Raw genomic sequence first — 57671 nt, 5'->3', positions numbered from 1 at the left:
ACGGTCACGATTTCAGTCAAATTGACAGCGCTGTCATTTGTGGGTGAAATAATGGCTGTTTCTGGCGGTAAATTATTGCTGTTTTGCACCTCAATCTGCACTGTTTGCTGCGTAGTGGCGCCTTTATTGTCTGTTGCTAATATACTGACAGTCACGCTACCTTGAATGTCAGCAACCCACGGAGTTTGTACCACCGTATCATTAACTGACCATTGCTCACTGACCACGCTTCCATCGCTATCAGATACCGTAGCATCAAGATTGACCGTATCACCAAAACTGTAAACGCTACCAGCAACGGGTGAATTAATCACCACGTCGGGAGGCAAGTTGCCCGTTAAATCGCAATCTCCAAGATACTCCCATGCCCCCCATTGTCCCGAAGTCGCTGGCGACTCATTGGTAGTCCACCACTTATTTTGGTACAACATCTGCTGCTGAACAACTTGTGTTGGTGTGGCATAAACAGCATCGGCATCCCAAGCGTCAATACCTTCGCAAGTGACCGCTTGCGCATGAGAGCTAAATCCGAGGGAAATAAAAGCTGAACTAAGCATCCAACTAAGCGTTCGCCGTTGGGTTATAAACCTATTACTATCGTTACTCATTTTGTTATTCCTATTATAGTTTTAGATTACCGAAAACCTAAATATGGAGACAACAAAACTCTATAATTTAACTACAAAGGCTACCTCATCGGTTAGATAAATCTACACAACTTAATCACTTTTGTTTAGTTTTTTATTATAACCAAATATTTTAAATTTATAACAAAACAACATCAAACGATAAAACCAACCCAACAGCAAGCACTCTAAGCTGTCATTATAAATATATAAACCTTTTAAATATCAAATGCCACGCACAATTATAAAAAAGCTAAAATCAAGAACAAACACATAATAAGCACACCAAGTGACATCATGTTCTAACTAGGAGGCAAGGAAACTAAGCGATAAAAACCAAACATTACAACTAACAATGAAAAATCTAACAATGAAAAACACAAAAATACAATTAATACAACAACTAACGTAACCAAGTGGATAATATTAGCTATATAAGCTTATAAAACCCTAAGCATTAAATTATATCTTACTGCATAAAAAAATTATCCAACGGCCTTTCCTCAAGCTTAAGGTGGCACCCTAAAAATATAAAAACACAATACAAAAATAGATACCTGCAAGCTCTAGTCTTGTGAAAAGTCATATAAAATCCCATATAAGAACCCATATAAAAACCCATATAAAAACATCACGCTAAGATTTAGAGCCTTGCTCAACACTTTAAGTTTTAACTTTTTTATAAAACAACGAGTCATTGCATTGAAATTATTCTGCTCTAAAAATAATTCAGATAACAATCAAGTAGTCACAGTTATAATAACCATTATACCTGCGGTATCGTTCTGCTCTTTTACACTGATTTATATCGTTGTTTTCAGTCAAAGGTTGCACACACGGATGTACAGAATTAGCGCCCCACAACACTAAGCTGTCTGCCTAGCGAATCTTTGCCACTCAAGACAGACATTTATCATTAGACATAAGTCTAATAAAGCGGGTTAATGTTCATGTTTTTGTCATTTATAACGACAAAGCAATAGGATTCGTGGGCTAATCTCTGTTACATTGAGGTAACCTTCACGTGCAACGAACATAATCAAAAAAAGCCATGAAGCTAGAAAATTTAAATATCCTGATCGCAGATGATCACCCACTGTTTAGAAATGCTCTCAGACAAGCCCTCACTTCTACTTTTGCAAGTACGCAATGGTATGAAGCTGATAGCGCTGAGGCATTGCAGTCGCTATTAGACAAAGAAATTCCCTTTGATTTGGTATTGCTCGATCTGCAAATGCCGGGCTCACACGGGTACTCAACGCTGATTCATTTGCGTACTCACTACCCTGATTTGCCAGTTATTGTTATTTCAGCCCATGAAGACGCGATGACGATTAGCCGTGCAGTCCATTATGGCAGCGCTGGCTTTATACCTAAATCTGCGTCGATGGAAACCTTAGCTTCGGCATTAACCGCTGTCCTATATGGCGATGTATGGCTACCTGAGAATATTGAGCTGCAAGAAATTGTGGAAGACGGTACCGACCAAATGGCCAGTAAATTGGCTGACTTAACCCCGCAACAATATCGCGTTTTACAGATGTTTGCAGAAGGCTTGCTTAATAAGCAAATCGCCTACGATTTAGGGGTATCAGAGGCAACCATTAAAGCCCACGCTACCGCAATATTTAGAAAGTTGGGCGTGCGCAATCGCACCCAAGCTGTGATTGCCCTGCAGCAGCTAGAAATGGAAAAAGTCGATATATAGCTTTGGAGTCAACTAATCAAAAAAAACCGAGCTTAGCTCGGTTTTTTTGTTTAAAAGTGTTGATGATGGAAGCGTAAATGAGACTCTATAAAGCTGGCAATGAAATAATAGCTATGGTCATATCCAGGCTGCATCCGCAAAGTCAGTGGATAGCCCACTTCCTCAGCAACTTGGGTTAAGCGCTGTGGCGTCAGTTGCTGCTCTAGAAAGCTATCAGCCTCACCTTGGTCGACTAACATAGGCACCGGCTGCTTGCTAGATTTCATTAATTCACAGCTATCGTATCGAGCCCAATCATCGCGGTTCTTACCCAAATAATGACTAAAGGCTTTTTCACCCCAAGGCACTTGGCTTGGATTCACTATTGGGCTAAAAGCCGAAGCAGAACTGTACTTGTCCGCATTTCTCAAGGCTATCATCAACGCACCATGGCCGCCCATTGAATGACCGGCAATCGCTTTTTGACTAGTCACTGGAAAATTGGCTTCAATTAACTTTGGCAGCTCATCAACAATATAGTCGTACATCTGATAATGCTGCGCCCAAGGAGTTTGAGTCGCATTAACATAAAATCCTGCCCCTAAGCCAAGATCATATTGACCGTCAGGGTCGTCTGCAACCCCTTCACCTCGCGGTGAAGTATCTGGTGCAACAATGGCGATACCGAGCTCTGCAGCAATGCGATGAGCCCCTGCTTTTTGCATGAAGTTCTCATCGCTACAGGTTAAACCCGATAACCAATATAGCACTGGCACTTTGCTATCAGCAGCCTGTGGCGGCAAATAAATTGCGAAGCGCATCGAGCATTGCGTCGATACCGCCTCATGGGAGTACTGCTTATGCCAACCAGCAAACACTTTATTCGCACTGATATTTTCTAAACTCATGATTGTTCCTCACGGGTTGGGCCATGGCCCAACCCGTTAATCATTAAAAGTGAATGACAGAGCGAATACTCTTACCTTCATGCATTAAATCAAAGGCTTCGTTAATCTTTTCCAGCGACATAGTGTGAGTGATAAAGTCATCCAGTTTAAACTCGCCACCTAAGTATCTTTCGACAATTTCAGGTAACTCAGAACGCCCTTTTACGCCACCAAATGCAGAACCACGCCACACACGCCCTGTAACTAATTGAAACGGTCTGGTAGAGATTTCTTGTCCAGCTCCCGCCACACCAATAACAACTGACTCACCCCAGCCCTTATGGCAGCATTCAAGTGCAGAGCGCATAATGTCGACGTTACCAATACACTCAAACGAGTAATCTACGCCGCCATCGGTCAACTCGACAATGACTTCCTGAATCGGCTTGTCATAGTCTTTAGGGTTAATGCAATCGGTGGCGCCTAGTTTACGGGCAAGTTCAAACTTACTTTCGTTGATATCAATAGCGATAATACGGCCCGCACCAGCCATAGTGGCACCAATAATCGCTGACAGTCCAATACCACCTAAGCCAAATATGGCGACACTAGCACCTTGTTCAACTTTTGCCGTGTTGAGGACTGCGCCCATACCAGTGGTCACACCACAACCTAACAAACAGACTTCTTCCAACGGTGCCTTAGGGTTGACTTTAGCAAGTGAGATTTCAGGCAGTACGGTGTACTCAGAGAACGTTGAGCAGCCCATATAATGGAAAATTGGCTCACCATCTTTGTAAAAGCGCGTCGTACCATCAGGCATTAAACCTTTACCTTGAGTCTCACGGATTTTCTGGCATAAATTTGTTTTACCAGACAGACAGAACTTACATTCACCACATTCAGGCGTATACAGTGGAATGACATGGTCACCAACACTCACACTGGTCACACCCTCGCCGACCATTTCGACAATCCCGCCACCTTCATGGCCTAAAATCGCTGGAAATACTCCTTCAGGATCATCACCCGATAGCGTAAACGCGTCGGTATGACATACACCAGAAGCCACAACCTTGACTAAGACTTCACCGGCACGAGGCAACATAACATCGACTTCTTCAACCGATAACTTCTGCCCTGGTCCCCATGCAATTGCCGCTTTTGACTTGATAAACTTGTCAGACATTTCCTGTCACTCCATATAGTGTCATTTTTGCGTGTGTTATTTAGCATAGCCATGCTAATGCTCATCGGCTAGCTCAGATGCCATCATTGTATTTGTTTCTTCAGCAATGATAATCTAGCATTATTGAAATTCATTTTTACTGTATGGTAACAATCATGATTTGGGATGGAGTCAGCGAGTTCGTGGCGGTCGCAGAAACCGAAAGCTTTACTAAAGCCGGCCAACGTTTGTTGTTATCAACTGCTCAGATCAGTCGGCAGATAAGTCGTTTAGAGCAGCGGTTAGATACCCAACTGTTCTACCGCACCACACGGCGGGTGTCGTTAACAGAAGAAGGCGCTATTTACTATCGCCATTGCCGCCAAGTACTTAACGGCCTTGAAGACGCAGAACGCGCGCTGAGTAGCTTAAAACATTCACCACAAGGATTAATCAAACTCACGGCACCTGTTGCCTATGGCGAGAAATACATCCTGCCATTGGTCAACGACTTTTTACTGCGCTATCCCAATGTAGAGGTCAATATTCAGCTGACTAATACCCAGATAAATTTAATTGAAGAAGGTATGGATCTCGCGATACGAATAGGTAAGCTAGCTGACTCGTCATTTATTGCTAAGCGCATAAGCCAAAGAACTAACTACGTGTGTGCATCACCGGCTTACTTAACCCAATATGGACAACCACATACCCTATCAGAGCTGAGTAACCATAACTGCCTTATAGGCAACCATGATTACTGGCGCTTTATCGAAAACAAGCAAATTAGGCATATTAAGGTCAACGGTAATCTGCGTTGCAACACTGGTCACGGCCTGCGTGATGCAGCCATCAAAGGCTTGGGTATTGCGCAGTTACCTAATTACTACATTGAACATGACATAGCGACAGGCGATTTAGTTCCAATACTCTCTCAGTATCAAGAACCGTTAGAGGGCGTGTGGGCCATGTACCCTGAAAACCGTCACTTGTCGCCTAAAGTGAAAACGCTTATTGGCTTTTTAGCAGAGCAACTGCCGTAAACTCAGATAAAATGTAAACCTATTACGACTCACTATTGGGCAGTTAAATCCAGTTCACACAGCAGTCTATGGTGTTGATGTAAGCAAGCTTGATAACGACTACCAGCAACCAAGGCTCCCACACCTTTGGGTGTACCTGTCATCACAATATCACCCGCTTGCAGCGTCATAAAAGACTGTATCTCGCTGAGAATCTTTCCAGGCGCTGAGATCATTAACTCAATATTGCCACGTTGCCGCGCTTGACCGTCAACTTCTAGCGCAAACACTAAGCTATCGTCTATCGCATCAACACTAACAAACTCACTAAAAACCGCTGAGCCGTCGAAAGCCTTTGCTCTTTCCCATGGTAAACCTTGCTGTTTTAATCGGCTTTGCTGCGCTCTTTTGGTTAAATCGAACCCAACACCTACAGCGCAAAATCGCTCACCATCAAATAATAAACAAAGCTCTAGCTCATAGTGAATAGCCTCGCCGCGGTGAGCAATTAGGTCATTGCAAATGGCCGAATTGGGTTTGCAAAACAGCACCATCTCTTCAGGCACTTCATTATTAAGCTCTTGAATATGTTCTACATAATTTCGGCCAACACACACTATTTTACTGGGCGCAATTTGCTCCCCTTGCCACAATACAGTCTTCAACGGTTTATCCTATTTAATTAGTTTTATTACTTACCAAGCTTGATATTAGTGCCCGCAGTGCGGCCGGTTTGACCATTTTTGCCATGTAGTGGTAACCCTTGCTTTGCACATCATCAATCAAATCTTTGCGGGTGTTGGCAGTGATTAAAATTCCCGGTAAATGGCCACCATAGAGTGCGCGGATATTCTCCATTGCATCTAGGCCGTTTTGGCCATCATCAAGGTGATAATCTGCTAAGACGATATCCGGCGCGACACCTTTTAAGCCCAACTTGATTCGAGCATCAGCCAAATCACTAGCGCAAATAACATCGCATTGCCAGCGGCTCAATAGGCTCTCTAACCCCGCCAGAATAGCTTCTTCGTTGTCGATACACAGCACCTTCACTCCTGCCAATGGCTGTATTGCTTTAGCAGAAGGTTGAGGTGTGCTTTCTTGAACCTTGTCGCCAATTGGCACCGTGATTGAAAATACTGAGCCGCGACCTAGTACCGAGCGCACTTGAATGGGGTGTTCAAGGACGCGCCCTATTCTGTCTGCAATCGCAAGCCCGAGCCCCAAACCACTGACATTTTTACTTTCTGGATTATCTAAGCGTTTAAACTCTCGAAAAATATCAGCCACTTCATTGTCATCAATACCACAACCAGTATCAAGAACCTGAATTTCAATAGCACCTTGGCGGTGACGACAACCCAACAGCACGCGATTGCCTTTTGCATACCGGTAAGCATTAGTAAGGAAGTTTTGTAATACGCGGCGTAGCAGACTCATATCGGAATTGATGGTCGCATGGCAGGCGACCATCGAAAAATCGATTTTATAGTCTTTAGCCATAGCCTCAAATTCCACGGCAAGACCATTGAGTAATTCACTCACTCGAAAATCGCGACGATTAACCTCTACCATGCCTGAGTCGAGTTTAGAAATATCCAACAGATCGGTAAGTAACTCGCCGGCAATTTTAAGCGAGCTATTCACATGAGACAGAGTCGTCTTACCCTCTTGGTCTAAATTGGGATACTGAGCCAAGGATGCGGTGAACAATCGCGCAGCATTAAGTGGTTGCATCAGATCATGGCCGACCGCAGCCAAGAACTTACTTTTTGATGCATTAGCCATCTCTTCTTGGGCTTTGGCTTCTAGTAACTGACTGTTAAGCATTGCCAGCTCATAGGTACGCTCTTTAACCCGCGCTTCCAGTGTTTCATTGACTTCCTGCAACGCCTTAGCTTGTTCTCGGTATTGGGTAATATCGGTAAAGGTCATCACAAAGCCACCACTGGGCATCGGGTTTCCTTGAATTTTAATCACCTTGCCGTCACGACGTTCCCGCTCAGACACATGGGCGGTACCATTTCGCATGTGCTGTACTCGCTTGGCTACCTGCTCATCAACGTTACCCTCACCGCAGTAGCCACGCTCAGCGTTAAAGCGAACCACATCCGCAATCGGCATGCCTGCTTGTAAAAAATCTTCCGGATAAGCATAGAGCTCAGCGTACTTGTAATTCCACGCGACGAGGTTGAGATCTTTATCAACCACACTCATACCTTCATAGGCGTGCTCAATCGCCCCACGAAGCATATCTTGGCTTAAAATGATTTTCGAGGAGGCTTCATCAACCAAGCTAAACACTTCATCAAGGGCTAAATCCCGCCCCTGCAGTACCGAGTCCATTACCAGCGACGCACTCGACCCGCCTAATACCCCGGCCAGCATATGCTCTGTATGGGCAATGAGCTCTGGGGATGCAACTTTATGCCAGCTATCACTGCGGACCGCTTCTTCTGAAAAACGAGAAAAACTCTCATAGGCACGAGTTGGACTAACAAAGCGGCTAGCTAGAATGAGTAAGTCTTGTTGCGACACTGGCGATGCCTTGCGCACTGAGCCGGTTTTCAAATCGCCTGGAGTGACAAAGGCGCTAGCTTGAATGCGCTCTGATACGCCGGCGCGATACCACATAGAGCCCAGAATATAGCAACCTAAGTTCGCTATCAGCGCCGTTAAAATATCACGGGTATTGGGGTTGATAGACTCAAGCAATGGAATATCTTGTCCAAGCAATCCGGCACCGCCATTAGCACCTTGCATCAATATATAGCACCACAATCCAAAGCCAACAATCAGCCCAAGGTAAACACCGCCTCGGTTACCATGTTTCCAATACATACCGCCAATGAGTGCAGGCGCTAACTGGGCAAAGGCACCAAAAGACAACATACCGAGTGCGGATAAAGAGTCACTGTCAATGAAAGTGAGGTAACTGAAATAGCCAAAGCCTAAAATCACCACAATTGATAATCGCCGCGCATTAAGCAAAAACTGGGAAAACTGGCTAAAGTTCTTTTGACGAATTTTGCCCGAACGCAACATTAGCGGCACAAACCACTCGTTACTTACCATGACACTGATTGTCACCACCGCCACAATCACCATACCGGTGGCCGCTGATAGTGTCCCTAGTAGCGCAATCACGGCGAGCAAGGGTTGATCTAACGCTAAGGGAAGATTAATCACATAGGTATCAGCTGCGACACTATCACCGAGCACTATCTTGCCAGCTAACGCGAGCGGCGCAACAAACAGCCCAAATAGCAATAAATATAATGGAAATAGCCAACGGGCCTTTAATAGCGTTTTTTCTTCATTACACTCCACCATCATCACGTGGAATTGCCGTGGCATACAAAGAAATGCCGCAATACCGACTAACAGTTGTGGCATTAATGATTCGATACGGATTTCAGGGTTAACGATAAGATCCCGTGCGGCAGCCTTATCCCAAATATCGCCAAAACCATCAAAAAAGCCAAAACTGATCACGATACCCACAAGCAAGAATGCTGCTAACTTAACCAATGATTCAAACGCAATCGCCAACATCATGCCAGGGTTGTGTTCAGTGGCATCGAGCTTTCGTGTGCCAAATAAAATGGCAAACATGGCCAGCAGTGCGGTAATAATCAACGACACCCGTGCACCGTCGTAAGGGGCATCTTCCGGTTGAAATAAATTGAGGCTAAACACCATCGCTTTGAGCTGCAATGCGATATAGGGCATGATGCCAAACAAGGCGATAAGGGTGACAATAGCGGCAATCAGTTGTGATTTACCATAACGCGCCGCAATAAAGTCGGCCACAGAGGTGATATTTTGTGCTTTCGACACCAGCACCATTTTGCGCAGCAGCCCAAATCCAAAAACAAAAATCAGAATAGGACCAATAAAAATCGGTAAAAAGGACCACAAATCTTGAGCCGATTGACCAACAGTGCCTAAAAAGCTCCATGATGAACAGTAAACCGCCAGACTTAAGCCATACACAGCAACTTGAATTTTTTTGGAAATTTTGCCAAACCAGCGCTCTGCTCCCCACGCAATCAGGAACAGCAACGACACGTACAAAATGGCAATTACGCCCACAAATATTGTCAAATTCATCACTCAAGCTCTTTTTTATTCTATTTTGCGCTAATTTAAGCCCTAAATCTAGTTGCCATTATTTCACAACCAGCTAAAAATAAAGGACATTTTATTTATAGACCAAGGTCTAATAGAGCTTAATACCCCATCACAGCCATACTCGTCCTACGCACATTTAGCAACAAAGGGAAGCCCCGATGAGCACGCAGTCTCTCTATAAAGTACCAAGCGACATCGCAGCAAATGCACATATTAATGAAGAACAGTATAAAAAGATGTATCAGGAGTCGATAGTTAACCCTGATGGATTTTGGAGAGAACATGGCCAGCGCATTGATTGGATTAAGCCATTTACCAAAGTAAAGAAAACTTCTTTCGATGACCACAATCTTTCTATCAACTGGTTTTATGATGGCACCCTCAATGCTTCAGCCAACTGCCTTGATCGCCATCTAGCCGAGAAAGCCGATAAGCCTGCCATTATCTGGGAAGGTGACGACGCCGCTGACCAACGCACCCTCACTTATGGTGAGCTACATGCTGACGTCTGTAAATTTGCCAACGCCCTGCGAAGCCAAGGTGTTCGTCGCGGTGACGTAGTGACAGTGTATATGCCAATGGTGCCAGAGGCTGCCGTTGTTATGTTGGCCTGTGCGCGCATTGGTGCAGTTCATTCAGTGGTGTTTGGTGGATTCTCGCCAGATTCTATTGCGTCTCGTGTGATTGACGGTAACTCTAAAGTGGTGATCACGGCTGATGAAGGTGTCCGTGGTGGCCGTATCATTCCGCTAAAAGCCAATATCGATGAGGCGCTTTCTCACCCTGATGTGACCTGTGTTGAGAAAGTGATTGTATTTGAACGCACTGGCGGTGATGTCAATTGGGTTGAAGGACGCGACATCAAGTGGGACGCGCTGATGAACACAGCATCAGAGCACTGCATCCCAGAAGAGATGGGCGCTGAAGATCCACTATTTTTACTTTATACCTCAGGTTCAACCGGTAACCCTAAAGGTGTGTTGCACACCACTGGTGGTTACATGGTTTACGCCTCAATGACGCACGAATATGTATTTGATTACAAAGATGGTGAAGTGTATTGGTGTACCGCCGATGTGGGTTGGATCACTGGTCACTCCTACATGGTTTACGGCCCGTTAGCTAATGGCGCCACAATCTTGATCCATGAAGGGGTACCTAACTATCCGACTCCGTCTCGTTTAGGCGAGATGATTGACCGTCACAATGTCAATATTCTCTATACGGCACCAACACTGATCCGTGCCCTAATGGCAGAAGGTAAAGAGCAATTTGCTGATTTTGATGGTAGCTCGTTACGCATTATGGGATCGGTTGGTGAGCCAATTAACCCAGAAGCGTGGCGTTGGTACAATGACGTTATTGGTCATGAGCAATGTCCCATTGTTGATACTTGGTGGCAGACCGAAACTGGCGGTATCTTAATTAGTCCTCTGCCAGGCGCGACTGACACTAAACCAGGTTCAGCTACGCGACCTTTCTTTGGTGTCCAACCAGCATTGGTCGATAACATGGGCAACATCATTGACGGCGCTGCAGAAGGTAACTTAGTCATGCTAGATTCATGGCCAGGCCAAATGCGTACCGTTTATGGCGACCACGAACGCTTTGCACTAACCTACTTTAAAACCTTCCGCGGTATGTACTTTACCGGTGACGGAGCCAAACGTGACGAAGATGGTTACTACTGGATCACAGGTCGCGTTGATGATGTCATCAACGTATCAGGACACCGCCTAGGTACAGCAGAAGTTGAAAGCGCACTGGTTTCTCATGAATTAGTAGCAGAGGCTGCTGTAGTAGGCTATCCACATGACATTAAGGGCCAAGGTATCTACGCCTATGTCACGTTAACCAAAGGCACCGCGGAATCAGAAGAGCTACGCCAATCACTCAGACAGTGGGTGAGAAAAGAAATTGGTGCACTAGCAACACCGGATCTTATCCAGTGGGCTGGCGGACTACCTAAGACTCGCTCAGGCAAGATCATGCGCCGCTTCCTGCGTAAGATTGCTGCAAATGAAGTGACGAACTTAGGTGATTCTTCAACCTTGGCAGATCCAGCAGTGATTGACACCTTGATTGAGACTCGTCTAAACCGCACTGAATAACACTTTTGGACTCTCCCGCCCAACGCCCCTCTTTTTAGAGGGGCTTTTTTGTGTTGTTAATACGGAGTTTATTTACCTAAAGCGTAGCACTGCAGTGCTAGCCTTGATATTCTGCCATGCAACATTAAGCAGGTAGTTAATTCCCTTTTGCAGTTAAGAGATTATCAACAACATGCGGTTGACGCCGCCATCGCACATTTCAAACAATCGACGGATTCTGCGGTCTTGGTTCTCCCCACGGGAGCAGGCAAGAGTATTGTGATTGCCGAACTTGCGCGTATAGCCAAAGGCAGAGTGCTAGTCCTGACCCATGTCAAAGAACTCGTTGAGCAAAACGCCGAGAAAATCGGCTTATTAACAGATAAAGCGGGTATCTACTCTGCAGGCTTAAAGCAAAAATCAACCCAAGAAAAGACTATTGTTGCCAGCATTCAGTCTGCAGTGAAACAGCCACTGCGATTTGATCAACCTTATTCGCTGGTTATCATCGATGAATGTCATCGGGTCTCCCAAGATAAGGACAGTCAGTATCAACAATTGCTCCAGCATCTTAAGCAGGTCAACCCGAAAATACGACTACTAGGCCTAACTGCTACCCCCTACCGTTTAGAAACAGGCTGGATTTTTCGACATCATTATCACGGTAAAGTGGGGAACACTGATTCCCCAGTATTTGAGAAATGCATCTATGAGTTGCCCATGCGGCCACTGATAAAGCGTGGCTTTCTTAGCCAACCGAAAATGTACGATGGTTTGTCAGCCCAGTATGACTTTAGTCAAATTCCGGTCTCGGATTCAGGCCACTACCCCGAAAAGCAAATCAATGATCTACTCAGTCATAGTGGCCGAGCAACCGTGGCGATTGTTGAGCAAATCATCGAACTTGGCCAGCAAAAACAGGGCATCATCATTTTTGCCGCCACAGTACGTCATGCACAAGAAGTCATGTCTGTACTTGATAGCCCACAAGCCGGACTGATTACGGCAACGACAAGTCACGATGATAGAGACGCCATCATCAATCAGTTTAAAGCTAAACAGCTCAAGTATTTAGTTAACGTTGCAGTGCTTACCACCGGGTTTGATGCCCCCCACGTTGATCTTATCGCTATTTTAAGACCAACGGCATCGGTCAGCCTGTTTCAGCAAATGGTGGGCCGAGGGCTGAGGGTTGATACCGATAAACACGACTGTTTGGTGATCGACTATGCCGCCAACGGTTTTGATCTTTTCTACCCTGAAGTTGGCCAACTCAAGCCCAATACTAAAAGCGTACCGGTACAAGTGCCCTGTCCTAGCTGTCAATTCGCCAATATCTTCTGGGGCATTGTTGATGATGACGGGGATATTGTTGAGCATTATGGTAGGCGCTGTCAGGGGCTGATTGAAACCCAAGGCACATCGATACAATGTGACTTTCGCTTTCGTGCAAAACCCTGCCCAAGCTGCGGTGAACTTAACGATATTGCCGCTAAAGTCTGTCATGCATGTGATGCCACTATTATAGACGCTGACAAACGTTTAAAAGAGGTATTACAGCAACGCCACCATCATCTGTTTAAATGCCAAGATATGCTCTTGCAGGTTGAGAATGAACGTTTAACGGTAAAATACATCGATTTTGATGGTAACGATTTCACTGATCGCTATCGATTTGAAACCGCCGCGCAGCGACGGGCTTTTTATGCGGTATTTGTCATGTCACACACCAAAACTCCCGGTGTTAAACATCCCCCCATTAACACCGCAACAGATGCTGTGAATTGTGCTAACAATTTTCGAAAACCCGACATGCTACTACTAAAAAAAACCACCAAAGGCTGGGATTTAGTTGAGCGATTTTTCGACTATAAAGGCCGTTTTCAAACCGAGCATAAGTTTCTTTAAAACGGAATATGCATTCTAGCTATCCCTATGGTATAAAGACTCGAACACTTTTTTCAGGAGTTACATAATGTTTGTTGTGATCTTTGGCCGTCCAGGCTGCCCATACTGTGTTAGAGCAGTGCAATTATCAGAACAGCTTGTTGAGGCACGCGACGACTTTAAGTTTAAGTATGTTGATATTCATGCCGAAGGGATCAGTAAAGCAGATCTAGAAAAGACTGTCGGCAAGCCAGTTGAAACTGTGCCGCAAATCTTTGTTGATAAAGAACATGTTGGCGGTTGCACTGAGTTTGAACAATACGTACGTGACAACAACTTGTTGTAATCCCCACGCTTAAACAACAAAAAAGGAGGCAATATGCCTCCTTTTTTTATCGCTACTATCTACAGTACATACTTTACTGAAAACATTAGACGATTTAGCTCGCCTTTATATCCGTCTTGCTTGGTGTTTTCCGCATACATATATTCTGCACCAATGGTCATTGGTTTAATGGGTGAATAAAGTAAGTTGATATAACCAGAATAAGACTCTTTGTTGACACTACCACCAGTTAAACTTTCGTCATTGTCAGCTGTAAACGCTGATAATGTGAAGCTTGAGCGCCACTTATCGTTCCACCAATGGCGATAAGAGACAAAGCCGCCGTAAGAGCTAATGGTTTTAATGTCACCATCAGCATCAAGCACACCCGCATTGGCGTAGTTAAGCGCCATATAACGCCCCATACCATCACCCGCAGTCGCTGATAACTTAATGTCATCATCTCCTACAGGAATAACACCGGTGAAGCTCACACCGTACCCCATGGTTTGTGAATCATAGCCACTCTTCTCAACATTAAGCTGACGAGCTAGGCCCGCAACCGTAAACTTAGCGCCGCCCTCGGTCTTGAAGTTATAGCGGGCGACAAAGTCAGGTACCATACCTGCTCCACTGACCAAGCGACCTGTGCCACCTTCTTCATCAAGCGGAGTATTAACCGTTGTTTCTGGATTTTCTATCGCAAACTGAAAACCACCATTGGTATATCGGATCATTGCTTGGCGGACAAAAGGTGTACCTTCAGCAGCACCAACAAAATCTAAGTTTTCAGGCAGTGCACCTGGATTTTGGAAAGTGGTCCAAGTTTGACCCACTGTCCAGTTATCATAACTCACAAAAGCGTGACGAATACGCGGTGAATAGCTGTTCGATACACGCTCATTACCGTCGGTATGGGTCATAAAATCGAGTTCAATAAAACCGGTTAGCTTATGGCCATCAAAATCTGATACGGTTTTAAAATTAAAACGCGACTCTCGAGCTTGAAAATCAACTACCTGCTCGCCATTTCCTGGAGTCCCGTATATTGTGCCTGGCACATAGAATTGGCGAGACAGTGAACCAGAGTCCGGTGCACCATTGGAATAATCACTAAACATCACGTCTGTTTTGACATACCCGCCAAAGGTAAAATCTGTTTCTGCAGCTTGGGCGCTTGTTCCCAAACCCATCAGCGTTGCCATTGCTATAGCACTTGCCTTGTAGTTGTTCATTAACCTCTCCCTCGTCATTTATTTTATTATCGAAATTAATATGACCGAGTTAACAAGCAAACAACATTAGCAAAACGTCTATGAGACAAAGGTATAACAGTTTAATCTAAAGTTTTTGCTATGGTGAGCAGCGAACTTCACTGACAACACCCGCAAGATTAATAGTAATGAAATTCCAAAACTTGCGGTTCGAACCTAAAACAAATGACCAATTACAACCAACTGGCTAATGCGGTTTAAAGCGACTGAGCTAACGACTTAGAATTTAAGATCTAGATAATAGGAAATGGTAACGCAGGAAAAGTGGTGGGTCATGAAGGATTCGAACCAAAAACAAATGACCAATTAAAACCAACTGGCTAACGCGGTTTAAAGCGACTGAGCTAACGACTTAGCACTTAAAGAAAGGGAAAATGCTACCGCAAGGAAAGTGGTGGGTCGTGAAGGATTCGAACTTAAAACAAATGACCAATTAAAACCAACTGGCTATTGCAGTTTAAAGCGACTGAGCTAACGACTTAGGACTTAAAGAAAGAGAAAATGCTACCGCAAGGAAAGTGGTGGGTCGTGAAGGATTCGAACCTAAAACAAATGACCAATTAAAACCAACTGGCTAACGCGGTTTAAAGCGACTGAGCTAACGACTTAGGATTTAAAGAAAGGGAAAATGCTACCGCAAGGAAAGTGGTGGGTCGTGAAGGATTCGAACCTTCGACCAATTGGTTAAAAGCCAACTGCTCTACCGACTGAGCTAACGACCCATCTGGTTTCTAGTTATTTAACCACTCTAGAAAAAGTGGTGGGTCGTGAAGGATTCGAACCTTCGACCAATTGGTTAAAAGCCAACTGCTCTACCGACTGAGCTAACGACCCATTACTGCCACTAAATAGACTCTATTTAGTCCCTCAGGCGACTCTGCCGCTCTGAGGGCGCCTATAATACCTTTTTCATCTTCTCATGCAACCCCAAATTCCCCATTTTTTGTCATTTGCATGAAAAACAATCTAAGAGTATGTTTTTTAGTTGAATAGCGGTTACAGAGCAGCCAACTGCTGCTTCGCGATTCGCGCAGCAGCGCTAGCCGGGTACTCTTTAACCACTCGCTGGTAAAAGCCCTTAGCACCTGGCACATCAGCTGTTTTTTCAGCGATCATCCCCAGTTTGACTAAACTGTCACCGCGTTTATTCGAATCTTTATATTGATCAACAACGGTACTAAATGCAGTAGTCGCTTCAGAGAAGTCTCCCTTATTATAGAGCAACTGACCCAACCAGTAGTTTGCATTAGCAGCATAAGTCGAATCTGGGTAGCTTTTAATGAAATTACTGAAGGCAGGAATCGCTTCATCATACTTGCGCTCTTTCAGTACTAAGTTCACCGCCTGCTCATAGCTTGCGGTTTCACCTAAACTAGAACTAGTAGCAGCTTGACTCGTACTCGTTGTAGAAGTTACCGCAGCAACAGCACTTGAACCTTGATTAGACGATAAGTTAGCTATCTCATCGTACAATTGACGTTGACGCTGCAACATTTGCTCAATTTGATAGGCTTGCTGTTCATTCAACCCGCGTAAATCAAGCACCTCTTGTTGCAAGGTGTCTAATCGCTGCTGAGTTTGAAAATCAACTTGCTGACGCGCCTTAAGCATACGCTCTAAACGTTCAACTCGATCATCATAAGATCCACCAGCAATGTCTTCAACAGGAGCCGGAGCTGCAAACACAGACCCCGAACAAAAGATCATTACCGCTGTCAGTACGGCTTTCTTCATAATTAATCCTAAATAGAAAGAATTAGTAAACTAGAACTGCACGACGGTTTTTAGCAAAACCATCATCTGTGCGGCTAATATCAAGTGGCTTCTCTTCACCGTAGCTAACAATGCTCATCTGGCTTGGTAATACACCCATGCCTTGCAAGTACTTAGATACCGCTTTTGCACGACGTTCGCCAAGGGCGATATTGTATTCTGGTGTACCACGCTCATCGGCATGGCCTTCAATCATAACGCGAACATTCGGATGCTCGACCAAGTATTCACCATGGGCATTAAGCACTTCTGAGAACTGGGCAGATACTGAGCTACGATCAAAATCGAAATAGATAATATGTTCTTTACGTAATTCTTGGTTCTTGATCCGTTGTTGCTCAGCTGGCGTTAAAATAGGTGCAACACCACCGGTTTCGACACCTGTGCCAACTGAACCACCAGATGTTTGTTCACTGCCACTTCCTGAAGTCGAGCTAGACGCATCGGTTTCGGTATCAGAAGTTGAGCTACATGCACTAATAGCCATGATAGGTAGTGCAACAGCCATAGCTTTAAACAGCTTTTTGAGATCCATGTTAAAATCCTCAGTATTTTTGTAAGTTATCTATTTAATTATAAAAAAGGTGACCAAGCTGGAGATTTGATCTCACCTTGACCTGCAGGCAGTCGCGCTTTAAATCGTCCGTCCATAGAAACTGCCGCTAATACTTGCTTTCCGTTGTACGTCGTGCCGTAAATAACCATGGTACCGTTAGGCGCAATACTTGGCGATTCATCTAAACGTGTGGATGTCAGTACCTGCATAAAGCGGGTTTCCAAATCCATACGTGCAATATTAAACTTACCGTTGGTACGATTTACAAACACCATACTACGACCATCAGGGGCAATAGAGCCACCTAAATTCCACTCACCCTCAAAGGTTAATCGCGAAATCTTACCTGAAGCCAATGCCACCTGATATATCTGAGGTCTACCACCGCGCTCAGAAGTGAAAATAAGTGATTGACCATCCGGTGCCCACGAGGCCTCAGTATCGATAGCGTAATGGTTTGTCACCCGTTTAAGCGCTTTGGTCGCAATATCGACAACATAAACTTCCGGTTGACCATCTTTAGATAGTGTAACCGCCAACTTTTTACCATCTGGCGAGAAAGTCGGTGCACCATTAATGCCAGAGAAACTGGTTATTTTGCTTCGAGATTGGGTATAGATATCTTGAACAAAAATTTCCGCTTTTTTATTTTCAAAGCTCACATAAGCCAGTTTACGTCCATCAGGTGACCAAGATGGCGACATTAAAGGCTCTGGCGAGCGCAGTAACATTTGCTCGTTGTAACCATCGTAATCAGCAATCATCAATTTATAGGGAGATTTATCGCCGTGATTAACCACCACATAAGCGATTCGCGTTAAAAAGGCGCCACGAATACCAGTCAGTTTTTCATAAACAATATCACTAATACGATGACCATATTGTCTAAACTGCGCAGCAGTAATGACGGTTTCGCGGCTATCGATTAAATACTCTGATGCACTGCTAGGGCCAGAGCCTGATTGCATCTGTGCTTTAACTAGGTCCACCAAATCAAAGTTAACCAAATACTGATCTGGACCATAGGGCTTAACCGAGCCCATCACCACAGCTTCAGCTGCAATGCTTGACCACTGACTAGCTCTAAACTGATCAACACTGCTAATATCACGCTGTGGCAATCCGAGTTCTTCAACAGGCTTAAACGTGCCACTACGAGTTAAATCTGACATTACGACATCAGAAATTTGTGACGGTACGGGCCCAGTACCCTGCCAAACAAACGGAATCACCGCGATAGGCCTTGCAGCGTCTACACCTTCGGTAATCACAATATCTAACGCAGCCTTAACCGGTGCTGTAACCAGCATTAGCGCAACAATGAACCACTTACCCAATGTTTTCATGGGACTCCTCTAATTAAATTCCGGTTGAACGGTTAAATTGATTTCTTTGAGTTTGTTATAAACGTCCGCTTCGCTCGATACTGGCAAGCGCCCGGCTTTGTTTATCGCAGCCTTAGTCGCTCGGCACACGACACTATCACCAGAGATCACTTGGCTACCAGTCACAAAGCCATCTTGCGCTAGGCGAATATTGACTCGGCAACTTTTACCGCGCATCGACTCATCCACGACTAGATTACGCTGAATAGTCGCTCGAATCATGCTGGTATAGCGTTGTACCTCACTCATCACCTGTTTATTGCGAGTCTGAGACAGCGCTGCTTGCTCTGCCGCTAAAGCATCTTGCATCATTTGCTCTTGTTCACGGCGAGCTTGTTCTTCAGCTTTGCGTTTTCGCTCTTCTTCCGCTTTACGCTTACGTTCTTGTTCCGCTTTTCTCGCCGCCTCCTCTTCACGTTTACGCTTTTCGGCGGCTTTAGCTGCGGCCTCTTCTGCGGCTTTCTTTTCAGCTTCTTTTTGTTTACGGGCGGCTTCAGCTGCTGCGGCTTTTTGCTTCTCTTCGTGCTCTCTGAGTTTGGCCGCTTTAGCCGCTGCTGCAGCGTTTTTGGTTTCAATCTCTTTTTGCTTGCGTTCTTGCTCTAGCTTTTTAATCCGCTGCTGTTCACGCTCTCTTGCCTGCGTCGCTTCACGTGCTTGTCGGTCGAGCTCATCTTGACGTGCTTTTTCTTTGCGTTGTTGCTCAAGCTTTTGCTGCTTTAAGCGTTCAACATGCTGCGCGACTTTTTGTTGATCAACCACGACAGCCTGCACCGCCGGCGCACTGCTTGCTTGCGGCGTGGGCATTGGTTCGCTAGAAAAATCCACACCTAAGGCAAGGATCACTATCGCACCTATGTGTACGCCTGCTGAAATACCTAATGGAATCGTAAAACTTGAATTACTCGACACCCGTTACTCCTCAGGCGAATCCGTCATAAGTCCAACCGAAGGCACCCCAGCACCTTGCAAAGTCACCATCAATTGGATCACTCGCTCGTAGGCTATGGCGCGGTCAGCTTTAACGACTACCGGACGCTCTGGCTCTAGTTGGATAATGGCGCCGACTCTAATGGCTATCTCTTCTAAATCCAGAGTTTCACGGGCACTACTACTGCCGACATCTAGATAGTAATCACCCTCGGCATCAATAGATGCCACCACAGGGGGTTTACTGTCCGCAGGCAATGCCTCAGCCTCACCTTGCGGTAGGTCGACTTTTACACCTTGAGTGACAATCGGCGCGGTTACCATAAAGATAATCAACAGTACCAGCATAACATCGATATACGGTACCACGTTGATCTCAGCAACTGGCCGGCGGCGTTTTCGCTGATAACCTTGCTGCATTAGCCTTGTTCCCTTTCGCTATAGGCCTGACGATGTAAAATACTAGAGAACTCTTCCATAAAATTGGCATACGACATTTCAACCTTTTCAACTTGAGTTGAAAAACGGTTGTAAGCAATCACCGCTGGAATCGCAGCAAATAATCCCATCGCAGTCGCAATCAATGCCTCAGCGATACCTGGCGCAACCATGGCTAAAGTGGCATTTTCCACCGCGCCTAAAGCGATAAAAGAGTTCATAATCCCCCATACCGTACCAAACAGACCAATATAAGGACTGGTAGAACCTATGGTGGCCAATAACGGTAAGTGAGTCTCTAACTTTTCCATCTCACGGGACAATGACACCCGCATTGCACGGTAACTGCCATCCATAACGGCATCAGGCACTCGGCCATTGAGCTTACTTAAGCGCGCATACTCTTTAAAGCCAGAGTGAAACATCGCTTCTAAGCCAGTGTTGCTGTCCTGTCTTGCCGACAGTTCTTTATAGAGTTTATTTAGATCAACCCCTGACCAAAATTTGTCTTCAAACTTAAGTGCATTCTCTCTTGCGGTCTTAATTAGCTTTCTGCGTTGTAAAATGACCGCCCATGACACCACTGACAAGCCAAGTAAAGTGAGCATCACTAACTTAACTAAAAGACTGGCCTGTAAAAAAAGCCCGATAAACGAAATGTCAGCTTCCACGATTAAACTCCTGCACTATATTTTGGGGAATGGCTCTAGGCCGCATTCGCGATAGAGCTATACACGCAACTAAGATTTTTCCTTCACAATAAACAAGGCCTTGATCATCAACTAGCTGTTGCTTAAAGGTTAATGATGCCTTCTTTAACTCTATGACCTCGGTACGGACTAAAAGGTTCTGCTCAAATTTGGCTGCCACCTTAAAATCTAACTCTGCATGCTTAACCACAAAGGCAATATCGTCAGCTAATAAGGCTGTCTGCTTAACACCGATATCTCTTAACCATTCTGTGCGTGCACGTTCGAAAAACTTGAGGTAATTGGAGTGATAGACCACACCACCAGCATCCGTATCTTCGTAGTAGACCGAGATGGGCCATTGAAACATAGAGTTGAATACCAATAATAATGAAGAAATTGAGGCCTACTATACCTAGACCGCTAGCAATTGTGAATGCTTCTCAGCTCCTTAGGATCACTATATTCATAAAATTTTGTTAATAAAAAAGAGCAGCAAATGCTGCTCTTTTTTAATTTTTAATCAACACGATGCAACTATTGACCAATTTTGGCAGGAACGCTCAATCCAAAGTTAGTCCATAAGAAGGTGTAGATATCAGCGAATTCATCAATTTTCATTGATGTTGGCTTACCCGCACCATGACCCGCTTTAGACTCAATACGCATAATCACAGGGGCTTTGCCTTTTTGATTATCTTGCAGCAAAGCACCAAACTTAAAGCTGTGAAGTGGCACGACGCGATCATCATGATCAGCGGTCATCACCATTGTCGCTGGGTACTCACGCTGGCTAATGTTGTGGTATGGCGAGTACGCTAACAATGCTGGGAATTGCTCAGCAACATCGGCACTACCATACTCACTGGTCCAAGCCCACCCGATGGTGAACTTATGGAAACGCAACATATCCAATACCCCAACCGCTGGAAGCACGGCAGCAAAAAGCTCTGGACGTTGGGTCAATACAGCGCCCATCAATAGGCCACCATTACTACGCCCGTACGCACCTAACTTGCTTGAGTTAGTGTATTTCTGCTCAATCAAATACTCAGCAGCGGCATAGTAATCATCAAACACGTTTTGCTTTTTATCGAACATACCGGCTTTATGCCAGCTTTCACCGTATTCTGCACCACCGCGAATATTTGGTACCGCATAAATGCCGCCCATATCCATCCATGCAATATTGGCAGGGCTAAATCTTGGTGTCAGTGAAATAGCAAAACCACCATAAGCATAAAGTAATGTTGGATTGTTGCCATTCTTTTCTAAGCCTTTTTTATACGACACCATCATTGGCACGCGAGTACCATCTTTACTGGTATAAAACACCTGCTCAGATACATAGTCATTCGGGTCAAATGAGATATCGGGCTTAGCAAACAAAGTTGATTTACCGGTTTTAAAGTCAAAACGGTAAGTAGTCTGTGGTTGTACGTAACTGTTAAATACGTAGTAAAAATAATCTTTACTGCGTTTACCATAAGGACCGGCCACTTTACCTTTGCCAGGTAAATCGACATCTTGGCGCTTATCGCCATTCATACTAAAGATCGACAGCTTACCTAACACATCATGCAAATAGCTCACAACAAAGTGATCATTAACAATCTCAACATTACTAATAGGGTCGCTACTTTCAGCAATCACCGTCTTCCAGTTATCTTTAGCTGGTTGGTTAACATCAACGGCAATCACTTTGCCATTAGGTGCATCGAGGTCAGTTTTAAAATAGAACACCGACTTGTCATTGCCTAAAAACTGATATTCTGCTTCCAAGTTAATGATGAGCTCAACGACTTCCGCGTCAGCTTCGGTAAGTGATTTATAGAAAAAGCGGTTGCGACTATCGGTACCCTGAGAAATAGAGATTAGCAGGTAGTCGCCTTTCTCTGACACTCCAGCACCAAAGCCCCAGTCTTTGTTTTGCGGGCGCTCATAAACCAAAGTGTCATTAGCTTGCTCGTCACCTAATTTGTGGAAATAAACTTTTTGGTTAAAGTTTACATCCGCCAGCAAGTTGCCACCGGCAGGTGCATCATAGCGAGAGTAATACACCCCGCTATTGTCTGCAGCCCATTCAGCGCGAGAGAACTTAATCCACTTAAGCTCATCACCTAAGGTACGGCCTGATGCCACATCGATAAACTGCCATTGCTGCCAGTCAGAGCCTGACTTAGAGACACCATAAGCAATGGTTTTACCATCATTACTTACTGAAACGCCAGATAACGCTACCGTACCATCACTTGAAAGCTTATTGGGATCGAGTGCAACACGCTCCACCCCATCCTGACCTTTTACATACAGCACGGATTGTGCTTGCAAGCCATCATTACGGTAATAAAAGGTATTGTCACCGTGGTCAAACGGCGCAGATTGCTTTTCGTAGTTCCAAAGCTGGGTTATACGGTCGACAACGGCTTGTTTGTTATCAATTTGCGCAAGGTAAGCGTGACCCGCCTGTTGCTGCTCTTTAACCCACTTGTGCGTCGCATCGCTCTCTTCTTCTAAATAGCGATAAGGATCGTGCACTTCAACGCCATGTAGCGTTTCAACCACACCTGTTGGCGTTACTGCCTGCTCTGCTGGGTTATCGGGATTATTTTGGCAGCCAAACAGGGCAATACTTAGCCCCGCTACCAAAAGTGATTTTTTAGAAAATATGGATTCAAGAACCATGAGTTGCCATCCTGGTGAATATTAACCGCAACGCAGACCGTGCGGTCGTCGCTGAGTTGATTTGTTATGATTTTATTTACTTATCAAGCCGTACTATACAAGCAAAAAAAAACATGGCAATCAGATAAAAATATCTGCTGACACTTCTTTGGCATCTTTGTTGTTAATAAAAACATAACAAACATAAATAAATTAAACTGTAGAAATATGCACAGAATGTGCTTAATGACTCGAAAACCACTTATTTTGGTGCATTCGCTCACATTACCTCACCCGCAACCCATTAGAAAAATTAATGTATAGATGAAATTTTTCTAGCTTGTCGGTCCAGATGGATAACACTATAATTCATCTCGTTTTCAGGAAGTGTCTGCCTAGGCAGATTATGAAAACAAGAACTTTCGACTTATGTGCCTAGCACGTGAGTCACATCCCTGGTTCTTATGCTTGACTTCCTTCCTTCAATTTGTTGATTGCAATGTTTTATTTTGCGGCCCACTTAATGATTAAGTGGGCTTTTTTTTGCCTGAAATTTGTCAATTCAACCCGAGCATTTTGTACGTCAGATACAAAAAAGCCCAACTTAATGTTGGGCTTTACAGATAAACTTAGTGCTACATTGGCTTACTTAACCTAATCACCACGCGTCGATTTCGGCCTCGTTCATCTATGGTGCTGTTTGATGCGACATGTTTGCGCTCGCCATGGCCCTGGGTATAAATACGGTCATCAGGAATGCCCGCTGCCAAGAAAAACTCTTTTACAGATTCTGCACGTTTTTCTGAAACTTTTTTGTTTACTGAGCGGCCGCCGTAACTGTCGGTATAGGCGTCAATGAGTACCAACTCCACATCTGAATCATAAGACAGATACTCTTGTACTTTGGCTATCTGCGCTTTTGAATAGCGGGTTAATTCTGCGCCACCAAATTCATAGGTTAAAACCGTAAAGGCAATATCCTCAAAACTATAGGGCAATAAATTAGCAAGGCAGGCTCTAAACTGGGTGTATTGACGGCTAAAGTTAGCCGCTGATAACCCCACGGCAATCTTGTTTGATTGATTGTACCAATCCGCATAATAAAAAGTCGGCTGCATCCCCTGCTCTAACTCTGCAAGCATCGACCAAGCAGCTTGTTTAGGCACTTCACCACTAAAGTATTTTTGATAGGTCAGCTCAGTAATTTTCTTCGACACAACGCCTGGTCGCCATGCCGGTGCCAAACTCATTAACTTGGCATCTGTCACTGCATCGGGTTTAACCCACATATCCAATGAGAAATTCAAATCATGATCTTTTCCCGCGCGGCTGGTAAACACAGCTTTACCATAAGAGGGGATTTCATGTTCGAGGCGACATACAATGGGGGTATTATCACTAATACGCCAATTTGATTGGTCCAGTGATGCAACATAATGGCGCAACTCTGCTTGAGCCGTCAAAGGCAGACATACTACACAAGCTAGTAACCCTCTTAACCACATATTCCTTGCACTCTTCGTTTATTGCCGTTACTTAACCCTATCGGCACACTTTCCTGAACCTTTAGCCTAAATAATCATCAATCAAACATGACAACCAATTACATCTTAGCTCATAATAGCGTCCTGCTAATAAATTGGACATTTTAATGAGCGATATTTGCGACGCTAACAAACTTAATCATCGATTCCGTGGCTACTTTCCTGTGGTCATTGATGTAGAAACAGCAGGCTTTAATGCACAAACCGATGCGCTGCTCGAAATTGCCGTCACCTTATTAAAAATGACCGAACAAGGCGAATTAGTATTAGATAAAACCCTACATTACCACATTGAGCCATTTGAAGGGGCTAACCTCGAACCAGAGGCACTAGCATTTAATGGCATCGATCCAAACAACCCACTACGTGGTGCCGTATCGGAAAAAGAAGCCTTTTTAGAGATTTTCAAAGAAGTGAAAAAAGCCCAAAAGGCCAGTGACTGCCACCGCAGTATTATTGTTGCCCATAACGCCGCTTTCGATCACGGCTTTGTCACCAAAGCAATCGACCGTAATGGCCTAAAACGAACGCCGTTCCACCCGTTTGCAACTTTCGATACCGCAGCGCTATCAGGCCTAGCGTTAGGCCATACCGTTCTTGCTAAAGCTTGTGGTATTGCGGGTATCGACTTTGATAATAAAGAGGCACACTCGGCGCTATATGATACTGAGCGAACTGCCGAGCTATTTTGCCATATTGTCAATAAATGGAAGGCGTTAGGCGGCTGGCCACTTGCAGTAGCCGAAGAGTCGCAATCCGACGGCGATGCGTGCTAGTCACAAGCACAAACAACAAAAAGCCGCTGTCAATTTACAGCGGCTTTTTTTCATACCACGATTGACTGCTAACGAAACACCGGGTTTTGCATATCCACATATTTGGCAATGACTTGCGATACAACCTTATTGTGTTTGAGTTGCCCTATCGCTTGATTAATTTGTGGCAACATATGCGCATGCTCTTTGCGCAATCGAATCACTAAATCGCCATCTGAATGCACTGCTGCCAATTCAACGTGCAGGCCTAACTGTTGCGACCAATAAAGCGCTGGTAAGTCGCCACTTATAATGGCGTCTATACGCTTTTTATGTAATGCCTTTATCAGCTCTCGTTCTGAGCTAAAATCAGCACGAACGAAGCGATCGTCATCATGATACAGGTAGCCTCTAACCGTACCTATGCGCTTATCATAAATTTGCTCAATATCTTGCCAATCAGCTTTATTCTCTTCAAGCACGACAATGCGCTCGACTATCGGCAATATCGCCTCAGAATGCACAAAATTAGGCCCCAAATCCTGATGACTAAACCAGCTTGGACTGACTACGTCAAAATCGAGCTCTCCCGTATCAAGTGCTTTATTGGTTCGATTAGGCGGAAGATTGATTTTCTCGATGTCGATATTGGCTTGGGTAAATATTCTTGGAATTAACTCGCCCATGATCCCAGGCGCTTCGGGATCGCCAATATAGTAGGGATACCAAGTATTCGAGGCATTCACATTATATTTTAGCGGCTGTGCATGTGCTTGAAATGATGACCAGCACAACACTAGCATCACAACCCATTTCAACATTTCTGCCTCCCTACAGCTGTCGCCCAATCAACAATCAAAACCATCAGGTGATACTACCAACATCGGCACATGGTACAGATGAACATGCTACCTTAATTAATAACATAACACCCCAATAGTACAAAAGTCTGCATTATGCTGCTAATAAGGGTCAAAATGAGCCAGATTAAGTGAAACCGACTAGACTATGAGAGTCAGACAATGATTGTCGGGCTAAAACGGATTTTGCTATCAACACCGTGCCACAGGGAGCTAGGCCGTATGAATATTACCCTACCAGATAGAGTTAAACTCCCCTTCGAGTTTGATGCTAAACAGTTAAAACAGAACTTAGATTTGATCACCTCAGCCCAATGGACTGATCACTTTGTGGCTGAACATTATCAGGGAGACTGGCAAGCGATAGCACTTCGCTGCGACGCCAACGCTCAACATCCAATTAAAATGATCTATTCTGACCCCACCAGCACCGAATTTAAAAACACACCCTACCTGCAACAAGCGCCGTATATTCAGGCGGTATTGAACCATTTTCGCTGCCCGATACTTAATGTACGGTTAATGAAATTGGCGGCACAATCTAATGTGTTAGAACATGTTGACCATGATTTAGATAGTGAACACGGTAAAGCTAGATTGCATATCCCTATCACAACAAACACTAATATAGATTTTAGGCTCAACTCACATTCAGTTCCCATGCATGCTGGTGAATGCTGGTACTTGCGATTGAGTGACCCTCATTCGGTCAGCAATGCCAGCGCCGAAGATAGAGTTCATCTGGTAATAGATGCTGAAATTAACCTTTGGCTCGCGACCCAATTGAAAATGCAGTAGCAAGATGTGATAGTTAGCTGTCCCCCTTAGCTTAGCTAATACCAATCAGTATAAACATTTAGTCACTCAGCGAGAGTTTAGCGGTTCTGAGGTAAGGTCCTTAAATGCTCCTGCATTAATGACATTCACCACATCCATGTGGTTTGCAACGAGTGAAGAGCATAGTTATTCTACGGTTAAGCTCGTTAACACAGCATCAGAATCGCTAAAACTCGCCATTCTGGCGCGTTTTGGCTGCCTACTTCTGCGTTGAATAATTTCACAAGGGAACAACCATGGTTTCAATCATTCGCCTTGAATTAGTTTGCCCAAAGCGCGCTGAGTAGATCAAATTCTTATACTGATTGGTATAACTAGCTTAAAAATGGGATTTCGCCCATAAAAAAAGCCGCATCTCTGCGGCTTAATTGTACATCGCTGGGACTCGAATTATAGCGAGTCAGCGTTGTCGTTTAGGTAAGATGCAACACCTTCTGGGCTTGCGTCCATACCTTTGTCACCTTTTTCCCAACCAGCAGGACATACGTCGCCATGCTCTTCGTGGAATTGTAGTGCGTCAACCATACGTAGCATTTCATCAACGTTACGGCCTAGTGGCAGATCGTTAACCACTTGATGGCGAACTTGGCCTTCTTTGTCGATTAGGAAAGAACCACGGAAAGCCACACCAGCTTCTGGATGCTCAACATCATATGCTTTACAGATTTCGTGCTTAACGTCAGCAACAAGTGTGTATTGAACTTGGCCAATACCGCCTTTGTCTACTGGCGTGTTACGCCATGCATTGTGAGTGAACTGTGAATCGATAGAAACACCAATCACTTCAACACCACGCTTTTTGAACTCATCCATACGGTGATCAAAAGCAATCAGTTCTGAAGGGCAAACAAAAGTGAAATCTAGTGGGTAAAAGAAAATTACCGTTGGCTTGCCTTTAATCGCTTCAGTTAGGTTAAAGCTATCTACGATTTCGCCATTACCAAGTACAGCTGCAGCAGTGAAGTCAGGAGCCGGACGGCCTACTAATACGCTCATTTTATATCTCCATCTATGGATTGAAAAACGATTTTTCGTTTTAAATATATTGGCATTATAGGCAGTGTTTAATCTTGCACAAGGGTTTTGCGATGAATATCACTCTTTTAAATAAATATTCATCGAACTGGCTCACAAATGCACCATTATCAGCCAACTTCGTCGCTAAACCCCTACGTAATACAGGGATTAGAGTTTGTGCGGCACTATCATGCCTATGGTGTTCAACAACATATTATTAGCACCGTGAGATATAAGTTTGACCAAGGCGTTACCTTTGGGCGCAGCATTAAAACATCTGTCTAACATGCGTTGATATATCTCATATAAATACGCTTGAAACTGGACATATTGTGCTTTTACTGGCAAGAATAGCCTCTTAATCAAACTAAAAATTAGAAAGTATAAATATATGAATGCTGTTGTTGTTGCCGTTTGCTTAATGCTGGGCCTGAGTCTTGCGCGAGTAAATGTTGTGATAGCTCTAACCATCAGTGCGTTGGTTGCGGGCTTAATGGGGGGCATGGATCTTCAACAAACTGTTGATGCCTTTAACACTGGACTCGGTGGCGGAGCACAAATTGCCTTGAGCTATGCGCTGCTAGGAGCATTTGCCGTTGCCCTCTCCCACTCAGGATTGACGACATTAATATCACAAAAAGTAATTGGTGCACTGGGCAAAGAGCAAAGCCAAACCAATATTAAGCGCGTTCGATGGTTACTGCTGTTCGCCATCCTGGCTATGGCAGTATCTTCGCAAAACTTGCTACCTATCCATATTGCATTTATCCCTATTTTGATTCCACCGCTACTGCATGTCATGTCAAAACTCAAACTTGATAGACGTTTGGTCGCGTGTGTGCTGACCTTTGGTCTAGTGACCACCTATATGATTTTACCCGTAGGTTTTGGCGGCATTTTCTTAAACGATATCTTACTTGCTAACCTTAATAGCAACGATCTTAATGCAGTGCGCGAACAGATCCCATCGGCGATGCTTATCCCGGCTTTGGGCATGATTTGTGGTCTACTGGTTGCGGTATTCGTCAGTTACCGTAAACCGCGTGAATATCAAGCCAACGATGTTGAAACTGAAGAACTACAGCAGCAAATTAGTGGCAAAAATATCGCTATCTCTCTAGTGGCAATTGCAGCAACGTTGGCAGTACAACTCTACACTGGCTCAATGATTTTTGGCGCGCTAATCGGCTTTATTATCTTTAGTTTCTCTGGCGCACTGAGCCATGTTGCTGATCAAGATATCTTCAACCAAGGCGTGCGCATGATGGCCAATATCGGCTTTATCATGATTGCGGCAGCGGGCTTTGCAGCGGTAGTTAAAGCGACTGGCGATGTCACCACACTTGTCGCCTCACTGAGCGACATCATAGGCGACAACAAGGCCTTAGCCGCTTTTCTTATGTTACTGGTGGGTTTATTTATCACCATGGGGATTGGCTCGTCATTCTCGACCATCCCTATTATTGCCACTATCTATGTACCACTTGCCATTACCTTTGGCTTCTCTGTGCCAGCAACGATTGCGTTGGTGGGAACCGCGGCGGCGCTTGGGGATGCAGGTTCGCCAGCCTCAGACTCAACACTAGGCCCAACCGCGGGTTTGAATGCCGATGGTCAGCATGACCATATACGCGACAGTGTTATCCCAACCTTTATTCACTACAATATTCCGTTATTGGTATTTGGTTGGATTGCAGCCATGGTGCTCTAAGCAAGTCAACGTTATTTAGCACGGTTTAGAGTCAACAAAAAAGGAGCCAACAGGCTCCTTTTTTATTTATCAATTTAGCGTGGGTTTCCCCATCATATTAATGGTTACTTAGTACCAAAAATCTTATCACCGGCATCACCTAAGCCTGGCAAGATGTACCCTTGCTCATTGAGGCAGCGATCAATTGATGCAGTGTATAGCTCTACATCTGGGTGTGCTTCTTCTAAAGCTTTAACCCCTTCCGGCGCAGCAACCAACACTAACGCTTTTATTGCGCTACAACCACGTTCTTTAAGTAGGTCAATGGTCGATATCATTGACCCGCCTGTTGCAAGCATAGGATCAACCACTAACGCCATGCGCTCAGGCATATTGCTGGCTAACTTTTCAAAATAAGGAACCGGCTCTAAGGTTTCTTCATCACGGTACATACCAACGACTGAAATTCTAGCGCTCGGGATATGTTCAAGTACGCCATCCATCATGCCAAGACCTGCACGTAAGATCGGTACCACTGTGACCTTTTTACCCTTGATTTGTTCGATTTCAACCGGGCCGTTCCAACCTTCGATGGTGACTAATTCTGTCTCAAAATCAGCAGTCGCTTCGTAGGTCAATAAGCTACCTACTTCAGCAGCTAACTCACGAAAACGCTTAGTGCTTACGTCTCCCTCACGCATTAATCCTATTTTATGACGTACTAAAGGGTGTTTAACCTCAACAACTTTCATCTTATTCTCCTGATGTATTTGGCGAGTTTTACCATCAAATTGAAGCAATTTTAGTAGATTTGTTCACAATGGAAAACATAAAGTTTTACAAACACACTAAATCGTGACCCAAGTCCTTTTGATAAATAGCAATCATCACTTTCGAGGCTGCGAACAAGCTGGTAGAATAGCGCCGCATAAAATCCAATAACGATGTACCCGAGAGGATCCTCCGTGAGCACTCCTACCCAGCTAAGCTATAAAGATGCAGGTGTTGATATCGATGCCGGCAACGCCCTAGTAGACAATATTAAATCTGCTGTTAAACGTACCCACCGTCCAGAAGTTATGGGCAACCTAGGTGGTTTTGGTGCTCTGTGTGAGCTACCAACTAAGTACAAACATCCAGTTCTAGTTTCTGGCACAGACGGTGTCGGTACCAAGCTTAGACTGGCCATTGACTATAAAAAGCATGACAGCGTAGGTGTAGACCTTGTTGCTATGTGCGTTAACGACCTGATTGTCGCTGGCGCAGAGCCACTGTTCTTCTTAGATTACTATGCTACTGGCAAGCTTGATGTAGAAACAGCGACATCAGTTGTCAATGGTATTGCCGAAGGTTGTGCCCAATCAGGCTGTGCACTTATCGGTGGCGAAACGGCTGAAATGCCAGGCATGTACGAAGGCGAAGATTACGATCTTGCAGGCTTCTGTGTTGGTGTTGTAGAAAAAGATGAAGTACTTGATGGTACAAAAGTGGCTGCAGGAGATGCGTTAATCGCATTGGGTTCTAGCGGTCCGCATTCAAATGGCTACTCGCTTATTCGTAAAGTTCTTGAAGTCAGTCAAGCGGATCCACAAACCTCACTTGAAGGTAAGCCGTTAATTGATCACTTACTTGAGCCAACTAAAATTTATGTTAAGCCGCTACTTAAGCTGCTAGAACAAAACGATGTACACGCAATGGCGCACATCACCGGTGGTGGCTTCTGGGAAAACATCCCTCGCGTACTACCAGACAACGCTAAAGCGGTTGTAAAAGGCGATTCTTGGCAGTGGCCAACAGTATTTAACTGGCTAATGGAAAACGGCAACATTGCAGAATTTGAAATGTACCGTACCTTCAATTGTGGTGTGGGCATGATCATCGCCCTACCTGAAGCACAAGTTGAAAGCGCACTCGCTTTACTTACCGCCGAAGGTGAAAACGCTTGGCTAATCGGTAGCATTGCCGCGCGCAATGGTGACGAAGAGCAAGTGGAGATAGTGTAATGCCCCAGTGCTATCGCGTATTAGTATTGATTTCAGGTAATGGCAGTAATTTACAAGCCATTATTGATGGATGCGATGATCACCTTAACGCTGAAGTTGTAGGTGTTATTAGCAATAAGCCTGATGCATATGGACTTGTTCGAGCTCACCACAGTGAAATCGATACCAGTTGTGTGATAGCGCATAAAGGCGAGTCTCGCGAAGACTACGATCTGCGCTTAAGTGCCGCCATTGAGAAGTATCAACCTGATCTTATCGTGTTAGCGGGCTTTATGCGCATTTTGAGTGACAAATTTGTCACTCAATACTTAGGTAAAATGATTAATATCCACCCATCATTGCTACCTAAATATCCTGGTCTGCATACTCACCAACGTGCCATCGAAGCTAAAGATGCTGAACATGGTGCCAGCGTGCACTTTGTTACGCCAGAGCTGGATTCCGGACCGGTAATTTTGCAGGCAAAAGTCCCGGTTTATGCCGAAGACGATGTCAATGTCTTGGCCGAACGTGTGCATGAGCAAGAACATGCCATTTATCCATTAGTGGTTAAATGGTTCAGCCAGCAACGATTGCACATGCGTGACGGTATTGCCTATTTAGACAATATCGCCCTCGATGAACGTGGCTACGCAGCAGACTAACTCGCGATACCGCTTTAATTAGCAACAAGATTTTAATGAAAAGGCACTTGAGCAATCAGTGCCTTTTTTATTGATGTTTCTAGGCATCAGACAACACATAACATCCCTGCATTTTCGTACATTAACAGTCGCTCAAATCAGTAAAATCTCTGGTTTTCGATACCAATCAAAAGCTAAAATAATCTTAAAACAGTAAAAGTCATTGTGTTTTATCGGTATTTGTCATTAGATAAAGCTCTCATGCTGCACAAACAGATGAACATAGAAGGTCCGATGAAAAATATTATTTGCGATATCGATGGTGTTTTACTGCACAACAATCAACTTATTCCTGGCAGCGATACTTTTATCCACCGCATTGTAGAGCAAGGCAATCCACTGGTCATTCTCACCAATTATCCAGTACAAACGGGTAAAGATTTACAAAACCGTTTGGGCGCAGCAGGTATTAATGTGCCCGAAGAGTGCTTTTATACTGCCGCCATGGCGACGGCTGACTTTCTTAAACATCAAAGCGGTAGCAAAGCCTATGTGATTGGTGAAGGAGCCTTGACCCACGAACTGTACAAGGCTGGGTTTACCATTACCGATATCAATCCTGACTTTGTGATTGTGGGTGAAACACGTTCTTACAACTGGGATATGATCCATAAAGCGGCACAATTTGTCGCCAATGGCGCACGATTTATTGCAACCAACCCTGATACCCATGGCCCTGCGCATAGCCCCGCTTGCGGCGCATTATGTGCCCCAATCGAGCGAATCACTGGCCGCAAACCATTTTATGTTGGTAAACCAAGCAGTTGGATCATTCGCTCAGCATTGAACCATATTGATGGCCATAGCGAAAATACAGTCATCATTGGCGATAACATGCGCACAGATATTTTGGCAGGGTTTCAAGCAGGCCTTGAAACTATTTTGGTTACCAGCGGTGTGAGTCAAATTAGCGACATCGACAAAGAGCCTTTTAGACCTAACCATATCTTTGATTGCGCCGGTGACATTGATATTGTCTAAGCCATAGAACGCAGGCAACCACACGGGCTTATCTGCGTTTCACCACTGATTTTTCACGTTAATTCCCTCACGCGCAATATTGCGTAACAATTTAGTAAACTGTGCACGTTGCATCATAGCAAGGTGTTCGGTCATGATAGCCTACAACCGCATAGACGGTGTCTACAGATAAAAATCGATAATTAAAAACAACAAAAAATAATAATATTTTACGGGAATAAACATGCGACATATTATACCTCTTTGCGCTGCAATGGTTGTCAGTGCATGCAGTCAAGGTAGCTCAGATACAGGCAGCGAACATTTCACTCCAAACTTTGATGAACAACGATTTAGAGATGATATCCAAATCCTCTCTAGCGACCGATTTGAAGGGCGCGCACCCACCACTCATGGTGAAAAACTCACTTTAGACTATCTGAGTAATGCTTTTGCACAAGCCGGGTTAGTCGGCGCCAATCAGGGCAGCTTTCTACAAGCTGTGCCTATGGTCAGTTATACCGCTTCTGAAAATCAGTCGATCACAATGGCGGGTATCGATTTAAGCTACCGTCAAGACATCGTACTGAGTAGTCGTCACCAAAATGAGCAGATTGACATTAGCCAGGCTCCGCTGGTGTTTGTGGGTTATGGGGTAAATGCACCAGAATATGATTGGAACGATTACCAAGGGATCGACATGAAAGGTAAGATTGCCATCATGCTCGTCAATGATCCTGGTTTCGCTCAGCCAGAGTTATCACGGTTTAATGGCAAAGCCATGACCTACTACGGCCGCTGGAGTTATAAATTTGAAGAGGCTAGCCGACAAGGTGCGTTAGGCGCAATTATCATTCACGACACCAAACCCGCATCGTACCCATGGTCGGTGGTAGAAAACAGCTGGACTGGCCCACAACAAGATTTAGTCCTCAGCCAAGAAGTCATGGATCAGCGTGTGCAGATCGAAGGCTGGATTCAGCTACCACAAGCCCAAGCCTTATTTAGCAAAGCGGGTTTATCTTTAGACACCTTAATGGACCGCGCCGCTGCTGCGCCGATCGCCATCGATTTGAACCAAACGGCCGACATTGCGTTTGCTAACAGTGCGACCTTTACCGACAGCTATAATGTGGTCGCGACACTACCTGGAAAAGCCGCTGCTGATGAACATGTATTGTTCACCGCCCATTGGGACCATATCGGCGTTGATGATAGCAAGCAAGGTGACAAGATATACAATGGTGCATTAGATAACGCCTCTGGTACTGCAGGCATTCTAGAAATTGCCCGTCAGTTTTCTCAACAAGCAAAGCAAGGCCACCCGAACGATCGCTCAATTACCTTTATAGCCACCACAGGTGAAGAACAAGGCTTGCTAGGTTCACGCTACTATGCTGCTAACCCTATTTACCCTATCGACAAATCTGTTGCCATATTCAATTTAGATAGCACCAATGTTTACGGAAAAACCAAGGACTATACGATTGTGGGTAAAGGTAAATCAGAACTTGAGACTTACCTTGAAGCCGCACTGGTAAGTCAAAATCGAACCGCTGTTAGTGAGAGAAATCCCCAATCCGGTGGTTTTTTCCGCTCAGACCACTTCAGTTTTGCACAAAAAGGGGTACCTGCAGTATTTGCCGGTGGCGGAACCCAGCCCATTGACGAGGCGACTGCAGCATATAAAGCGGAGATGAAGCAAAAAATGAAGGGCTGTTATCACAATGTCTGTGATGAATATCGTGCCGACTGGGATCTTTCAGGTGCATTGCAAGATCTCGCCATTTACTATCAAGCGGCGCATCAGCTTGCCAATAGTAGTGATTGGCCAGGTTATTACCCCGCTACAGAATTTCATCACCTAAGACCGGCCAAACAAGAGTAACGGGCTTAATGCCGACCCAATGTGATAAGCAGTATTGCCGATAAGCGAAATTATCACCTTTACAATAAGCGCCATAATGGCGCTTATTGTTTAATAATTAGCCAACCAATCAAAAGACAGCTCAAATTACTAAAATTATTAACCAAACAGCAGTTTTTTAAGTCACATTGATAAATAACCAATCAAGCTGGCAATCAACACCGAAAAATCAAATATACCCCAACAAATCCCACTAAAAATTATTGATAATACATTTTTGAAACCACAAAAATGGATTATCAATGCAAAATACCCTGTAAATACTCAATTTTTATCAATTTGATATTTGGCAATTGAGCAAAATGCTGTCACAGTAACAACCAATACAGATTTATAGAGTTTTGTTGGGAGTGCCATATGTGTTCAGTATTTTCTATCTTAGATATCCAATCAGACGCAGCACCGCTGCGCCAAGTAGCCTTGGAAATGTCCAAACTGCTACGCCACCGCGGCCCAGACTGGTCAGGTATTTATAGCTGCGATAACGCAATACTAGCCCATGAACGTCTAGCAATTGTCGATGTTGCTAACGGCGCGCAACCACTTATTAGCCAAGATGAACAAATCATTTTAGCGGTCAATGGCGAAATCTATAACCATAAAGAACTCAAAGCGCAACTTGGCGAAAAGTACGCCTACCAAACTAACTCAGACTGCGAAGTTATTTTAGCGTTGTACCAAGAGTATGGCGTAGACTTCCTCGATAAGCTGAACGGCATTTTCGCTTTTGTGCTCTATGACAAGAGCAAAGATGAATACTTAATTGGCCGTGACCATATGGGAATTATTCCGCTTTACACTGGCCGCGACGTCGAAGGCAACTTTTATGTCGCATCAGAGATGAAAGCATTGATGCCTGTTTGTAAAACAGTAGAAGAGTTTAAACCGGGACATTACCTAACTAAATCGGGCTACCAACACTATTATCAACGTGATTGGCAAGAATATGCTGCCGTAGCAGACAATGAAGCCAGTGTCGAACAGTTAAGAGAAGCACTAGAAGCGGCCGTGAAGCGCCAATTGATGTCTGATGTCCCTTATGGTGTGTTGCTTTCTGGCGGACTGGATTCATCGGTTATCTCAGCGATTACGCAAACCTTTGCCAAGCGCCGTATTGAAGATGATGGCGAAAGTAGCGCCTGGTGGCCACAGTTGCATTCATTTGCGGTAGGCCTCGAAGGAGCTCCAGATCTGGCCGCAGCGCAAAAAGTTGCCGATGCCATTGGCACGATTCACCACGAGATCACTTTTACCTTCCAAGATGGGCTAGACGCCATTAAGGATGTGATTTATCACCTTGAAACCTATGACGTGACCACTATTCGTGCCGCGACCCCTATGTATCTGATGGCACGTAAAATTAAGGCCATGGGCATAAAAATGGTACTTTCTGGTGAAGGCGCGGATGAGTTATTCGGTGGCTACCTGTATTTCCATAAAGCGCCGAATGCCCAAGCGTTCCACGAAGAACTGGTACGTAAGCTGGATAAACTACACCTATTTGATTGCTTGCGAGCAAACAAAGCCATGGCAGCTTGGGGATTGGAAGCCCGTGTACCTTTCTTAGACAAAGAGTTCATTGATACCGCAATGCGCATCAACCCTGAAGCGAAAATGTCAAAAGATGGCAAGATTGAAAAGCACATATTACGTCAAGCCTTTGAGCATAAACTTCCACAGGAAGTCGCTTGGCGCCAGAAAGAGCAATTTAGTGACGGAGTGGGATACTCGTGGATTGATGGTCTAAAAGATCACGCAGCAGAACAGGTTGATGATCTACAACTGGCTAACGCGAAATTCCGCTTCCCTTACAACACACCTGAAACCAAAGAAGCTTACTTCTACCGTGTGTTCTTTGAGGAGCATTTCCCATTAGCAAGCGCTGCAGAGACGGTACCCGGAGGGAAATCTGTCGCCTGCTCAACACCTGAAGCACTAGCATGGGATGAAAGCCTACAAGGCATTATTGACCCATCAGGGCGTGCTGTTCAATCTGTACACGAAAGCGCGTACTAACACCGCATATTATCTAAGCTGGCTGGCAATCGATTGTTGCCGCCAGCTTAGGTGATCATTTAGTCACTTTTTCCACAATCATATAGGCATGTAACTCTGGGTGTTGATCAAACTCCAAATGCCGCAATTGACACCCTAATGTATTAAACAGCCCAACAAAACCAGCGGTGCCCAAAGATGAGTAATACACTTGTTGCCCCATCGCATCATCAACATGTTCGCCCGCTTGCTCAGTGCCACCAAAAGAAAAAATAAACACCCCGCCATCCGTCAGGCTGTTTACAATATGGGTCAACACTTTAGCTTGCTCGGTTAACGGAACGTGCCAAATGCTATCCCAAGCGATAATCAAATCATATTGCTGCGACAGTGGTTGCAGACAAATGTCGGCTTGAATAAAGTCAACGTCAGCAAGCTCTAGTGCAATATGGCGTTGTTTGGCTAAACGGAGCATTTGCGTCGAAATGTCTAAACCTGTGACTTTAAATTGATGCTCATCGAGCAACTGACTAAATCGCCCAGTGCAACCACAACCAATATCTATTGCAGTTAAAAATTTCGTGGTCATCGGTGACGTTTGAGCTACAGTGTCGGTATCTCCATCGGCAGCACGACTAGCTAAGTCACTGGGTGACAGCTTAGTTTTGTGACTAACAAACCCGATAGCTTTATTTAACGCACTAAGGCCATTTTGATGATTAAAGCTATCTTTACTCCAAAGGTGAGTCAGTCGATCGTAAGCTGCGGCAATTTCAATAGGCTTCATGATCTCCCCGGTAAATTGCAGTTGAATTGAAAGGCCGTCATCACAGCCAAACCATGTTGATTGCTGCCATCTATCAAGCCTTTTTGACAAACTTAGCGGTAATTAATATCTCTCCCGCACCATCAACACGGCAATCAAGTTGATGATCTTTGCTATCGAATATTCGCCTTATCAACGCTTTGGTGCCAATCTTCAATCCTTGGGAGCTACCTTTTACCTTTAAATCCTTCGCCAGCGTCACTTTATCGCCTTCGGCAAGCAAAGTTCCATTGGCATCTTTGACCTGTATAAGCTCCTCTTCATCGCTCTCTAGTGGGTCCCATTCATGGGCACACTCAGGGCAGATCATCAGCTGTTGGTCCTGATACACAAACGCTGACTGGCAATGAGGACATGGGGGTAACGACATGAAATTTCCTATAAAAATAAAAACTAACTTACTGCAGATAACAATCACTAGGTGACGCATACCCAACCTAGCTCATCACTAATGTATGAGCCATACAAGCGGTATAAGGAGCACCATTGCCCCCTCAATTAAAATCTTATCTATTGATACCGCGCTGCGCTAATGAACTCACCAAACGATTCGCACCAAATAATAACGCTTGTGTAGTCTGCCGGCTCAATGTTATCCGCAATAGGCACGATAAAATTACTAAAAGTCTTCACCGGCCCGACATTGACCATCGTCGATTTTAAACGTTTGAAATCGGCTTCTGTTTCGACAAACTCTGGAGATAAGTACAAACGATAATCTGGCCCCGGTGCTAATGAGCCCAATAAAGAGATAGATTCAGCGCCTATCACAATTCGTCCCTCGCCCCAATGCAACATATCACTATCGACTAAATCACGCCTTAGTTCGGCCTCAAAGCGAACGTCACTCGCTAATTGTTGTATAACTTGATCTTTAGGAGCCTCAGGCGCTGTTAGAATAGGCAACGCATATATCCCAGCAGCAAAGCCCATCATGGCAATGATGGCATGACTGATAAGCAAGAGAACGACGACAATTGGCTTCATTTACTACGCTTTAGCAACAGGGAATTTAGTCAGTTAAAATAGCCCATTGCCAAAGCGATTTAAAGTGGCTTAGCACCAATATCGTAAAATATAAAGCTGACTTATGGCATTCGAATCAATGATACGATCTAAATGATGATTGGCTAACATTATTGTTTTCCGCCATGATCTGAATTTCCCCAAGCAATGATGCTGTTATCAGATTTTATAGCGGCAAAAGCACTCCCGCCTTCTCCCCGAGATGGAACAACATCAATCACTTCAGTCAATGCTGAACTCGCTTTAGCACACGAAACGAAATCGACTTGTTTTTCACACAAAGGGTCTCCACCATTGCTAGCATCACCCCAAGTGAGAACATTGCCACTGGCAGTTATCGCAGCAAAAGCTTGATTATTACCAACGATGGAAACCACATCGCTTAACTCAGCTTTTGCTGGAGAACAGTCGCTGAAAGGTGTATTAATGTCACAGTATGGATCACCGCCAGTGCTATCATTCCCCCAGGCGACGACCTTCCCGCCTTCTGTTATAGCTGCATAAGCTCCGCTATTTCCAGCAATGTCGGTCACCCCGACCAATTGACTTTGAACCTCACTGCTGTTTCCACCTTTGGTGCTATTTCCCCAGCTAACCGCACTGCCATCAGATTTTATCGCAACAAAAGACTCCCCATTGGTCACAATGTCGATAACGTTGGTTAATTCAGATGAAGCTGGCGTACAAAATGAAATAAAGCCATCATCACAATGTGGATCGCCACCATAATCCTTGTTCCCCCATGATATGACATCTCCTGATCCTGTTAGTGCAGAAAAAGCTGCTTCACTAGCAATAATATCAACAACATCATTAAGTTCACTTGCGACTGAACTTGCATCTCCTCCAGAGCCTTCATTACCCCATACAACCACGGTTCCATCTCGCTTTAATGCAGCAAAAGCACTTCCAGTTGCGGTAATGCTTATCACGTCATGAAGGTCACCACTCACAGCCCCAGAATCGCCACCATTATAGGGATTGCCCCATGTGATCACTGTTCCATCGAGCTTAATAGCTGCAAAGGCGCCCCCGCCATTGTTATAGCTTGCAGTGATACTACTAATATTCTCCAGAGTTTGACCTCCATTATGCGCCCCCCAGTCGCTAGCGCCCCAAAGCACAACCGTACCATCTTGTTTCATCGCTGCGAATGCCCCGCCATTAGTGGCGCTAGTTGTCACTATTTGAGACACATTGTTCAGATGACTTTTTATTTCATCATAGCCAACATCAAAATTCTCCATTCCCCAAAAATTAACACTACCACTCCCGTTAACGGTCGCAAATGCATCACTTATTGAAGCAACCTGAATCACATCTTTCGGTTCATTTGCGACTCCTCGACATGGAAAGCCGCAGTGTATGTTGCCTCCATAGTGCTCATTCCCCCAAGCAGTGATTGTTCCATCAGCATGCAACGCTACAAAAGCATTGCCATTTGAAGCTACTGTAGGTGGGGAATCGAGTGAAACTTCATTGTCTGAAGAATCATTACAACCCGATATGGATAAAACTATTGCAACACAACTTACTAAGCTGATTACTCTATGCATTTTCAATGTCCTTAGTACCAGTTACACCCCCACCGATATTAAACTGTTTAATTTTTATACATGTGATCCAGATCACCTTTGGTGTTTCAAATTGTATCAAAAACAATAAATTAGCTGTGCATAGCTTCACATCAGAAAATTGGTAGAGTAATGGCGGCAATAATCCTTCATCCAATTAAATTAAGCAGGATATTATTAGTATTGATGGGACTAACAGGTCAATTTTACGCTGAAATAATACAAGTGTTATCTATCTTTGAATCGCTATCTAACGAAGCGATTACACTGAGACATTATAAAAAGAAGCAATTATGGAGAACATCTATTCAGACTAAAGAGCTTAACAAGTCGTCATTGACAGCCAGTGACTAATACCAATCTACGTTTGATTCTATAAACCGTTCAATCTCTTTTTGGAACTCTTGTTCTCGATAAGCTTGTTCTATAGTTCTTTGCAGCTGTATATCTGAAATACTTAACTTATGCTTTCTACTCACACCAAAATAGATTAACCGCTGCTCTTGAAACTGATAAGGGTGTACTTTAAGTCGTTCTACAAATTGAGGAAATCGACGCTGTAAACTCGCGAGGGTAATTTCTGGGGCGATTAATAGATCGAAGCGTCCTTTAAGCAACATGTTCATCGCGATGTCGATGCTGTTGACCACGACTTTCCTAAGCTGTTTATCTTGGTCAAACCGTTCAAAGTAAAAAGTGTCACGTGAGACGCCAATGGTGTGTTGACGCAATGCTTGATATTGATGGATATCAGCGACGGTTAAATCACTGATAAATCGATAGGCGCTGTCGAGCCTAAATGGTAAAAAATGTGCATAAGTCATTCGCTGTGGCTGTTGAATCAAACCGGCGACCATGTCCACATTGCCAGTTTCTAACATACGTAGACAACGGGCAAAATTCGGGCTTTGCTCAATCACCAACTCATGATCTATCAACTGTGCGAACAGTCGTGCAGCGACCACATTCTCTCCGGTTACCTGCTCATCTTCAATGATCTGAAACGGCGGGTAATGATCAACACACAAGCGTAACTTGGGCGCTGCCCAAGCCGGAAAGTTAATCACCACTAGAAATGCTATCCAAGCGCACAGCCTCAAATTGCACAACTCCCCTGTCCTGTTCACGGTGAGAGCATGACTATTTTTGCATTAAGCTCATCACCAGTACTTGCTAACGATTAACCCTTTAACACTTTAACACTTTAAAATAATGTGGCTTATCAATGTCCGAAACCATCATGGTTACACTATCGACCTGTTGGGTGTACTCAGCTATAGCCTGATAGACAGTGTGCATTAGGTGTTGTTTTTGTTCAGAACTACGCCCCGGCATGATGGTAAGCTGGATATGAATAAAATGCCCTTCTTCAAGATGACCAACAAAGGCATGCGGCGCAGCATAACCTCGGGTTTTTACCGCTGCGGCTTCAAACAAACCGCTAGCAATAACACCGTGATGAATTTCATGGATAATTTGTTGCATATTAAACTGAGCTTGCATCGACTCAGCATACTCAACGACACAATGTGGCATAACACGCTACTCCGTCCATACGGCATACTCGTTGCCGTTGGGATCGCTAAAATGAAACCGTCGTCCACCGGGAAAATCAAACGTTGGCTTAGTAATACAACCATTGGCTGCTATGATTTTTTGCTGTGTTGCCTCTAAATCGTCACTGTAGAGCACGACAAGCACCGAACCTGACTCGGTTCGGGCTTGCAAACTTGAGTAATAAAATCCGCCATTTAAACCCGCTTCGGTGAAACAGGTATACTCTCGACCATAGTCAATAAAGCCCCATCCAAACACGGCTTTAAAGAAGGACTTTGTTAAGGCTAAATCTTGACTTGGAAGCTCTAGATAGTTGATTTTGTTATGCGCAGACATATTAAGGTTCCCACTCTATTTTCTATTTTGAGCATAGCAAGCTTTAGCCTAACTCGCACATTATTCACTCAGTAGTATCAACCTGAGCACACGGCATTTCGACACAGGCTATAGCTTGACTAAACCGGCAAATAAACCAATGAGACCACCAAAAACACCACCCCAAATGACCAGCCAGCCCAAATGCTCCTTTATCATTTGTTGTACGATCTCTTTGACTAATTGTGGCGTCAGTTCGCTAAGGCGCTGCTGGACAATCTCTTCAATCTTGCTGCGCATGTCATCCAAAACATCGGGCTGCTCGAGTTCATCTTTGACTAACTCATAAAACTTGTCACTTTGAGCAATCTCAACCAATGAGGCTTTCATCTTGTTAACGAAAGGCTCTTTTAACGGTGTGATAGCATCACTGCCACCGAACATTGCTAACATCCCGCCTAGCGATGATTGCTCGACAGTGACCACTAAAGCATCAAAAGCAGGGTCTAAATCGACTTTTTCAATCACTGGTGCTAAATCGATTTTCATCGCGCCCTCACCATTTTGACTTAAAAAACGATCAATATTCTCATTGGTAAAAAACTGCTCCATCATTAAATCAGCTATCGCTTGCTTAAACTGTTCAAAACGTGCTGGGATGACGCCAGAGCCATAAAGCCCTGGTACTTTCTCAAACAACATGTGCACTGCTAACCAATTGGTCAAAGCCCCAGAAAAGGCAAACAGACCAACGCTCAATACAAGCGGCTGTTGTAAAAAATAACCCACGGCAATACATAAAGCCGCAATAACGTTAGTAACAACACTTTTGTTCAATCTTAAATTCCCCAATCACCAAAAAAATAACGCCATATGTTACCACATGGCGTTATAGGTCTTACAAGTTCGCTTCGCTTGGTAAAGCGGAAATTTGATTAGGACACTGCGCACAATACCTCATCGAGGCTATCTATCTCGATCGGTAAAAATCCTGGGCTATTGAGCTTGTCACGTCGAACAGCAAGTACTTGAGTTTCATCGGCCAACTCCTTTGCCTTAGCAATTAATTGTTTCGCTATGCCTTGGCCACGAAACCCCGGATCGACATACAAATCATCAAAATACCACAGCGGTTTTAGCAATAAAGAGGAAAACGACGGGTAAAGCTGAATAAAACCGACCAACTGCTGCTCAACAAATGCCAGAAAAATCACACTATCATTTTCAGACAATCGTGCAGAAATAAACTGCTGGCTTAGTTCTAGGTGACTTGGCTGCCCAAGACTACAGCGATAGTCATCAAAAAGTGGGGCGAGCAACTTTAAATCTTCATCGATTGCGATGCGAAAAAACATATACCATCCTTGATAATAGTTATGGCAGCGAAAGCTACGTGAATGCGAACCTTATATCCTTTTTTCAACTTAACCTTAGCATAATAGTCATCGCAGTCTAATCATAGAATAGGTTGATTTTTGTACTAATTTATCAACAAAAAAAGCCATCATAAACTAGTGCAATAATGTTTGTCGACTACACTAAAGTCATCGGCTTTTACCTAGGAACGATTGATATGACCTCTGCATTTACCACCAATGGTGCCGTCAGTTGGCACGAACTCAGCTCCAATGACCCCCATGCATCCATTGCGTTTTACACCAAGGTGTTTAACTGGTCTTTTAAAACACTGAGTCTGCCCCACGGTCCGTACTATGTCATTGAGAGCGATGGCCAAGGAATTGGTGGGATTTGCGATAATATTCAGCCCAATACCCCAAGTCACTGGACGGGCTATGTCACGGTTAACTGCGTAGATGATGTTGCAATTAAAGCTAAAGAACTTGGCGGCGAATTGCTATACGGCCCCGAAGATATTCCTCAAATTGGTCGCTTCTGTTGGATTAAAGACCCTCAAGGCGCAATTATTGCAGCAATCACCTATAACAACCAAGCTGACTAGTCCTTCGGACTAAGCTCGCTCTCTAGCGCGCAAGTCTTTATATTCAAACGCGATAGCATGCACTCTATCAATAGGTACACCATTAAGAAAAGCGGCTTTACGACTTGCATTGACAAAGCTAGGTTCGCCACACAATACCACTCGGTGTTGACGATCAAACTGATGATTTTTAGCGGCTTCGTCAAAGGGATCGGCAACCACCACTTTACCCGGCAAATTACCCTGCGACGTTTTTGTAATGCAAGCAAGATAATGCAACTGACGATGGCGTAAACTTGCCTGCATTAGCTGACTATGCTGATATAATTCAGCAATATCATTTGTGCCATAGTACAAGAAAATATCACCTTGATGTCCCAGCTCTATCGCCTCCTGAGCGATATAATAAGCCGCCCCTAAACCTGTACCACAGGCGACAATGACCAAGGTATCAGCACTATATCCTTGTTGGTAGTAAGCAGCCCCTAATGGGCCTTGTAAAAGCAGTTGCTCACCGTTGCCAGCACGATGAAACAACCAATCACTAAACTGACCATTATATTTGCGCCGCACGTGAACGACAGCCTGACGCCCATGGCTGCCTGGTGCCAATGAATAACTGCGAGTCAAGCCATCAAAGCGGCGCAAATTAACATATTGCCCAGCCCGGCCGTTGATAGGCTTACTCAGATTTAGGGTTACTTCGACCACACTTTCCGACAAATACTTCTTGCTAAGTAGCGAGGCACTAATAAACAGATCTTGGGTCATCACCGATTTAAACTTTAATCCATCTGTTGGTTTACACAAACAAGAACAAACATACCCTTGCTCTTTCAGCGCTTGGTCCAGCCCCCGCTGTGCCCCCACTGGCAACTGACCACCAACATGTTGCACGAGGCAGGTTTTACATACGCCCTTTTTACAAGAGAAATTTAACTTGTGGCCGGCCTTAATCAAGCTGTCCAAAACGGATTCATCTTCTAGCGAATCAAACGCTTGGCCATCTAAAAAAAATTGTGTCATTTGTTTAAACCATGGTTACATTATGATGTTTTGAAAACAAAACTTGGCTGCTATAATTGCCATTGCATTCATTTTAATAACAAAGTTATCTTGTAGGTCATTGTGTATCATCCGATTAGACCTTATCGCAGCTTAGATTAAATAGATAAATAAAAGGTTTCCATGTCTACACCCAAATCTCGTCGCGCTAGAATTCAACTCATGTATCAGCGCACTCCTAAGTATCAGCGATATATCGGCTTTTTGTTACTTTTTTACCTTCTATTTTTACTCTCAGTCAATCAACTCACCCCTTACTTGGTTCAAAAGTATGCCCCTGATACGCTGTCGGAGCGACTCGGCAGGCCTGTAAAGCTGGGGGACATTACAATTAACCCGTTTACCTTCGACACTCAGGTAAGTCAATTTGCTATCCATGAAACTTCAAGCGCTGATTTTGTTGGCTTTAGTGCATTGAGTTTCGATTTACGTTTTTGGCATTCACTTAGCCAAATGGCATTAAGTATTAACAACGTCAAGTTACAAGGCCCCTACGTCAATATTGAAAGCTTTAATGAACAAACCGACGGTTTAAGATTCAATTTTTCCGATATTATCGACAAACTAACTGTCCCAACATCAGAGGAGCAAACCCAAGTCGAACAAGATGCTCAGCCTAAAAATGACAGTCCCTTACCCCATGTTTTAGTTAATAATATTAGTATCGAGCAAGGACGCCTTAGTTATCATAACCTCACCTTAGGAACCGGACTCAATTACCCCGACCTTAATATCGATATCAAATCCTTCGATACGCGCGCGACGCTAAGTAGCCAGCAAACGGGCAATCACTTTGATATCGCACTCACAGGCGCAAAAGGTGGCAGCGTTGCGACTCAAGGGCGAGTGCAGCTTAAACCTTTGTCTGTAAAGGGTCACTTAGCCATCACAAAAGTAGACTTAACACAATTCTGGTCATTTATTGATAAGCAGGTAGACGCACAGCTGCAAACTGGCAGCATAACCTTTGAAACCGATTTTAACCTGTTCGAGCAACAAGACCCGCTTCAGCCTATTGGCTTTAATCTCAATAATGCCAGTCTTGCGGTGGATGATTTACATTGGGTTAATGGCGTTCGAGACCTTGTTTCACTTAGCAGTATTGCGGTACAGCCAATCAACATTGATGCCAATCAGCGCAGTATTGATATCGGTAAAATCAGCAGTCACGGCCTACAAGTTCACGCCACGTTATCTCAGCAAGGACTTAATTTACAAAAAGATTTCAATTTCAAAAATACCCAATCACCTGCTGTGAGCAAGCAGGCTGCTGCAAATACAGCTCCAGACACAGAGGCTGAAAAAGTTCATTCTCAGGCTGAAAACTCGGCTTTATTTGATATACCTGAGCTACCTTGGTCAATCGCAGTAAACCAACTGCAAATCAGTGATTATGCCGCTAGCTTAACCGATAACAAAATCGCAAATGATAGCTTATGGGAAATCACTGATTTCAAACTGTCGACAGGCAGTTTTACCGACAAGTTAACTGATCCGATAGATTACCAACTGAGTTTTAACATTAACCAGCAGGGACAATTTAATAGCGCAGGCGCGCTAGATGTCCGTACCCCTCAATTACAAGCAGACTGGTCTATAAAAGATTTCAACTTGGCCGCATTACAACCTTACTTGAGTCCTTACCTTAATATCGACCTTAAACAAGGTGACTTATCGGTAAACAGTCAGCTTGTGAGTAATTTGAGCCAACAAGCACAAGTTAATTTGGACGCCAGCATTGATAACTTACAGGTGCAAGACAAGCTACAAGATTTACCTCTACTAGAATGGCAAAAAGTACAGCTTAACCAAGCCGCCTTTAACCTGCAGCAAAAAAGCTTAAACATTGCTTCTATTGACTTAATGCAACCATTTGCCCGCATCGTTATTGCAGAAGATAAGCAAACAAATTTTGCCGATCTTATTGTCAATCGCCACAGCGAAGGCGGACCATCAAACATCAGCGATGAAAAACCGGCCCAAGATAGCGCCAATAAGACCTCGACAACTGCGCCCCAAGGCACCACGGAAGACCCGCAGCCTCTTACAATCGCAATAGCTCAAATTAATGTCAGCGATGGGGCGACATTTTTTGCCGATAACTCTCTCAGCCCTAAATTTGCGGCCAGTATTGAGCAAGTGAACGGTCAAATATCTGAGATCAACTCCAATGCAGACAGCATTGCCCGCGTCGATATTAACGGCAAAATAGATAAATACGCCCCAGTAAAATTAAAAGGTAAACTTAATCCACTACTGAGCAATCCCTATTTAGACCTTAACTTGAGTTTTAAACATGTTGAGCTCACGTCGGTCAACCCCTATTCAGGGACTTATGCGGGCTACTATATAGATAAAGGCCAACTGTCATTAGATCTCAACTATCAATTGCAAGACAACCAGCTTGTTGGTAGTAATCACATGATTGTTGATCAGCTTAAACTCGGTGAGCCAACAGACAGCAGCCTTGCCACGACATTGCCGGTGACCTTAGCCATTGCTTTGTTGCAGGACCGCCACGGTATTATTGACCTTGGCGTGGATGTCAGTGGTGATGTCAACGATCCTGAGTTTGGCATCGGCAGCGTCATTCTGACCGCCTTTACAAATATTATTACTAAAGCGGTCACGGCGCCTTTTGCCTTGCTAGGTGACTTGTTTGGTGAAGATGAACAGCTAGATAAAGTGAGTTTTGCTGCAGGCAACAGTGAAATAGATGACTATGAGCAATCTAAGCTTGCAACATTAGCTAAGGCGTTAACCGACCGGCCTAAACTGATGGTTAATGTTGAAGGTGCAGTGAATGCACTTGACGATAGCGCTGCGTTGAAACAAGCAACACTCAACCAACAATTATTGACTATGGCCGGGCAAGCTAACAGTGACAGCAATCAAGAGCCGTTGTTAGCGAGTAATATCCCCACCAGTGGTGAACTATCTAATGCATTGCAACGCTTGTATACCCAGCAAACACAGCAAGCCCCTGAGTTGCTACTTGAACAGGTAAAACAAGACAATCAACAAACAGAGATAAGCGAGGAGCAGGTATTACGTCAGTGGCATATTGCCATGTATAACCTCACCCTCAACACACTTGATATCTCCCCTGCACAACTAGGGCAACTGGCCGCGCAGCGTGCTAAAGCTGTCAAAGCTTACCTCGTTGACCAGCGAAGCATTGCGGCATCAAGAATATTTTTGCTGGACAGCCAAGTTGATACCATTAGCAGTGAGGCCATCGCGCAATTAACCTTAGATGCCCAATAACGTCTTGTTGTGAATTTAATAAAATAGCTGATGCTATTGAGCGTGTTTTGCTACAGCAAACAAATAACTCATACCAGTCTTTAACAATGATGCCGCTTAAGCTAAAATCGGCGGCATCTAATATATCAAGAGGTTGTTCATGTTCATTGTTCGTTGGATTTTAGGTCGTATTATTTTAGTGTTGAATTTCGTATTTGCCCCAAAAAAGCGCCAGCGTCCGGTTGCAGAGCAAAACAAGATTGATGAACAAACTCAATCGTTATCCTTATACCAATATGCAGCCTGCCCTTTTTGCGTAAAAGTGCGCCGTGCGATGCGTCGTCAAAATTTAAATATTGCCTTGGTGGATGCCAAGCAAGATGAACATCAGCGTACCCTGACAGAGTTGGGTGGTAAAACTAAAGTGCCTTGCTTGCGAATAGAGGAGCAAGGTGAAGTGCGCTGGATGTACGAATCATCAGATATTATTAACTATCTTAACCAACGATTCGCCTAATTCAGCTTGATACGTAATCAGGCCGCGGTGGTATTACCCATCGCGGCCTGTTTTGTTTATGGTGCTGGCAAAGGGTCTTGTGTGGCAGCAACCATACCTTTAAGCACAATGTCATGATACGTCACTATGCCCAATATATTACCCGACTCAATCACCGGTGCTTTGTTAATGCCGAAACGTTCAAATAACCTGGCTGTGTAACGAATATCCATATCAGGGTCGACCGCAAACACCGGTTTAATCATAATCTCATAAACGTTCATGCGCTCAGGCGCGCGATCTTTTGCCAATACCTTGCGGGCAATATCACTCATCAACACCATGCCATAGGCATCATGTTCATGGCGCTTATTGACTAACAAAATACTGACATTTTTTTCAGTCGCCATGCGAATGGCCGCTGCCACAGTATGAAGCCCATCAACCATGACATAATCTTGAGTCATTACATCGTTATTAAAAATCGGCTTTTGCGGTCTCATATTTGATCCTCTATCTCTTTGCTGAGCAATTCAACTTGATGTGCAACGCCAACCGCATCTTCTACATCAATTTGTATGGCAATTCCTTGGCCAGGATTAGTATCAAACTGACCAATCCGGCAAATGGTTTCCAATATCTCACGGCTCATGTGCTCTTCAACTAACCAAAGTATCACATCACGCTGAATATCTAACCCTAACCCCATAAACGTTGTCTGTTTCACCACCCCTTCTCCGCGGGCATGATTTATCACCGTTGCCCCCGTTGCTCCGGCTTTTCTCGCCGCATCCAGTACATCATCTGTACAGGTTTCATCGACAAACGCAACAATCAATTTAAAGCGCATGTTCTCGCTCCTTTGCAACTTTTCTTTTGTTTACCAATTCGACTAACTGGGCATAGGCCATCACGGTGATCATTGGAAATAAGCTAGCAAACGCGATTAAACCGAAACCATCGATAAGCGGGTTACGCCCTTCAACATTTGTTGCAAGCCCCAGTCCTAACGCTGCAACGAGTGGCACTGTCACAGTAGATGTGGTGACACCGCCGGAATCATAGGCCAATGGCACAATCATTTTTGGCGCATAAAACGTCTGAATGACCACCACCACATAGCCGGCTAGAATGTAATAATGGATAGGATCTCCCACCACGATCCGAAAACATCCCAATGAAATTCCCATCGCGACGCCTATAGCAACGGAAATTCGCAAACCTTGAATACCTATGGTGCCACCCGAAACTTCATTAGCCTTAATTGCCACTGCAATAAGTGAAGGCTCGGCAATGGTGGTGCTAAAGCCGATTGCAGCTGCAAAAATATACACCCATAAGTAGTCTTGCCAAGCAAATTGAGTTAACTGACTATCACCGTCCTGTAAGAAGCTGGTCGACGTCAGTTGCTCGGCCATACTTTCTCCAATAGGAAACAGTGCCATATCCAGACCGACGAGGAAAAAGCTCAAGCCAATAATCACATAAGCAAAACCAAGCACCACTTTGCGCCAATTAGCTATTGGCCTTTTTAGCACCCCTAACTGAAATCCAAATAAGATTATTGCAATCGGGATGACATCCCGAGCCGTCAACAAGAATGTCTCGGCTATGGTCGCCCACATTGTCATTTCAACACCACCATTCCGTATAGCAAAACAAATATCATTGGCGTAAGACTGGCAAAGGCGATAAGACCAAAGCCATCTAACATTGGATTACGCCCTTTTATCACTGTCGCTAACCCAACCCCTAACGCAGTCACCAACGGCACCGTGATGGTCGAAGTAGTTACCCCGCCTGAGTCATAAGCAATGCCAATAATGTCCGCAGGGGCAAAGCTAGTTAAGATCATCACCGTGACGTAGCCACCAATGATGAGATAATGAATAGGCCAACCTTTAAGGATTCTTACGACACCTAATAAAATCGCCAAGCCAACTGCAAGCGCAACGGTGAGGCGAAGTCCCATGGCGTACTCGTCCATCGCCTCTTCAGTGGGCGCTATCGCGCCCGCTAAGGATGCGACTTCAGCAGCTTCATTGGCCACAGCAGTCAACGCGGGCTCAGCAAGTGTGGTACCAAAACCTAAGGAAAATGAGAAAATAACCAACCAGAAAATGCTGCCCTTACGCGCAAGAGCTTGCGCTAATGACTCACCGATGGGAAACAAACCCATCTCTAGACCAAAAACAAAGAAGGTCAGACCCAGCACGATAAAGACTAAACCAATAAGAATGGAGGCTAAGTTATCTGGTGCTTGTTGCAGCACAAATATCTCAAAAAAGCCGACAACTAGAATGATAGGCACTAAGTCACGGAAACTACCTAACATTGATTTTAATAGCGTCACAATTGCTGCCATTTTTCCTCCCTGTACGATTGACGCTCCTACTACAGTTCACCACTTTGCGCCATAAGTTTAGTTTGCGCTCATCAACATAAAACTCAACAATAAATTAACAAAAGCTACGTAGTTTGTGATTTAAATCAAAAGTGTGGGAGATTCTTGCTCGCGAGACAGCCTGATAGGTGTCATGCATCACCCAAGTGACTGCTACTCATACAGTCGGAGCTACTCATACATAACTGTTTTTTTGATTTCAGTAGTGATTCGATAGCCGTACACCAAATATGCAAATATTGGCAACATTCTAGACTTGAGCCTGCAGTGATCCTCGTGCTTTAATATCCCTTCAAGAGGATAAAAATAACTATGAAACCAATACCGCTCTTAACCGCCTTATTATTGACCATGCTCGTTGGCTGCAGTGCTAAAAAAGCCACCGTGGAAGATTTTCAAGATCAAGTCGAAGATCAATTTCGAACCTCGATTAAGGGCGATGGCATTAAGTTGTTTGTCTATAAGGTGAGAAAGGTAAACAATAAAGAGCTCCCCCACGTCTACCGTGCTAAACAAGCTAAACGTAGCAGCCGTAACTCAGGTCCCGATCTCAGTGATTGGACTGAACAAATTGAGTTGGGTTTGCTTAAAACAATCGATATGACCGGCTTTTGCCGTGAGGGTTACTTCGAATTAAGCCGAATCATTGAATATGGCCGTGGTGAAATCCGTGGTGAGTGTATTGAAGGCGCGAGTGAAGCAGATAAACAAGCATTTGCATCTTAATACTACTTGATCTGCCCTTGCCTCAATGGTGCTTGCTGTATCGTTAGGCTAAGGGTGTAACCCCTTTCCCACCTTAAGGCGAGCGCCATTTCAATCGCGCTTGTTTGCTACACTTTAATCAAGCTGCAATCACAAACCTAGCCGAACGGCTCACTTTACGTTAGAATCCGCAGCCGCAATTAGGTAACATCACCGATTAGCGTTCAAATAGTCACAATGAGTTGGTATACGGCATGAACAGAAAGCAAAAAATGATCAAGAAAACGGCAAAGCGCGCTAAAGCTCGCAAAAACAAACACACGCCGCCAACAATTAAAAAGTACGTATCTAAAGCTGAAAGAGCAGAAAACCAAGCCAAGCTTGAAGCTGAGCAAAACGCACAAGAAAGCTCAGCAGAAACAACACAAGAGCAGCCAACGAGCAGCGAATCTGCTTAAATAGGTTTGCACACTATAGCGCCTGAAAATCGTGGCGCTATGCATCACTTGCGTTTGTTGTCATCACCAATCAGCATGTTCGTGACTTCATTGCTGGCTTCACAATCTCGCTCTTCACTTATCTGTGCCATCTGCGCACAACTCGACGATAACGGATTTGAGGTCGTGGTGAGCACCTCTTTCTCCAACTCATTGTTCGCATCATCTTGATGGTTGCCCGTTGTCAGGTAACTTGCTTCAACTCGGTCAACCAAGCGATAGGCGGTAACCACCCCCAATACCCCAAACAAGATTGAGCCAATAGCTTGGCCAATTAATACACCCTGGACGCCACCCAATTGCGCGCCAAAGTAAACGAATGGAATCGTGCCTATCGTGGCTTTACCCACATTAAATGCAGTGGAGTACTTGGCTTTACCCAAATTATTAAACGACGCATTAGCGACAAAAAGCGCCCCAGAGAATACAAAGAATACGGCAATATAGCTGCAGAAAAAGTCGATTAGGTCAGCACTGTCGCCACGCATATCAAACACGCTAATAATGACATTGCGCAACAAAAACAAGAGCAGCGAAACGCTCAATACATACACCACACAAAACTGAAGCGCTTTGGTCAAACTTTCTCGCACTCGAGAAAATATCATCGCCCCAAAGTTTTGCCCCACTATGGGGCCGATGGCACCTGAAAGAGCGAATATCATCCCAAATGCTACTGGGATAATGCGACCTAAAACCGCCCAGGCCGCAACATAACCGTCGCCAAAATCAGCGATGGCTCGGGTCACCACAGCATTGCCGATGGGGGTGGCAATATTGGTGAGCATCGCCGGCCCCGCAATAGCAAAAATAGGCTTTAGATCTGCGACAAAGTGATTGAAATTAAACTCGCCAAACAATTTATGTTTAACGATAACCCCACGGGCCGAAATGATTAACACCATGAAACGAGCTAATACTGACGCCAACGCAGCCCCTTCAATTCCCATTGACAGTAAGAAGATGAAAATAGGGTCAAAGACTAAATTAACCCCACCGCCTGCCAACGTCGACATCATTGATAACTTAGCATCGCCCACGGCTCTCAGTGCTGCGCCAAGCGCCATCGCTAGACAAATCACCGGCATAGAAGGGATCAAAATATACAGATAGCTGGCTGCAAGGTCTGCAGTGTGACCGGTTGCCCCCACCCAGCTCAGCAAAGTCGGAATAGACAAGGTAACAATAATAGCAATGACGATAGTCAGCGCCAAAGTAGCAACGGCACTGTTTAATAATTGTCTTTTAGCGGTTTCAACTTGCTTGGCACCAATCGCTTTTGAAACTAGCGCCCCTAAGGCGATAGATAGCCCTATGCCGATTGAGGTAGTGAAAAACGAAATGGTGCCTGCATAACCCACCGCTGCCGCAAGTTCTTTTTCACCTAACAGGCTCAAAAAGAAGATATCAATTAAATCAACAATAAACAGCGCCGAAATACCTATCGCTGCTGTCGAACTCATTACAAGTATATGGCGTAAAATAGAGCCTTGAACAAACTTAGCCGCGGTCATGACTATCCTTGTGAAGTGGTTTAAGCATTAGCAGTAGTCTTTAATACGTTTCAAGATCAAATTCGGTGCAGTTATATCTCTGCTTCTAATTCGCTTCCGCATTGGTCACAAAAACGGGCCTGAGACTCATGTCCGGTTTTTAAACAGTTGCTACAGCGACGTAAATCTTTACTCCTACCCATTTCTTGGGATATCTCCGCGGTCAATATGCCGGTCGGAATGGCAATAATCGAATAACCTAACAACATGGTAAAAGCGGCTATCGCTTGCCCCAAATTGGTCACTGGCGTGATGTCGCCATAGCCAACGGTGGTGATGGTCACTATCGTCCAATAAATAGACTTAGGTATCGAGCTGAAACCATTATCTGGTCCCTCAACCACATACATGATTGCGCCCACCACCATGACAATTAAGCTGACAGAGAAAAAGAAGATAAACACCTTACGACTAGAATGTATCATAGCGCGCAGCAACAGGTTGCCTTCGCTAAGATATCGTAACAATTTAAACACTCTAAAGATGCGGAACAATCGCAATATACGAATGACCAGCGCAAAGTTACTGCCTGGGAATAGCAAGGCGAGGTAGCTCGGCAATATCGATAGTAAATCAACAATCCCGTAGAAGCTGCGAGCATATTTTATCGGATGCGCAGAGCAATAGAGTCGTAAAATATACTCAACGGTGAAAACTGCTGTAAACACCCATTCAAGTGCGCGAATTTGCTCACCAAATCGGGCATGAATACTGGCAACAGTATCGAGTAAGACTAGGGCTACGCTACAAATAATGCAGATGATCAAGGCAATATCAAAGTAGCGCCCCGATTTACTGTCTGTGCCAAATATCACCCGACGTAACTTCAGCTTCAAGGCCGATTCTTCAGAAGATTCACTCGCAGCCATAACTCTCAATACCTTGCTAATAAGTCCAAACCAGACAAACAGTTATAGTGCCAGTTAATCAGCAAAAGTCCAACCGCAACAGTCAACTATTATCTTCCAACTCGGGCGGAACTTAACCGCAACCTAAGACTTATCGGCTTTGAATTAGCTATCATTGGTAAGCACACTTTAATGCTTAAACAAGCGCCACCACAATGACGTAGGTCATTCGCTTTCAGTAAACGAATGATTTGAAAAGTACACTCATATTTAATGCAGATACCAGCTCACTCGCAACGCTTATCCTCAGATAAGAAAAACAGCAGTAGAAACAGCAATAAAGGAATAAACTTGTCTTCCAATTCGAAAAGGCTGACTCAGTCGGGTATGATATCGGTTCCAGTCACGTTAGAGGGTAGTTGTTAGCACATGCGCTTTGTAAGTTTAATCAGTGCCATCGTTGTTTTTTTCAGTGCCAACCTTCTGGCCGCAACCAGCTCTCAACACTCGTCGCAAGGCAGTACCACTGCTACCATTGGCAAAGTCGATTTAGTGGTGGTCAACAAATCAGCACGCAAAATGCGTTTACTGAAAAATGGTGAAGTGGTACGTGAATACCGTATCGCCATGGGTGACAGGCCCAAAGGTCATAAGTTAACCGAAGGCGATCAACGCACGCCTCAGGGGCGCTACCTGCTAGATTATAAAAAATCCGACAGCGCCTATTATCGCGCCATTCATATTTCTTACCCCAATGCAGAAGATCGTCTGCGGGCCGCAGCCCTTGGCTTAGAACCTGGCGGGCAAATCATGATCCACGGTCAAAATCCAAATTCTTCCCTATCGCCTAGCGAAGCACAGAAACTCAATTGGACCGATGGTTGTATTGCAATAAAGAATCATGAAATGGATGAGCTCTGGCAAGCTATCGAAATTAACACGCCTATTGAAATATGGCCTTAAACCTAGCAACGAGTACCCAATGCAACCAGCAACAATAACTGTCGAAAGCCTGCAACAGGGCTGGACAACGTTTGAACGCAAAATCTTAACTTTACTATCGGAATTGCACTTAGACCCGCTAAATTTACATTGCGATCATGTCGCTTTACGGGTCAATAGCACGCAAGCTGCTGATGAGTTAGTAACTTGGTTTAGCCGTCATGGTGAAATCATATCCAACAATATCATCAATGGCAGGCCCATTTTGATTATCGCGTTAGATACGCCTTTGCAAATAGGTGGCATGACGATTGATTGCGTGGAGCTCCCCTACCCTGGAGACAAACACTATCCTCAAGAAGGTTGGGAGCACATCGAGTTGGTGCTACCTTGTGATGCCCAAGACTGTGAGCAGCTATCGGATCGATTAATCGCGCTGGTGCCAGCACTTGCACCAGTGCTTAACGGAGACCGCCGCTTTAATATTAAGATGAGCTCACCAAAAGGTGAAGCCGAGCGTTTAGCAAATCCAACCATTGCTATCAAAGCGGATGATGTTTGTATCAAAATACACCCACATACCATACGGGACATTATCGCCTCTGAGCAGCGGTAGCGCTGGTTAGTTTATCTGGCTATTACAATGGCTAAGGCTACGCGAGTCATCGCTGATAGGCAGCATGGTTATCCTGCTCAATGAGGTTAACCGCTGACTGGGTTTTAAAGCATAGGGTGGATTAACTTTGCTTCTCTATATAGAGAATAACTTCGCCCACTTTGAAGCCGAACTTACTCATATCGGTTTTGTTAAACAGACGTTTTTCATCCAAAAGATACATCCAGTCATCTAACGTTACCGTGTAAGTTTCACCCTC

55 protein-coding genes and 2 tRNA genes (2 of these 57 only partly in view) are annotated in these 57671 nt (G+C 44.5%); 20 read left to right on the top strand and 37 right to left on the bottom strand.

Annotated elements, in window-relative coordinates; genetic code table 11:
* A protein-coding gene (locus tag FLM48_RS08865) for a chitinase C-terminal domain-containing protein (protein WP_179024393.1) crosses the window boundary here: on the bottom strand, positions 1 to 608 show its start. It extends 2770 nt beyond the left edge of the window; the window shows 608 of its 3378 coding nt (coding positions 1-608); it begins with the start codon at positions 606 to 608; the stop codon falls past the left edge of the window.
* A 1069-nt stretch (positions 609 to 1677) separates the two neighbouring features.
* Between FLM48_RS08865 and FLM48_RS08860 the strand changes: the two genes are divergently transcribed.
* Entirely contained in the window at positions 1678 to 2334 is a 657-nt protein-coding gene (locus tag FLM48_RS08860; RefSeq protein WP_028774658.1) for a response regulator transcription factor, read from the top strand.
* A gap of 50 nt (positions 2335 to 2384) precedes the next feature.
* On the opposite strand, the gene fghA is transcribed toward FLM48_RS08860, so the two are convergent.
* Positions 2385 to 3221 (bottom strand): S-formylglutathione hydrolase, encoded by an 837-nt coding sequence (gene fghA, locus FLM48_RS08855; protein ID WP_179024392.1) that lies wholly within the window; start codon positions 3219 to 3221, stop codon positions 2385 to 2387.
* A gap of 43 nt (positions 3222 to 3264) precedes the next feature.
* Positions 3265 to 4389, bottom strand: coding sequence for an S-(hydroxymethyl)glutathione dehydrogenase/class III alcohol dehydrogenase (locus FLM48_RS08850; protein WP_179024391.1), 1125 nt, complete (start codon positions 4387 to 4389; stop codon positions 3265 to 3267).
* A 152-nt stretch (positions 4390 to 4541) separates the two neighbouring features.
* Here FLM48_RS08850 and FLM48_RS08845 point away from each other — a divergent pair, with 152 nt between their 5' ends.
* Positions 4542 to 5411, top strand: a complete 870-nt coding sequence (locus FLM48_RS08845; protein ID WP_179026317.1) for a LysR substrate-binding domain-containing protein — start codon at positions 4542 to 4544, stop codon at positions 5409 to 5411.
* A gap of 32 nt (positions 5412 to 5443) precedes the next feature.
* Here FLM48_RS08845 and FLM48_RS08840 read toward each other — a convergent pair whose 3' ends face one another.
* Both FLM48_RS08840 and FLM48_RS08835 read right to left on the bottom strand, forming a co-directional pair.
* Positions 5444 to 6055, bottom strand: coding sequence for a fumarylacetoacetate hydrolase family protein (locus FLM48_RS08840; RefSeq protein ID WP_179024390.1), 612 nt, complete (start codon positions 6053 to 6055; stop codon positions 5444 to 5446).
* Positions 6056 to 6068: 13 nt separating this feature from the next.
* A complete protein-coding gene (locus FLM48_RS08835) occupies positions 6069 to 9503 on the bottom strand; it encodes a PAS domain-containing hybrid sensor histidine kinase/response regulator (RefSeq protein WP_179024389.1) in 3435 nt (1144 codons plus the stop codon).
* Between the two features lie 179 nt (positions 9504 to 9682).
* Here FLM48_RS08835 and acs point away from each other — a divergent pair, with 179 nt between their 5' ends.
* The 3 genes from acs (at position 9683) to FLM48_RS08820 (ending at position 13847) form a co-directional block, all read left to right on the top strand.
* Complete coding sequence (gene acs, locus FLM48_RS08830) at positions 9683 to 11635, top strand: acetate--CoA ligase (protein WP_179024388.1); 1953 nt, start codon at positions 9683 to 9685, stop codon at positions 11633 to 11635.
* A 147-nt stretch (positions 11636 to 11782) separates the two neighbouring features.
* Positions 11783 to 13522 carry a DEAD/DEAH box helicase gene (locus tag FLM48_RS08825; RefSeq protein ID WP_179024387.1) on the top strand — a complete coding sequence of 580 codons (1740 nt, stop codon included), beginning with the start codon at positions 11783 to 11785 and terminating at the stop codon, positions 13520 to 13522.
* A gap of 67 nt (positions 13523 to 13589) precedes the next feature.
* Complete coding sequence (locus tag FLM48_RS08820; RefSeq protein ID WP_028774650.1) at positions 13590 to 13847, top strand: GrxA family glutaredoxin; 258 nt, start codon at positions 13590 to 13592, stop codon at positions 13845 to 13847.
* A gap of 59 nt (positions 13848 to 13906) precedes the next feature.
* Here the strand turns inward: FLM48_RS08820 and FLM48_RS08815 are convergent, their stop codons facing one another.
* From FLM48_RS08815 to FLM48_RS08760, 12 genes are all read right to left on the bottom strand, one after another.
* Complete coding sequence (locus FLM48_RS08815) at positions 13907 to 15061, bottom strand: DcaP family trimeric outer membrane transporter (protein ID WP_179024386.1); 1155 nt, start codon at positions 15059 to 15061, stop codon at positions 13907 to 13909.
* 685 nt (positions 15062 to 15746) lie between these two features.
* Positions 15747 to 15822 (bottom strand) — tRNA-Lys (locus tag FLM48_RS08810).
* Between the two features lie 36 nt (positions 15823 to 15858).
* A tRNA-Lys gene (locus tag FLM48_RS08805) sits at positions 15859 to 15934 on the bottom strand.
* 162 nt (positions 15935 to 16096) lie between these two features.
* Entirely contained in the window at positions 16097 to 16834 is a 738-nt protein-coding gene (ybgF, locus tag FLM48_RS08800) for a tol-pal system protein YbgF (protein WP_179024385.1), read from the bottom strand.
* A 22-nt stretch (positions 16835 to 16856) separates the two neighbouring features.
* Positions 16857 to 17408, bottom strand: coding sequence for a peptidoglycan-associated lipoprotein Pal (pal, locus tag FLM48_RS08795; protein WP_028774805.1), 552 nt, complete (start codon positions 17406 to 17408; stop codon positions 16857 to 16859).
* Between the two features lie 38 nt (positions 17409 to 17446).
* Positions 17447 to 18775 carry a Tol-Pal system beta propeller repeat protein TolB gene (gene tolB / locus FLM48_RS08790; protein ID WP_179024384.1) on the bottom strand — a complete coding sequence of 443 codons (1329 nt, stop codon included), beginning with the start codon at positions 18773 to 18775 and terminating at the stop codon, positions 17447 to 17449.
* Positions 18776 to 18784: 9 nt separating this feature from the next.
* Entirely contained in the window at positions 18785 to 19723 is a 939-nt protein-coding gene (gene tolA / locus FLM48_RS08785) for a cell envelope integrity protein TolA (protein WP_179024383.1), read from the bottom strand.
* A 3-nt stretch (positions 19724 to 19726) separates the two neighbouring features.
* Complete coding sequence (tolR, locus tag FLM48_RS08780) at positions 19727 to 20161, bottom strand: protein TolR (protein ID WP_028774802.1); 435 nt, start codon at positions 20159 to 20161, stop codon at positions 19727 to 19729.
* Positions 20161 to 20850: a protein TolQ gene (gene tolQ, locus FLM48_RS08775; protein ID WP_028774801.1), complete on the bottom strand. Its 690-nt coding sequence runs from the start codon at positions 20848 to 20850 to the stop codon at positions 20161 to 20163. Before tolQ ends, tolR begins: the two co-directional genes overlap by 1 nt.
* Complete coding sequence (gene ybgC, locus FLM48_RS08770; protein WP_028774800.1) at positions 20840 to 21238, bottom strand: tol-pal system-associated acyl-CoA thioesterase; 399 nt, start codon at positions 21236 to 21238, stop codon at positions 20840 to 20842. Before ybgC ends, tolQ begins: the two co-directional genes overlap by 11 nt.
* Before the next feature lie 167 nt (positions 21239 to 21405).
* Positions 21406 to 23553, bottom strand: a complete 2148-nt coding sequence (locus tag FLM48_RS08765) for a prolyl oligopeptidase family protein (protein WP_179024382.1) — start codon at positions 23551 to 23553, stop codon at positions 21406 to 21408.
* 614 nt (positions 23554 to 24167) lie between these two features.
* Entirely contained in the window at positions 24168 to 25037 is an 870-nt protein-coding gene (locus FLM48_RS08760; RefSeq protein ID WP_028773785.1) for an OmpA family protein, read from the bottom strand.
* A 146-nt stretch (positions 25038 to 25183) separates the two neighbouring features.
* On the opposite strand from FLM48_RS08760, the gene rnt reads away from it, so the two are divergent.
* A complete protein-coding gene (gene rnt, locus FLM48_RS08755; RefSeq protein ID WP_028773786.1) occupies positions 25184 to 25852 on the top strand; it encodes a ribonuclease T in 669 nt (222 codons plus the stop codon).
* 68 nt (positions 25853 to 25920) lie between these two features.
* On the opposite strand, the gene FLM48_RS08750 is transcribed toward rnt, so the two are convergent.
* The gene (locus FLM48_RS08750; protein ID WP_028773787.1) at positions 25921 to 26652 is read right to left on the bottom strand and encodes an ABC transporter substrate-binding protein; all 732 of its coding nucleotides are present in this window, start codon (positions 26650 to 26652) and stop codon (positions 25921 to 25923) included.
* 261 nt (positions 26653 to 26913) lie between these two features.
* Between FLM48_RS08750 and FLM48_RS08745 the strand changes: the two genes are divergently transcribed.
* A complete protein-coding gene (locus FLM48_RS08745) occupies positions 26914 to 27489 on the top strand; it encodes an aspartyl/asparaginyl beta-hydroxylase domain-containing protein (protein WP_256871096.1) in 576 nt (191 codons plus the stop codon).
* Between the two features lie 429 nt (positions 27490 to 27918).
* Here FLM48_RS08745 and FLM48_RS08740 read toward each other — a convergent pair whose 3' ends face one another.
* Positions 27919 to 28524 (bottom strand): peroxiredoxin C, encoded by a 606-nt coding sequence (locus FLM48_RS08740; protein ID WP_028773789.1) that lies wholly within the window; start codon positions 28522 to 28524, stop codon positions 27919 to 27921.
* Between the two features lie 412 nt (positions 28525 to 28936).
* Between FLM48_RS08740 and FLM48_RS08735 the strand changes: the two genes are divergently transcribed.
* The gene (locus FLM48_RS08735) at positions 28937 to 30256 is read left to right on the top strand and encodes a Na+/H+ antiporter family protein (RefSeq protein ID WP_028773791.1); all 1320 of its coding nucleotides are present in this window, start codon (positions 28937 to 28939) and stop codon (positions 30254 to 30256) included.
* A gap of 104 nt (positions 30257 to 30360) precedes the next feature.
* Here FLM48_RS08735 and upp read toward each other — a convergent pair whose 3' ends face one another.
* Positions 30361 to 30987 carry a uracil phosphoribosyltransferase gene (upp, locus tag FLM48_RS08730; RefSeq protein ID WP_028773792.1) on the bottom strand — a complete coding sequence of 209 codons (627 nt, stop codon included), beginning with the start codon at positions 30985 to 30987 and terminating at the stop codon, positions 30361 to 30363.
* Between the two features lie 213 nt (positions 30988 to 31200).
* Between upp and purM the strand changes: the two genes are divergently transcribed.
* The 5 genes from purM (at position 31201) to asnB (ending at position 37824) form a co-directional block, all read left to right on the top strand.
* Positions 31201 to 32238, top strand: coding sequence for a phosphoribosylformylglycinamidine cyclo-ligase (gene purM, locus FLM48_RS08725; RefSeq protein ID WP_028773793.1), 1038 nt, complete (start codon positions 31201 to 31203; stop codon positions 32236 to 32238).
* Positions 32238 to 32882: a phosphoribosylglycinamide formyltransferase gene (gene purN / locus FLM48_RS08720; protein WP_179024381.1), complete on the top strand. Its 645-nt coding sequence runs from the start codon at positions 32238 to 32240 to the stop codon at positions 32880 to 32882. The genes purM and purN overlap by 1 nt, the downstream gene beginning before the upstream one ends.
* 273 nt (positions 32883 to 33155) lie before the next feature.
* Positions 33156 to 33902: an HAD-IIA family hydrolase gene (locus FLM48_RS08715; protein WP_028773795.1), complete on the top strand. Its 747-nt coding sequence runs from the start codon at positions 33156 to 33158 to the stop codon at positions 33900 to 33902.
* Positions 33903 to 34125: 223 nt separating this feature from the next.
* Positions 34126 to 35769, top strand: a complete 1644-nt coding sequence (locus FLM48_RS08710) for a M28 family metallopeptidase (RefSeq protein ID WP_179024380.1) — start codon at positions 34126 to 34128, stop codon at positions 35767 to 35769.
* A 396-nt stretch (positions 35770 to 36165) separates the two neighbouring features.
* Positions 36166 to 37824: an asparagine synthase B gene (gene asnB, locus FLM48_RS08705; protein WP_179024379.1), complete on the top strand. Its 1659-nt coding sequence runs from the start codon at positions 36166 to 36168 to the stop codon at positions 37822 to 37824.
* A gap of 55 nt (positions 37825 to 37879) precedes the next feature.
* Here the strand turns inward: asnB and FLM48_RS08700 are convergent, their stop codons facing one another.
* The 9 genes from FLM48_RS08700 to FLM48_RS08660 all read right to left on the bottom strand — a co-directional run bounded on the left by FLM48_RS08700 (position 37880) and on the right by FLM48_RS08660 (position 44456).
* Complete coding sequence (locus FLM48_RS08700; RefSeq protein WP_179024378.1) at positions 37880 to 38590, bottom strand: trans-aconitate 2-methyltransferase; 711 nt, start codon at positions 38588 to 38590, stop codon at positions 37880 to 37882.
* A 73-nt stretch (positions 38591 to 38663) separates the two neighbouring features.
* Positions 38664 to 38999 (bottom strand): zinc ribbon domain-containing protein YjdM, encoded by a 336-nt coding sequence (locus FLM48_RS08695; RefSeq protein ID WP_179024377.1) that lies wholly within the window; start codon positions 38997 to 38999, stop codon positions 38664 to 38666.
* Positions 39000 to 39139: 140 nt separating this feature from the next.
* The gene (locus tag FLM48_RS08690) at positions 39140 to 39616 is read right to left on the bottom strand and encodes a DM13 domain-containing protein (protein ID WP_179024376.1); all 477 of its coding nucleotides are present in this window, start codon (positions 39614 to 39616) and stop codon (positions 39140 to 39142) included.
* A 149-nt stretch (positions 39617 to 39765) separates the two neighbouring features.
* Positions 39766 to 41211: a hypothetical protein gene (locus FLM48_RS08685; RefSeq protein WP_179024375.1), complete on the bottom strand. Its 1446-nt coding sequence runs from the start codon at positions 41209 to 41211 to the stop codon at positions 39766 to 39768.
* Between the two features lie 368 nt (positions 41212 to 41579).
* Positions 41580 to 42329, bottom strand: a complete 750-nt coding sequence (locus FLM48_RS08680; RefSeq protein ID WP_179024374.1) for an ABC transporter substrate-binding protein — start codon at positions 42327 to 42329, stop codon at positions 41580 to 41582.
* An 88-nt stretch (positions 42330 to 42417) separates the two neighbouring features.
* The gene (locus FLM48_RS08675) at positions 42418 to 42765 is read right to left on the bottom strand and encodes a 5-carboxymethyl-2-hydroxymuconate Delta-isomerase (RefSeq protein WP_179024373.1); all 348 of its coding nucleotides are present in this window, start codon (positions 42763 to 42765) and stop codon (positions 42418 to 42420) included.
* A 6-nt stretch (positions 42766 to 42771) separates the two neighbouring features.
* Positions 42772 to 43122: a VOC family protein gene (locus FLM48_RS08670; protein WP_028773805.1), complete on the bottom strand. Its 351-nt coding sequence runs from the start codon at positions 43120 to 43122 to the stop codon at positions 42772 to 42774.
* 108 nt (positions 43123 to 43230) lie between these two features.
* The gene (locus FLM48_RS08665; RefSeq protein ID WP_179024372.1) at positions 43231 to 43938 is read right to left on the bottom strand and encodes a DUF445 domain-containing protein; all 708 of its coding nucleotides are present in this window, start codon (positions 43936 to 43938) and stop codon (positions 43231 to 43233) included.
* 98 nt (positions 43939 to 44036) lie between these two features.
* Entirely contained in the window at positions 44037 to 44456 is a 420-nt protein-coding gene (locus FLM48_RS08660; RefSeq protein ID WP_179024371.1) for a GNAT family N-acetyltransferase, read from the bottom strand.
* A gap of 218 nt (positions 44457 to 44674) precedes the next feature.
* On the opposite strand from FLM48_RS08660, the gene FLM48_RS08655 reads away from it, so the two are divergent.
* Positions 44675 to 45061, top strand: coding sequence for a VOC family protein (locus FLM48_RS08655; RefSeq protein ID WP_028773808.1), 387 nt, complete (start codon positions 44675 to 44677; stop codon positions 45059 to 45061).
* A gap of 9 nt (positions 45062 to 45070) precedes the next feature.
* Here FLM48_RS08655 and FLM48_RS08650 read toward each other — a convergent pair whose 3' ends face one another.
* Positions 45071 to 46066, bottom strand: a complete 996-nt coding sequence (locus FLM48_RS08650) for a 2Fe-2S iron-sulfur cluster-binding protein (protein WP_179024370.1) — start codon at positions 46064 to 46066, stop codon at positions 45071 to 45073.
* Between the two features lie 162 nt (positions 46067 to 46228).
* Between FLM48_RS08650 and FLM48_RS08645 the strand changes: the two genes are divergently transcribed.
* Together FLM48_RS08645 and FLM48_RS08640 are read left to right on the top strand one after the other, a co-directional pair.
* Positions 46229 to 49372, top strand: coding sequence for a DUF748 domain-containing protein (locus tag FLM48_RS08645; RefSeq protein ID WP_179024369.1), 3144 nt, complete (start codon positions 46229 to 46231; stop codon positions 49370 to 49372).
* 139 nt (positions 49373 to 49511) lie between these two features.
* Entirely contained in the window at positions 49512 to 49868 is a 357-nt protein-coding gene (locus FLM48_RS08640) for a glutathione S-transferase N-terminal domain-containing protein (RefSeq protein ID WP_028773811.1), read from the top strand.
* 56 nt (positions 49869 to 49924) lie between these two features.
* On the opposite strand, the gene FLM48_RS08635 is transcribed toward FLM48_RS08640, so the two are convergent.
* The 4 genes from FLM48_RS08635 to FLM48_RS08620 are packed head-to-tail and all read right to left on the bottom strand — an operon-like array spanning position 49925 to position 52212.
* Positions 49925 to 50350, bottom strand: a complete 426-nt coding sequence (locus tag FLM48_RS08635; protein ID WP_028773812.1) for a CBS domain-containing protein — start codon at positions 50348 to 50350, stop codon at positions 49925 to 49927.
* Positions 50347 to 50697, bottom strand: a complete 351-nt coding sequence (locus tag FLM48_RS08630; protein WP_179024368.1) for a P-II family nitrogen regulator — start codon at positions 50695 to 50697, stop codon at positions 50347 to 50349. The genes FLM48_RS08635 and FLM48_RS08630 overlap by 4 nt, the downstream gene beginning before the upstream one ends.
* Entirely contained in the window at positions 50687 to 51478 is a 792-nt protein-coding gene (locus tag FLM48_RS08625) for a DUF1538 domain-containing protein (RefSeq protein WP_179024367.1), read from the bottom strand. Before FLM48_RS08625 ends, FLM48_RS08630 begins: the two co-directional genes overlap by 11 nt.
* Positions 51475 to 52212 (bottom strand): DUF1538 domain-containing protein, encoded by a 738-nt coding sequence (locus FLM48_RS08620; protein WP_179024366.1) that lies wholly within the window; start codon positions 52210 to 52212, stop codon positions 51475 to 51477. Before FLM48_RS08620 ends, FLM48_RS08625 begins: the two co-directional genes overlap by 4 nt.
* Positions 52213 to 52563: 351 nt before the next feature.
* Here FLM48_RS08620 and FLM48_RS08615 point away from each other — a divergent pair, with 351 nt between their 5' ends.
* Together FLM48_RS08615 and FLM48_RS08610 are read left to right on the top strand one after the other, a co-directional pair.
* Positions 52564 to 52977, top strand: coding sequence for a hypothetical protein (locus FLM48_RS08615; protein ID WP_037471200.1), 414 nt, complete (start codon positions 52564 to 52566; stop codon positions 52975 to 52977).
* Positions 52978 to 53210: 233 nt separating this feature from the next.
* On the top strand, positions 53211 to 53414 hold the full coding sequence (locus FLM48_RS08610; RefSeq protein ID WP_028773817.1) for a DUF2986 domain-containing protein: 204 nt from the start codon (positions 53211 to 53213) through the stop codon (positions 53412 to 53414).
* Between the two features lie 44 nt (positions 53415 to 53458).
* Here FLM48_RS08610 and FLM48_RS08605 read toward each other — a convergent pair whose 3' ends face one another.
* Positions 53459 to 54967 (bottom strand): MATE family efflux transporter, encoded by a 1509-nt coding sequence (locus tag FLM48_RS08605; protein WP_179024365.1) that lies wholly within the window; start codon positions 54965 to 54967, stop codon positions 53459 to 53461.
* A 71-nt stretch (positions 54968 to 55038) separates the two neighbouring features.
* Entirely contained in the window at positions 55039 to 55875 is an 837-nt protein-coding gene (locus FLM48_RS08600; protein ID WP_179024364.1) for an ion transporter, read from the bottom strand.
* Positions 55876 to 56283: 408 nt separating this feature from the next.
* On the opposite strand from FLM48_RS08600, the gene FLM48_RS08595 reads away from it, so the two are divergent.
* On the top strand, positions 56284 to 56817 hold the full coding sequence (locus FLM48_RS08595; protein WP_179024363.1) for a murein L,D-transpeptidase family protein: 534 nt from the start codon (positions 56284 to 56286) through the stop codon (positions 56815 to 56817).
* A 19-nt stretch (positions 56818 to 56836) separates the two neighbouring features.
* Positions 56837 to 57412 carry a VOC family protein gene (locus FLM48_RS08590; RefSeq protein WP_179024362.1) on the top strand — a complete coding sequence of 192 codons (576 nt, stop codon included), beginning with the start codon at positions 56837 to 56839 and terminating at the stop codon, positions 57410 to 57412.
* A gap of 121 nt (positions 57413 to 57533) precedes the next feature.
* Here FLM48_RS08590 and FLM48_RS08585 read toward each other — a convergent pair whose 3' ends face one another.
* On the bottom strand, positions 57534 to 57671 hold the 3' end of the coding sequence (locus FLM48_RS08585) for a DUF3833 domain-containing protein (RefSeq protein ID WP_179024361.1). It continues 387 nt past the right edge of the window; 138 of the gene's 525 nt are visible here — the last part of the coding sequence; its start codon lies off the right edge, out of view; its stop codon occupies positions 57534 to 57536.

The organism is Shewanella sp. Scap07 (assembly GCF_013394145.1).
Lineage (GTDB): Bacteria > Pseudomonadota > Gammaproteobacteria > Enterobacterales > Shewanellaceae > Shewanella > Shewanella waksmanii.
Note: the sequence above shows the minus strand (reverse complement) of the source record. Positions and strands in the feature narration are given on the sequence as shown.

What these genes read in the sequence shown, in the direction of transcription:
- FLM48_RS08860 (WP_028774658.1), top strand. Translation starts at nt 1,678, where the DNA reads ATGAAGCTAGAAAATTTAAATATCCTGATCGCAGATGATCACCCACTG.
- fghA (WP_179024392.1), bottom strand. Translation starts at nt 3,221, where the DNA reads ATGAGTTTAGAAAATATCAGTGCGAATAAAGTGTTTGCTGGTTGGCAT.
- FLM48_RS08850 (WP_179024391.1), bottom strand. Translation starts at nt 4,389, where the DNA reads ATGTCTGACAAGTTTATCAAGTCAAAAGCGGCAATTGCATGGGGACCA.
- FLM48_RS08835 (WP_179024389.1), bottom strand. Translation starts at nt 9,503, where the DNA reads ATGAATTTGACAATATTTGTGGGCGTAATTGCCATTTTGTACGTGTCG.
- acs (WP_179024388.1), top strand. Translation starts at nt 9,683, where the DNA reads ATGAGCACGCAGTCTCTCTATAAAGTACCAAGCGACATCGCAGCAAAT.
- FLM48_RS08820 (WP_028774650.1), top strand. Translation starts at nt 13,590, where the DNA reads ATGTTTGTTGTGATCTTTGGCCGTCCAGGCTGCCCATACTGTGTTAGA.
- FLM48_RS08815 (WP_179024386.1), bottom strand. Translation starts at nt 15,061, where the DNA reads ATGAACAACTACAAGGCAAGTGCTATAGCAATGGCAACGCTGATGGGT.
- ybgF (WP_179024385.1), bottom strand. Translation starts at nt 16,834, where the DNA reads ATGAAGAAAGCCGTACTGACAGCGGTAATGATCTTTTGTTCGGGGTCT.
- pal (WP_028774805.1), bottom strand. Translation starts at nt 17,408, where the DNA reads ATGGATCTCAAAAAGCTGTTTAAAGCTATGGCTGTTGCACTACCTATC.
- tolB (WP_179024384.1), bottom strand. Translation starts at nt 18,775, where the DNA reads ATGAAAACATTGGGTAAGTGGTTCATTGTTGCGCTAATGCTGGTTACA.
- tolR (WP_028774802.1), bottom strand. Translation starts at nt 20,161, where the DNA reads ATGCAGCAAGGTTATCAGCGAAAACGCCGCCGGCCAGTTGCTGAGATC.
- ybgC (WP_028774800.1), bottom strand. Translation starts at nt 21,238, where the DNA reads ATGTTTCAATGGCCCATCTCGGTCTACTACGAAGATACGGATGCTGGT.
- FLM48_RS08765 (WP_179024382.1), bottom strand. Translation starts at nt 23,553, where the DNA reads ATGGTTCTTGAATCCATATTTTCTAAAAAATCACTTTTGGTAGCGGGG.
- FLM48_RS08760 (WP_028773785.1), bottom strand. Translation starts at nt 25,037, where the DNA reads ATGTGGTTAAGAGGGTTACTAGCTTGTGTAGTATGTCTGCCTTTGACG.
- rnt (WP_028773786.1), top strand. Translation starts at nt 25,184, where the DNA reads ATGAGCGATATTTGCGACGCTAACAAACTTAATCATCGATTCCGTGGC.
- FLM48_RS08750 (WP_028773787.1), bottom strand. Translation starts at nt 26,652, where the DNA reads ATGTTGAAATGGGTTGTGATGCTAGTGTTGTGCTGGTCATCATTTCAA.
- FLM48_RS08745 (WP_256871096.1), top strand. Translation starts at nt 26,914, where the DNA reads ATGAATATTACCCTACCAGATAGAGTTAAACTCCCCTTCGAGTTTGAT.
- FLM48_RS08740 (WP_028773789.1), bottom strand. Translation starts at nt 28,524, where the DNA reads ATGAGCGTATTAGTAGGCCGTCCGGCTCCTGACTTCACTGCTGCAGCT.
- FLM48_RS08735 (WP_028773791.1), top strand. Translation starts at nt 28,937, where the DNA reads ATGAATGCTGTTGTTGTTGCCGTTTGCTTAATGCTGGGCCTGAGTCTT.
- upp (WP_028773792.1), bottom strand. Translation starts at nt 30,987, where the DNA reads ATGAAAGTTGTTGAGGTTAAACACCCTTTAGTACGTCATAAAATAGGA.
- purN (WP_179024381.1), top strand. Translation starts at nt 32,238, where the DNA reads ATGCCCCAGTGCTATCGCGTATTAGTATTGATTTCAGGTAATGGCAGT.
- FLM48_RS08715 (WP_028773795.1), top strand. Translation starts at nt 33,156, where the DNA reads ATGAAAAATATTATTTGCGATATCGATGGTGTTTTACTGCACAACAAT.
- FLM48_RS08710 (WP_179024380.1), top strand. Translation starts at nt 34,126, where the DNA reads ATGCGACATATTATACCTCTTTGCGCTGCAATGGTTGTCAGTGCATGC.
- asnB (WP_179024379.1), top strand. Translation starts at nt 36,166, where the DNA reads ATGTGTTCAGTATTTTCTATCTTAGATATCCAATCAGACGCAGCACCG.
- FLM48_RS08700 (WP_179024378.1), bottom strand. Translation starts at nt 38,590, where the DNA reads ATGAAGCCTATTGAAATTGCCGCAGCTTACGATCGACTGACTCACCTT.
- FLM48_RS08695 (WP_179024377.1), bottom strand. Translation starts at nt 38,999, where the DNA reads ATGTCGTTACCCCCATGTCCTCATTGCCAGTCAGCGTTTGTGTATCAG.
- FLM48_RS08690 (WP_179024376.1), bottom strand. Translation starts at nt 39,616, where the DNA reads ATGAAGCCAATTGTCGTCGTTCTCTTGCTTATCAGTCATGCCATCATT.
- FLM48_RS08685 (WP_179024375.1), bottom strand. Translation starts at nt 41,211, where the DNA reads ATGCATAGAGTAATCAGCTTAGTAAGTTGTGTTGCAATAGTTTTATCC.
- FLM48_RS08675 (WP_179024373.1), bottom strand. Translation starts at nt 42,765, where the DNA reads ATGCCACATTGTGTCGTTGAGTATGCTGAGTCGATGCAAGCTCAGTTT.
- FLM48_RS08670 (WP_028773805.1), bottom strand. Translation starts at nt 43,122, where the DNA reads ATGTCTGCGCATAACAAAATCAACTATCTAGAGCTTCCAAGTCAAGAT.
- FLM48_RS08660 (WP_179024371.1), bottom strand. Translation starts at nt 44,456, where the DNA reads ATGTTTTTTCGCATCGCAATCGATGAAGATTTAAAGTTGCTCGCCCCA.
- FLM48_RS08655 (WP_028773808.1), top strand. Translation starts at nt 44,675, where the DNA reads ATGACCTCTGCATTTACCACCAATGGTGCCGTCAGTTGGCACGAACTC.
- FLM48_RS08650 (WP_179024370.1), bottom strand. Translation starts at nt 46,066, where the DNA reads ATGACACAATTTTTTTTAGATGGCCAAGCGTTTGATTCGCTAGAAGAT.
- FLM48_RS08645 (WP_179024369.1), top strand. Translation starts at nt 46,229, where the DNA reads ATGTCTACACCCAAATCTCGTCGCGCTAGAATTCAACTCATGTATCAG.
- FLM48_RS08640 (WP_028773811.1), top strand. Translation starts at nt 49,512, where the DNA reads ATGTTCATTGTTCGTTGGATTTTAGGTCGTATTATTTTAGTGTTGAAT.
- FLM48_RS08635 (WP_028773812.1), bottom strand. Translation starts at nt 50,350, where the DNA reads ATGAGACCGCAAAAGCCGATTTTTAATAACGATGTAATGACTCAAGAT.
- FLM48_RS08630 (WP_179024368.1), bottom strand. Translation starts at nt 50,697, where the DNA reads ATGCGCTTTAAATTGATTGTTGCGTTTGTCGATGAAACCTGTACAGAT.
- FLM48_RS08625 (WP_179024367.1), bottom strand. Translation starts at nt 51,478, where the DNA reads ATGACAATGTGGGCGACCATAGCCGAGACATTCTTGTTGACGGCTCGG.
- FLM48_RS08620 (WP_179024366.1), bottom strand. Translation starts at nt 52,212, where the DNA reads ATGGCAGCAATTGTGACGCTATTAAAATCAATGTTAGGTAGTTTCCGT.
- FLM48_RS08615 (WP_037471200.1), top strand. Translation starts at nt 52,564, where the DNA reads ATGAAACCAATACCGCTCTTAACCGCCTTATTATTGACCATGCTCGTT.
- FLM48_RS08610 (WP_028773817.1), top strand. Translation starts at nt 53,211, where the DNA reads ATGAACAGAAAGCAAAAAATGATCAAGAAAACGGCAAAGCGCGCTAAA.
- FLM48_RS08605 (WP_179024365.1), bottom strand. Translation starts at nt 54,967, where the DNA reads ATGACCGCGGCTAAGTTTGTTCAAGGCTCTATTTTACGCCATATACTT.
- FLM48_RS08600 (WP_179024364.1), bottom strand. Translation starts at nt 55,875, where the DNA reads ATGGCTGCGAGTGAATCTTCTGAAGAATCGGCCTTGAAGCTGAAGTTA.
- FLM48_RS08595 (WP_179024363.1), top strand. Translation starts at nt 56,284, where the DNA reads ATGCGCTTTGTAAGTTTAATCAGTGCCATCGTTGTTTTTTTCAGTGCC.
- FLM48_RS08590 (WP_179024362.1), top strand. Translation starts at nt 56,837, where the DNA reads ATGCAACCAGCAACAATAACTGTCGAAAGCCTGCAACAGGGCTGGACA.